The organism is Pseudomonas sp. NBRC 111140, from assembly GCF_001320885.1.
Taxonomy (GTDB): Bacteria; Pseudomonadota; Gammaproteobacteria; order Pseudomonadales; family Pseudomonadaceae; genus Aquipseudomonas; species Aquipseudomonas putida_P.
Genome location: NZ_BCBQ01000015.1, coordinates 1 through 55,223, shown reverse-complemented (window position 1 = coordinate 55,223; position 55,223 = coordinate 1). Strand labels below are relative to the sequence as shown.

60 protein-coding genes (1 of these 60 running past the window's edge) are annotated in these 55,223 nt (G+C 62.6%); 56 read left to right on the top strand and 4 right to left on the bottom strand.

The window, feature by feature from the left end; genetic code table 11:
• The 40 genes from APH42_RS07350 to APH42_RS07155 form a co-directional block, all read left to right on the top strand.
• Positions 1-709, top strand: partial view of a flagellin gene (locus APH42_RS07350; RefSeq protein ID WP_060493039.1) — the 3' end only. 713 nt of this gene lie to the left of the window's left edge; the window shows 709 of its 1,422 coding nt (coding positions 714-1,422); its start codon lies off the left edge, out of view; the stop codon is at positions 707-709.
• Positions 710-785: 76 nt separating this feature from the next.
• Positions 786-1,136 (top strand): flagellar protein FlaG, encoded by a 351-nt coding sequence (locus tag APH42_RS07345; protein ID WP_060493038.1) that lies wholly within the window; start codon positions 786-788, stop codon positions 1,134-1,136.
• A gap of 83 nt (positions 1,137-1,219) precedes the next feature.
• Positions 1,220-2,608 carry a flagellar filament capping protein FliD gene (gene fliD / locus APH42_RS07340; RefSeq protein WP_060493037.1) on the top strand — a complete coding sequence of 463 codons (1,389 nt, stop codon included), beginning with the start codon at positions 1,220-1,222 and terminating at the stop codon, positions 2,606-2,608.
• Positions 2,609-2,735: 127 nt separating this feature from the next.
• Complete coding sequence (gene fliS, locus APH42_RS07335) at positions 2,736-3,137, top strand: flagellar export chaperone FliS (protein ID WP_060493036.1); 402 nt, start codon at positions 2,736-2,738, stop codon at positions 3,135-3,137.
• On the top strand, positions 3,118-3,447 hold the full coding sequence (locus APH42_RS07330) for a hypothetical protein (RefSeq protein WP_012273514.1): 330 nt from the start codon (positions 3,118-3,120) through the stop codon (positions 3,445-3,447). The genes fliS and APH42_RS07330 overlap by 20 nt, the downstream gene beginning before the upstream one ends.
• A gap of 168 nt (positions 3,448-3,615) precedes the next feature.
• Positions 3,616-5,091, top strand: a complete 1,476-nt coding sequence (gene fleQ, locus APH42_RS07325) for a transcriptional regulator FleQ (RefSeq protein ID WP_060493035.1) — start codon at positions 3,616-3,618, stop codon at positions 5,089-5,091.
• 209 nt (positions 5,092-5,300) lie between these two features.
• Positions 5,301-6,518, top strand: coding sequence for a PAS domain-containing sensor histidine kinase (locus APH42_RS07320; RefSeq protein ID WP_060493034.1), 1,218 nt, complete (start codon positions 5,301-5,303; stop codon positions 6,516-6,518).
• A complete protein-coding gene (locus APH42_RS07315) occupies positions 6,518-7,873 on the top strand; it encodes a sigma-54 dependent transcriptional regulator (protein WP_060493033.1) in 1,356 nt (451 codons plus the stop codon). Before APH42_RS07320 ends, APH42_RS07315 begins: the two co-directional genes overlap by 1 nt.
• 87 nt (positions 7,874-7,960) lie before the next feature.
• The gene (gene fliE / locus APH42_RS07310; RefSeq protein ID WP_003254438.1) at positions 7,961-8,293 is read left to right on the top strand and encodes a flagellar hook-basal body complex protein FliE; all 333 of its coding nucleotides are present in this window, start codon (positions 7,961-7,963) and stop codon (positions 8,291-8,293) included.
• Positions 8,294-8,308: 15 nt separating this feature from the next.
• Complete coding sequence (gene fliF / locus APH42_RS07305) at positions 8,309-10,087, top strand: flagellar basal-body MS-ring/collar protein FliF (RefSeq protein ID WP_012273510.1); 1,779 nt, start codon at positions 8,309-8,311, stop codon at positions 10,085-10,087.
• A complete protein-coding gene (gene fliG, locus APH42_RS07300) occupies positions 10,080-11,099 on the top strand; it encodes a flagellar motor switch protein FliG (RefSeq protein ID WP_003254434.1) in 1,020 nt (339 codons plus the stop codon). The genes fliF and fliG overlap by 8 nt, the downstream gene beginning before the upstream one ends.
• Before the next feature lie 36 nt (positions 11,100-11,135).
• Complete coding sequence (gene fliH / locus APH42_RS07295; protein ID WP_012273509.1) at positions 11,136-11,918, top strand: flagellar assembly protein FliH; 783 nt, start codon at positions 11,136-11,138, stop codon at positions 11,916-11,918.
• Entirely contained in the window at positions 11,908-13,263 is a 1,356-nt protein-coding gene (gene fliI / locus APH42_RS07290) for a flagellar protein export ATPase FliI (protein WP_012273508.1), read from the top strand. The genes fliH and fliI overlap by 11 nt, the downstream gene beginning before the upstream one ends.
• A gap of 6 nt (positions 13,264-13,269) precedes the next feature.
• Complete coding sequence (gene fliJ / locus APH42_RS07285) at positions 13,270-13,722, top strand: flagellar export protein FliJ (RefSeq protein WP_060493032.1); 453 nt, start codon at positions 13,270-13,272, stop codon at positions 13,720-13,722.
• Positions 13,723-13,836: 114 nt separating this feature from the next.
• Entirely contained in the window at positions 13,837-14,142 is a 306-nt protein-coding gene (locus APH42_RS07280; protein ID WP_012273506.1) for an STAS domain-containing protein, read from the top strand.
• Positions 14,143-14,150: 8 nt separating this feature from the next.
• Entirely contained in the window at positions 14,151-15,842 is a 1,692-nt protein-coding gene (locus APH42_RS07275) for a fused response regulator/phosphatase (protein ID WP_060493031.1), read from the top strand.
• A 48-nt stretch (positions 15,843-15,890) separates the two neighbouring features.
• A complete protein-coding gene (locus APH42_RS07270) occupies positions 15,891-16,238 on the top strand; it encodes an Hpt domain-containing protein (protein WP_060493030.1) in 348 nt (115 codons plus the stop codon).
• Between the two features lie 72 nt (positions 16,239-16,310).
• Complete coding sequence (locus tag APH42_RS07265) at positions 16,311-17,576, top strand: flagellar hook-length control protein FliK (RefSeq protein WP_060493029.1); 1,266 nt, start codon at positions 16,311-16,313, stop codon at positions 17,574-17,576.
• A gap of 151 nt (positions 17,577-17,727) precedes the next feature.
• On the top strand, positions 17,728-18,225 hold the full coding sequence (gene fliL, locus APH42_RS07260; protein WP_012273502.1) for a flagellar basal body-associated protein FliL: 498 nt from the start codon (positions 17,728-17,730) through the stop codon (positions 18,223-18,225).
• 9 nt (positions 18,226-18,234) lie between these two features.
• Entirely contained in the window at positions 18,235-19,203 is a 969-nt protein-coding gene (fliM, locus tag APH42_RS07255; RefSeq protein WP_012273501.1) for a flagellar motor switch protein FliM, read from the top strand.
• A gap of 47 nt (positions 19,204-19,250) precedes the next feature.
• Positions 19,251-19,715: a flagellar motor switch protein FliN gene (gene fliN, locus APH42_RS07250; protein WP_012273500.1), complete on the top strand. Its 465-nt coding sequence runs from the start codon at positions 19,251-19,253 to the stop codon at positions 19,713-19,715.
• Positions 19,716-19,727: 12 nt separating this feature from the next.
• Complete coding sequence (gene fliO / locus APH42_RS07245) at positions 19,728-20,162, top strand: flagellar biosynthetic protein FliO (protein ID WP_012273499.1); 435 nt, start codon at positions 19,728-19,730, stop codon at positions 20,160-20,162.
• Positions 20,162-20,917, top strand: a complete 756-nt coding sequence (fliP, locus tag APH42_RS07240; protein WP_060493028.1) for a flagellar type III secretion system pore protein FliP — start codon at positions 20,162-20,164, stop codon at positions 20,915-20,917. Before fliO ends, fliP begins: the two co-directional genes overlap by 1 nt.
• A 21-nt stretch (positions 20,918-20,938) precedes the next feature.
• Entirely contained in the window at positions 20,939-21,208 is a 270-nt protein-coding gene (gene fliQ, locus APH42_RS07235; RefSeq protein WP_012273497.1) for a flagellar biosynthesis protein FliQ, read from the top strand.
• A gap of 7 nt (positions 21,209-21,215) precedes the next feature.
• Positions 21,216-21,992, top strand: coding sequence for a flagellar biosynthetic protein FliR (gene fliR / locus APH42_RS07230; protein WP_012273496.1), 777 nt, complete (start codon positions 21,216-21,218; stop codon positions 21,990-21,992).
• 2 nt (positions 21,993-21,994) lie between these two features.
• Positions 21,995-23,137, top strand: coding sequence for a flagellar biosynthesis protein FlhB (gene flhB / locus APH42_RS07225; protein WP_012273495.1), 1,143 nt, complete (start codon positions 21,995-21,997; stop codon positions 23,135-23,137).
• A 141-nt stretch (positions 23,138-23,278) separates the two neighbouring features.
• Positions 23,279-25,408: a flagellar biosynthesis protein FlhA gene (gene flhA / locus APH42_RS07220; RefSeq protein WP_012273494.1), complete on the top strand. Its 2,130-nt coding sequence runs from the start codon at positions 23,279-23,281 to the stop codon at positions 25,406-25,408.
• An 11-nt stretch (positions 25,409-25,419) separates the two neighbouring features.
• Complete coding sequence (gene flhF, locus APH42_RS07215; protein WP_012273493.1) at positions 25,420-26,727, top strand: flagellar biosynthesis protein FlhF; 1,308 nt, start codon at positions 25,420-25,422, stop codon at positions 26,725-26,727.
• A gap of 93 nt (positions 26,728-26,820) precedes the next feature.
• Complete coding sequence (gene fleN, locus APH42_RS07210; protein WP_012273492.1) at positions 26,821-27,654, top strand: flagellar synthesis regulator FleN; 834 nt, start codon at positions 26,821-26,823, stop codon at positions 27,652-27,654.
• Positions 27,651-28,391, top strand: coding sequence for an RNA polymerase sigma factor FliA (gene fliA, locus APH42_RS07205; protein ID WP_012273491.1), 741 nt, complete (start codon positions 27,651-27,653; stop codon positions 28,389-28,391). The genes fleN and fliA overlap by 4 nt, the downstream gene beginning before the upstream one ends.
• A 107-nt stretch (positions 28,392-28,498) precedes the next feature.
• Positions 28,499-28,873, top strand: coding sequence for a chemotaxis response regulator CheY (locus APH42_RS07200; RefSeq protein ID WP_171577279.1), 375 nt, complete (start codon positions 28,499-28,501; stop codon positions 28,871-28,873).
• A gap of 20 nt (positions 28,874-28,893) precedes the next feature.
• Positions 28,894-29,682: a protein phosphatase CheZ gene (locus APH42_RS07195; RefSeq protein WP_012273489.1), complete on the top strand. Its 789-nt coding sequence runs from the start codon at positions 28,894-28,896 to the stop codon at positions 29,680-29,682.
• Between the two features lie 12 nt (positions 29,683-29,694).
• Positions 29,695-31,926, top strand: a complete 2,232-nt coding sequence (locus APH42_RS07190) for a chemotaxis protein CheA (protein WP_060493027.1) — start codon at positions 29,695-29,697, stop codon at positions 31,924-31,926.
• A 46-nt stretch (positions 31,927-31,972) separates the two neighbouring features.
• Positions 31,973-33,103 (top strand): chemotaxis response regulator protein-glutamate methylesterase, encoded by a 1,131-nt coding sequence (locus APH42_RS07185; protein WP_060493026.1) that lies wholly within the window; start codon positions 31,973-31,975, stop codon positions 33,101-33,103.
• Complete coding sequence (locus tag APH42_RS07180; RefSeq protein ID WP_012273486.1) at positions 33,103-33,843, top strand: flagellar motor protein; 741 nt, start codon at positions 33,103-33,105, stop codon at positions 33,841-33,843. Before APH42_RS07185 ends, APH42_RS07180 begins: the two co-directional genes overlap by 1 nt.
• A 2-nt stretch (positions 33,844-33,845) precedes the next feature.
• Positions 33,846-34,703: a flagellar motor protein MotD gene (gene motD / locus APH42_RS07175; protein ID WP_012273485.1), complete on the top strand. Its 858-nt coding sequence runs from the start codon at positions 33,846-33,848 to the stop codon at positions 34,701-34,703.
• A gap of 100 nt (positions 34,704-34,803) precedes the next feature.
• Positions 34,804-35,592, top strand: a complete 789-nt coding sequence (locus tag APH42_RS07170) for a ParA family protein (RefSeq protein WP_060493025.1) — start codon at positions 34,804-34,806, stop codon at positions 35,590-35,592.
• A complete protein-coding gene (locus APH42_RS07165) occupies positions 35,592-36,482 on the top strand; it encodes a CheW domain-containing protein (protein WP_060493024.1) in 891 nt (296 codons plus the stop codon). Before APH42_RS07170 ends, APH42_RS07165 begins: the two co-directional genes overlap by 1 nt.
• 41 nt (positions 36,483-36,523) lie before the next feature.
• Positions 36,524-37,003 carry a chemotaxis protein CheW gene (locus APH42_RS07160; RefSeq protein WP_003254393.1) on the top strand — a complete coding sequence of 160 codons (480 nt, stop codon included), beginning with the start codon at positions 36,524-36,526 and terminating at the stop codon, positions 37,001-37,003.
• A 1-nt stretch (position 37,004) separates the two neighbouring features.
• Positions 37,005-37,400, top strand: a complete 396-nt coding sequence (locus APH42_RS07155; RefSeq protein WP_012273482.1) for a DUF2802 domain-containing protein — start codon at positions 37,005-37,007, stop codon at positions 37,398-37,400.
• 55 nt (positions 37,401-37,455) lie between these two features.
• Here the strand turns inward: APH42_RS07155 and APH42_RS07150 are convergent, their stop codons facing one another.
• From APH42_RS07150 to APH42_RS07140, 3 genes are all read right to left on the bottom strand, one after another.
• A complete protein-coding gene (locus APH42_RS07150; protein WP_060493023.1) occupies positions 37,456-40,209 on the bottom strand; it encodes a dermonecrotic toxin domain-containing protein in 2,754 nt (917 codons plus the stop codon).
• An 81-nt stretch (positions 40,210-40,290) separates the two neighbouring features.
• Positions 40,291-40,629, bottom strand: coding sequence for an EscU/YscU/HrcU family type III secretion system export apparatus switch protein (locus APH42_RS07145; RefSeq protein WP_012273480.1), 339 nt, complete (start codon positions 40,627-40,629; stop codon positions 40,291-40,293).
• Entirely contained in the window at positions 40,626-42,182 is a 1,557-nt protein-coding gene (locus APH42_RS07140; protein WP_060493022.1) for a flagellar hook-length control protein FliK, read from the bottom strand. The genes APH42_RS07145 and APH42_RS07140 overlap by 4 nt, the downstream gene beginning before the upstream one ends.
• Positions 42,183-42,350: 168 nt before the next feature.
• Here APH42_RS07140 and ccmA point away from each other — a divergent pair, with 168 nt between their 5' ends.
• The 13 genes from ccmA to APH42_RS07075 all read left to right on the top strand — a co-directional run bounded on the left by ccmA (position 42,351) and on the right by APH42_RS07075 (position 52,075).
• Positions 42,351-42,983 carry a cytochrome c biogenesis heme-transporting ATPase CcmA gene (ccmA, locus tag APH42_RS07135; protein WP_012273478.1) on the top strand — a complete coding sequence of 211 codons (633 nt, stop codon included), beginning with the start codon at positions 42,351-42,353 and terminating at the stop codon, positions 42,981-42,983.
• Positions 42,971-43,648 (top strand): heme exporter protein CcmB, encoded by a 678-nt coding sequence (gene ccmB, locus APH42_RS07130; protein WP_374701045.1) that lies wholly within the window; start codon positions 42,971-42,973, stop codon positions 43,646-43,648. Before ccmA ends, ccmB begins: the two co-directional genes overlap by 13 nt.
• Positions 43,649-43,694: 46 nt before the next feature.
• Positions 43,695-44,462 carry a heme ABC transporter permease gene (locus APH42_RS07125; RefSeq protein ID WP_012273476.1) on the top strand — a complete coding sequence of 256 codons (768 nt, stop codon included), beginning with the start codon at positions 43,695-43,697 and terminating at the stop codon, positions 44,460-44,462.
• Positions 44,459-44,635 carry a heme exporter protein CcmD gene (ccmD, locus tag APH42_RS07120; protein WP_012273475.1) on the top strand — a complete coding sequence of 59 codons (177 nt, stop codon included), beginning with the start codon at positions 44,459-44,461 and terminating at the stop codon, positions 44,633-44,635. The genes APH42_RS07125 and ccmD overlap by 4 nt, the downstream gene beginning before the upstream one ends.
• The gene (ccmE, locus tag APH42_RS07115) at positions 44,632-45,087 is read left to right on the top strand and encodes a cytochrome c maturation protein CcmE (protein WP_012273474.1); all 456 of its coding nucleotides are present in this window, start codon (positions 44,632-44,634) and stop codon (positions 45,085-45,087) included. Before ccmD ends, ccmE begins: the two co-directional genes overlap by 4 nt.
• 11 nt (positions 45,088-45,098) lie before the next feature.
• Complete coding sequence (locus APH42_RS07110; RefSeq protein WP_171577282.1) at positions 45,099-47,072, top strand: heme lyase CcmF/NrfE family subunit; 1,974 nt, start codon at positions 45,099-45,101, stop codon at positions 47,070-47,072.
• Positions 47,069-47,605: a DsbE family thiol:disulfide interchange protein gene (locus APH42_RS07105; protein WP_012273472.1), complete on the top strand. Its 537-nt coding sequence runs from the start codon at positions 47,069-47,071 to the stop codon at positions 47,603-47,605. Before APH42_RS07110 ends, APH42_RS07105 begins: the two co-directional genes overlap by 4 nt.
• Positions 47,602-48,078: a cytochrome c-type biogenesis protein gene (locus tag APH42_RS07100; RefSeq protein ID WP_012273471.1), complete on the top strand. Its 477-nt coding sequence runs from the start codon at positions 47,602-47,604 to the stop codon at positions 48,076-48,078. The genes APH42_RS07105 and APH42_RS07100 overlap by 4 nt, the downstream gene beginning before the upstream one ends.
• Complete coding sequence (ccmI, locus tag APH42_RS07095) at positions 48,071-49,267, top strand: c-type cytochrome biogenesis protein CcmI (RefSeq protein ID WP_012273470.1); 1,197 nt, start codon at positions 48,071-48,073, stop codon at positions 49,265-49,267. The genes APH42_RS07100 and ccmI overlap by 8 nt, the downstream gene beginning before the upstream one ends.
• Positions 49,268-49,279: 12 nt before the next feature.
• Positions 49,280-49,696, top strand: a complete 417-nt coding sequence (locus tag APH42_RS07090; protein ID WP_060493021.1) for a hypothetical protein — start codon at positions 49,280-49,282, stop codon at positions 49,694-49,696.
• Between the two features lie 117 nt (positions 49,697-49,813).
• Positions 49,814-50,752, top strand: a complete 939-nt coding sequence (locus APH42_RS07085) for a 2-hydroxyacid dehydrogenase (protein WP_060493020.1) — start codon at positions 49,814-49,816, stop codon at positions 50,750-50,752.
• 50 nt (positions 50,753-50,802) lie between these two features.
• Positions 50,803-51,591, top strand: coding sequence for a PhzF family phenazine biosynthesis protein (locus APH42_RS07080; RefSeq protein WP_060493019.1), 789 nt, complete (start codon positions 50,803-50,805; stop codon positions 51,589-51,591).
• Positions 51,592-51,667: 76 nt separating this feature from the next.
• Positions 51,668-52,075, top strand: coding sequence for a GFA family protein (locus APH42_RS07075; RefSeq protein WP_012273464.1), 408 nt, complete (start codon positions 51,668-51,670; stop codon positions 52,073-52,075).
• 1 nt (position 52,076) lies between these two features.
• Here APH42_RS07075 and APH42_RS07070 read toward each other — a convergent pair whose 3' ends face one another.
• The gene (locus tag APH42_RS07070) at positions 52,077-52,970 is read right to left on the bottom strand and encodes a LysR substrate-binding domain-containing protein (RefSeq protein ID WP_060493018.1); all 894 of its coding nucleotides are present in this window, start codon (positions 52,968-52,970) and stop codon (positions 52,077-52,079) included.
• A gap of 155 nt (positions 52,971-53,125) precedes the next feature.
• Here APH42_RS07070 and APH42_RS07065 point away from each other — a divergent pair, with 155 nt between their 5' ends.
• The 3 genes from APH42_RS07065 to APH42_RS07055 form a co-directional block, all read left to right on the top strand.
• Positions 53,126-54,067: a DMT family transporter gene (locus APH42_RS07065; protein ID WP_012273462.1), complete on the top strand. Its 942-nt coding sequence runs from the start codon at positions 53,126-53,128 to the stop codon at positions 54,065-54,067.
• 38 nt (positions 54,068-54,105) lie between these two features.
• Entirely contained in the window at positions 54,106-54,444 is a 339-nt protein-coding gene (locus APH42_RS07060) for an FKBP-type peptidyl-prolyl cis-trans isomerase (RefSeq protein WP_060493017.1), read from the top strand.
• A 233-nt stretch (positions 54,445-54,677) separates the two neighbouring features.
• A partial coding sequence (locus tag APH42_RS07055) for a histidine phosphatase family protein (RefSeq protein ID WP_060493016.1) occupies positions 54,678-55,223 on the top strand: 546 nt, incomplete at its 3' end.

Sequence of the window (55,223 nt, the reverse complement as noted above, 5' to 3'; positions counted from 1 at the left end):
CTCTACCAAAGCCTCTGCATCTGCTGTCGGTTTCACTTTGGAAGTAGGTACCCAGAAGGTTGATATTCTTGGGGTTACCAGCAATTCGGGTCTGGCTGACCAGTTGAAATCCAACGCCGCGAAGCTCGGTATCAGTGTTAACTACGACGAAACCAACGACACGCTTTCGATTAAGTCCGACACCGGTGAAAACGTCTCGTTCTCTGCTTCGGCAGGCGACACTACCGCTGTGGATATTGCAACTAAAGGCGCTGACGGTAAGTACAGCAGCACAGCCAAGCTTGCTGATGGCTTGATTGCGAACGGTGCGGTATCGCTTGACTCTGCGAAAGGCTATGCGCTGACAGGTACCGGCGTGGCTGCGGTATTTGGTACTAGCACAACCTCTCAAAAAACCTCCATTGCACAGACTGATGTAACCGACGCGACCAACGCCCAGAACGCCCTGGCCGTTATCGACAAGGCCATCGGTTCGATCGACAGCGTCCGTTCGGGCCTGGGTGCTACCCAGAACCGTCTGCAAACCACTGTCGACAACCTGCAGAACATCCAGAAGAACTCCACCGCTGCTCGCTCCACCGTGCAGGACGTGGACTTCGCTTCGGAAACTGCCGAGCTGACCAAGCAGCAGACTCTGCAACAGGCTTCGACTGCAATCCTGTCGCAGGCTAACCAGCTGCCATCTTCGGTCCTGAAACTGCTTCAGTAATTCAGGCGCCTGAGTAAAGGGTGAAAGGGCGCGTTTACGTGCCCTTTTGCCCTTTTTGACATGAGGAGTTCGAAACATGGACATGAGTGTCAAGCTGAGCCAGGTGTATCCGTCCGTGTTACCCCAGGCGCCAGTCGCTGATCGGGACCCCGCTGCACCTGCCAAAGTGCAGGAAGCCGCCGCCCCCGAAAAACAGCCGCACTCGCGCGAAGACCTGGAAAAAGCGGTTGGCGAGATTCGAGATTTCGTCCAGTCGAGCCAGCGTCAGCTGGATTTTTCCATTGATGATTCAACTGGTCGGGTCGTGGTCAAGGTAATTGCCACCCAGTCCGGTGAGGTGATCCGACAGCTGCCGTCGGAGCTTGCGCTGAAGTTGGCGCAAAGCCTCAGTGAAGCCAGCAGCCTGCTGTTCGATGATCAGGCATAGGCTGGCATGATTTTTGTTGCTGTCGACCCTTTTATGGATTTATCCGCCAAGGATCCGGCAGCTACTGAACAAGGAGAGCAATGATGGCAGGTACAACAGTCAGCGGTATTGGCTCCGGCATCGATACTCAGGCGATCGTCGATTCGCTGGTGGCCGCGCAGAAAGCGCCGAAACAGGCGCAGATCAATACGCAAACGCTGAAGGCAACCACCACGTTGTCCTCTATTGGCAAGATTCAGGCGGCCCTGGATGCGTTTCGCGGCGCCTTGACCAACATGACCGACACGAATAGTTTTGGTGGCCTGAGCCTGAAGTCTTCGGACGAGAAGGTCGCAACCGTGACCATGGGTACCGGGGCTGCCAACGGTTCGTTCAAGTTGATTGTCGACAAGCTGGCGACGGCATCGAAGGTTTCGACCAAGGTTTACGCCAAAGGTGCGGGCTCGGTAGTAAATCCCGGCAGCACGCCGACCACCTTGACGATGACTCAGAATGGCAAGCCCTACGATCTGAGTGTTCCTGCCGGTGCAACCTTGCAGCAGGTGCGCGATAGCATCAATAGCCAGTTTGGTACGGCGGGTCTGAGTGCCAACGTGCTGACGGATGCCAATGGCTCGCGCCTGGTTGTTACCTCCACCAAGATGGGCGAAGGCTCCGATATTACGCTTTCGGGCAACTCGGGTATCGATACCGGCTATACCGTGGTCGAAGAGCCGGCAGACGCCGAGTACACGCTCGACGGTGTTGCCATGAAGTCCAAGACCAACGACATCAACGATGCCGTCAGCGGGCTCAATATCAAGTTAGTGGGTACGTCGCCGACAAATGCTACGAGTGGTGAAAAGACAGCGACTATTCTCTCGTTGACTACCAGTTCCGCCACATTGAAGTCGGGGCTGAAGGGGTTCATCGATACCTATAATGCCTTGCTCACTGTGATGAACGCAGAAACCAAGGTCACCAAGAATGCCGATGGCTCCATGACTGCTGCGGCGCTGACCGGTGATGCCACGATGCGCACTTTGATGACGTCTATTCGTGAAGAGCTCAATGCAGTATCCGGCAACGGTACCTTGAAATCGCTCGCCGCCTTCGGTGTTACCTCCGCTCAGGATGGCGGTGCGCTTAGTCTCGACGACAAGAAGTGGGAGAAGGCTGCTTCCACCAATGCTGCGGACCTGACCAGTATTTTCAATGGCAAGGATGGCCTGCTGGCACGCTTGCAAAAGGTGACCGAGCCCTTCGCCAAGGCCAGCACCGGCACCCTCGCCGAACGCTCCAAGGTCCTGAGCGAAAGCCTGACCAAGCTCAAGACCGAGCAGGACACCCTGGACGCCCGCATGGAAGCCCTGAAGAAGAGCCTGCAAGACAAGTACAACAACATGGATACCCTGGTCACCCAGCTGCGCCAGCAGCAGAGTTCCGTGCTCAGCACCCTCAACGCACTGAACAAGTCGAACAGCGACGATTAATCCGTGAACATTGCATGGAGTCCGGGCATGATGCCGGGCTTCATGTCATCGGCCGGTAAAGTTTTTCGCCGCCTGCCCGATACAAGGAATATCTCCCCCTTAAGCCTGCCCGTCACGAGGTCGCAAGATGAATCCCATGAGAGCCCTTCGTCAGTACCAGAAGGTCAATTCCCATGCCCAGATTTCCGAAGCCACACCCCATCGCCTGGTGCAGATGCTGATGGAAGGCGGCCTCGATCGCATGGCGCAGGCCAAGGGTGCCATGGCGCGTGGCGACATTGCGGAAAAGGGCCTGATGCTCGGCAAGGCGATCGACATCATCATTGGTCTTCGCGATGGTCTGCAGCCCGAAAAAAGCGAAAACCCGGAGTCTGTAGAGAAGCTAGACGCCCTCTATGTCTACATGACCAATCGCCTGATGCAGGCCAACGTCGACAACGATGCCGGCATTATCGACGAAGTTGCCCAGCTGCTGATTACCGTGAAAAGTGGTTGGGATGGCATTGCCGATGCTCAGCCTGCCAGCTGAAGGCAAGGAGATTACCGTGACCGCACTGCAACGCCTCGATGACACCTGCGACGCCCTGATCGGCGCCTTGGGTGAGCGTGACTGGGAAGCCATCGCCAAGCTGGATGTGGCGTGCCGCACGTGCATCGACGAGGTGCTGGAAACCCACGCGATGGACCAGGCGTTGCTGCGCGAGAAGCTGGAAGGGGTGCTGCAGGTCTACCGCAACCTGATCGACGTGACAACCGGTGAACGCCAAGCAATTGCCGAAGAGATGATGCAGATCAATCAAGCGAAAAATGCTTCGAAGGTTTACCATCTGTTCAGTTAAGATGCGCACAACTTAACAAAAGGCGCCATAAATTTGACTGTGTGGGCCTTTTTGACTTTACTAGTGGCTGTTTTCGAATTTCAGACGTCCGAACACTGACCATTCAGTCGGAATGATGTCGAGCATGCCCCTGCAGGGCGCCGATATGACTAGGGAAGTTGCTATTGCATGTGGCGTGAAACCAAGATTCTGCTGATCGATGACGACAGCGCGCGCCGCCGCGACCTTGCGGTGGTGCTGAACTTCCTCGGCGAAGAAAACCTCGCGTGCGCCAGCCATGACTGGCAGCAGGCGGTGGAGCCTTTGTCCTCGAGCCGCGAAGTGCTGTGCGTGCTCATCGGTACCGTAAATGCTCCGGGCAACCTTCTTGGGCTGCTTAAGACAGTGGCTGCCTGGGATGAGTTCCTTCCGGTTCTGCTTTTAGGTGAAATTTCTTCTGCAGAGTTGCCAGAGGACCTTCGCCGCCGGGTGCTTTCCAACCTGGAAATGCCGCCAAGCTACAGCCAACTGCTGGATTCGCTGCACCGTGCCCAGGTTTACCGCGAAATGTACGACCAGGCGCGCGAGCGCGGTCGCCAGCGCGAGCCCAACTTGTTCCGCAGCCTGGTAGGCACCAGCCGTGCCATCCAGCATGTGCGGCAGATGATGCAGCAAGTGGCCGATACCGATGCCAGCGTGCTGATCCTGGGTGAGTCGGGCACTGGCAAGGAAGTGGTGGCGCGCAACCTGCACTACCATTCCAAGCGCCGTGAAGCGCCATTCGTGCCGGTCAACTGCGGTGCGATCCCGGCTGAGCTGCTGGAAAGCGAACTGTTCGGCCACGAGAAGGGTGCCTTTACCGGGGCGATCACCAGCCGTGCCGGGCGTTTCGAGCTGGCCAATGGCGGCACCCTGTTCCTCGACGAAATCGGTGACATGCCATTGCCGATGCAGGTCAAGCTGCTGCGCGTGCTGCAAGAGCGCACCTTCGAGCGCGTGGGTAGCAACAAGACCCAGAGCATCGATGTGCGCATCATCGCCGCGACGCACAAGAACCTCGAGAACATGATCGAGGATGGCACCTTCCGTGAAGACCTGTACTACCGCCTGAACGTGTTCCCCATCGAGATGGCGCCGCTGCGTGAGCGGGTAGAAGACATCCCGTTGCTGATGAACGAGCTGATTTCGCGCATGGAGCACGAGAAGCGCGGGTCCATCCGTTTCAACTCCGCGTCGATCATGTCGCTGTGCCGCCACGGCTGGCCGGGCAACGTGCGTGAGTTGGCCAACCTGGTCGAGCGCATGGCGATCATGCACCCGTACGGGGTGATTGGCGTGTCTGAACTGCCGAAGAAATTCCGCTATGTCGACGATGAAGACGAGCAGATGGTCGACAGCCTGCGCAGTGATCTGGAGGAGCGCGTGGCCATCAATGGCCACACGCCGAACTTCAGCAACCATGCCATGCTGCCGCCTGAAGGCCTGGACCTCAAGGACTACCTCGGCAGCCTGGAGCAGGGGCTGATCCAGCAGGCGCTGGACGATGCCAACGGTATCGTTGCGCGCGCGGCGGAACGTTTGCGTATTCGTCGTACCACGCTGGTGGAGAAGATGCGCAAGTATGGTATGAGCCGCCAGGGTGGCGAGGATCAGGCAGAAGATTGACCTTGTTGGGGGTGGTGTTCGCCTCGGCTTCTTTGGTGCCTGTCAGATTGAGCGCCGCCCGCGCGGCGCTCGATTTCCGCCCCACCACATCCCTCAGTCATGCCCGAGTCATGCCCCAGTTATACATTTAACCCCATCCTCGGCACGGCTATTGCTACACCGCTGGCAACACACCGTTTTTATGACGGTCAGCCACGCGAGAGAGCACGATGCCCCAGGCCGCCCACATAACCCGAGCCCCCGATCAACAGGGGCAAACCCCGGTCGAGCAGGACAGCCGCCTGGGTATCGAGCAAGCCTTCACCCTGTTCAATCAGGTATCCAGCCAGCTGAGCCAGTCCTACAGCCTGCTCGAAGCTCGGGTCAGTGAGCTCAAGGGTGAGCTGGCCGTGGTCAGCGCCCAGCGCATTGACGAACTCAGCGAAAAAGAACGCCTGGCCAACCGCCTGCAGAACCTGCTGGACCTGCTGCCTGGCGGGGTGATCGTGATCGATGGTCAGGGCCTGGTGCGCGAAGCCAACCCGGCCGCCTCCCAGCTGCTTGGCGAGCCGCTTATCGGCCAATTGTGGCGCCAGGTAATCGCCCGCAGCTTCGCCCCGCGCAAGGATGACGGCCACGAAGTCTCACTGCGCGACGGCCGCCGCCTGTCGATCGCCACTCGCTCGCTGGATGCCGAACCCGGCCAGTTGGTGCTGCTCAACGACCTGACTGAAACCCGTCGCCTGCAAGACCAGCTGGCACGTCACGAGCGTCTGTCGTCGCTGGGGCGCATGGTCGCCTCGCTGGCCCATCAGATCCGCACACCGCTGTCGGCCGCCATGCTCTACGCCAGCCACCTGGCCGATGACGAGCCGGCACTGAGCGCGGAAACCCGCCAGCGCTTCGCCGCTACCTTGAAAGAGCGTCTGCATGAGCTGGAGCACCAGGTGCGTGACATGCTGGTATTCGCCCGTGGCGAGTTGCCGCTGGGTGATCGGGTGACCCCGAAAGCCTTGTTCCAGGCCCTGCAGCAAGCGGCTCAGGCGCATGTGCAGGGGCACGCCGTGCGCTGGCAGTGTGACAGCCACCTGGGTGAGCTGCTGTGCAACCGCGACACCCTGGTCGGCGCTTTGCTCAACCTGATCGAAAATGCCCTGCAGGCCAGCGACGGCCCGGCGCGGCTCAAGGTGCACCTGTACCGCCGCGAATGCAGCTTGCACCTGTGCGTCAGCGATGCCGGCAGCGGCATCGATGCTGATTTGCTCGGCCGCCTGGGTGAGCCGTTTCTTACCACCAAGGCCACAGGTACGGGCTTGGGCCTGGCTGTAGTCAAGGCGGTGGTGCGGGCGCACCAGGGCACGATCAACCTGCGCTCGAAGGTAGGCCGGGGTACCTGTGTGCGGGTAGAACTGCCCTTGATCGACGGGCAATTGGCGGAGGGTGTGTAATGGCGGTCAAGGTGCTGCTGGTCGAGGACGACCGCGTATTGCGCCAGGCGCTGGGCGATACCTTGGAAATCGGCGGTTTCGCCTACCAGGCCGTGGGAAGTGCTGAGGAGGCGCTGGAGGCTGTGCGGGGTGACGCCTTCAGCCTGGTGGTCAGTGACGTGAACATGCCTGGCATGGATGGGCATCAGCTGCTGAGCCAGCTGCGCCGCCAGCAACCACAGCTGCCGGTGTTGTTGATGACGGCGCACGCTGCCGTCGAGCGTGCGGTCGAGGCCATGCGCCAGGGCGCCGCCGATTACCTGGTCAAGCCGTTCGAGCCCAAGGCGCTGTTGAGTCTTGTGCAGCGCCATGCCGCCGGGCGAGTGACCGGCGAAGAGGGGCCGGTGGCCTGCGAGCCGGCCAGCCGCCAACTGCTGGAGCTGGCCGCACGGGTTGCGCGCAGTGACTCGACCGTGCTGATTTCCGGCGAGTCCGGTACCGGCAAGGAAGTGCTGGCGCGTTACATTCACCAGCAGTCGCCACGTGCCACGCAACCCTTCGTCGCGATCAACTGCGCGGCGATCCCCGACAACATGCTCGAAGCCACCCTGTTCGGCCACGAGAAGGGGGCGTTCACCGGCGCTATCGCCGCCCAGGCCGGCAAGTTCGAGCAGGCCGAAGGCGGCACCCTGCTGCTCGACGAAATCTCGGAAATGCCCATGGCCTTGCAGGCCAAGCTGCTGCGCGTGCTGCAGGAGCGCGAAGTGGAGCGGGTGGGCGGCCGCAAGCCGATCAGCCTCGACATTCGTGTGCTGGCCACCACCAACCGTGACCTGGCGGGCGAAGTGGCAGCTGGGCGCTTCCGCGAAGACTTGTACTACCGCTTGTCGGTGTTCCCGCTGGCCTGGCGCCCGCTACGTGAGCGCCCAGGCGATATCCTGCAGCTGGCCGAGCGCTTGCTGGCGCGGCATGTGGCCAAGATGAAGCATGCCCCGGTGCGCCTATCGCCGCAGGCACGCGCTTGCCTGCAGGCCTATGCCTGGCCAGGCAATGTGCGCGAACTGGACAACGCGTTGCAGCGGGCGCTGATCCTGCAACAGGGTGGCGTGATCGAGGCGGCGGATTTTTGTCTGGCAGGCGCCATTCCGTTGTCGGCTGGCACGGAGCCATCGCTTGAGGTGGCCGCTGAGGCCAGCGGCCTGGGTGATGACATGCGCCGTCACGAGTACCAGATGATCATCGACACCCTGCGCGCCGAGCGCGGCCGCCGCAAAGAGGCGGCCGAACGCCTGGGGATCAGCCCGCGTACCTTGCGCTATAAGCTGGCGCAGATGCGTGATGCCGGGTTTGACGTCGAGGCCAGCCTTTTCGGTTGAGCTGCAAGGCTGGCACCTTTGTTGCTTTACGTAGGCTATTCGCCGCATGAGTGTCAAAAAAATGCGGCCGCAGGAGAGAGAAGGGTCATGAGCCAAGGTGTTGAATTCAATCGTCTGATGTTGGACATGCGGGCCATGCAGGCCGATGCCATGTCGCTGCCCAAGGTCACCGCAGCACCAGAGCTGGCGCCTGGGCAAAGTACCTTCGCCGACATGCTCGGCCAGGCCATCGGCAAGGTGCATGAGACGCAGCAGGCTTCGACCCAACTGGCCAACGCCTTCGAAATCGGCAAGAGCGGCGTCGACCTGACCGACGTGATGATCGCTTCGCAAAAGGCCAGCGTGTCGATGCAGGCCATGACCCAGGTACGCAACAAGCTGGTCCAGGCGTATCAGGACATCATGCAGATGCCGGTTTGAGGACGGATGTAACCCATGGCTGAAGCAGTCGTCGAAAACGCCCCCGCCAAGGCTGGCTCGCCAGCGGCCAAGCCGCCGTTGTTTGGCATGGCGTTTCTGGAAAACATCTCGCAGATGCCCATGCTGCGCCAGATTGGCCTCATGGTTGGCCTGGCGGCCAGCGTGGCCATTGGCTTTGCCGTGGTGCTGTGGTCGCAACAGCCCGATTACCGTCCGTTGTACGGCAGCCTGTCGGGCATGGACACCAAGCAGGTCATGGATACCCTGGCCGCTGCTGACATCCCCTACAACGTGGAGCCCAACTCGGGTGCTCTGCTGGTCAAGGCCGACGACCTCTCCCGTGCGCGCCTGAAACTGGCAGCCGCCGGCGTAGCGCCAAGCGACGGTAATGTCGGTTTCGAACTGCTCGACAAGGAGCAGGGCCTGGGCACCAGCCAGTTCATGGAGGCCACTCGCTACCGCCGCAGCCTCGAAGGCGAACTGGCGCGCACTGTTTCCAGCCTGAACAACGTCAAGGCCGCGCGCGTGCACCTGGCCATCCCGAAAAGCTCGGTGTTCGTGCGTGATGAGCGCAAGCCCAGCGCTTCGGTACTGGTCGAGTTGTACCCGGGTCGCGCCTTGGAAGCCGGGCAGGTGATGGCCATCGTCAACCTGGTAGCCACCAGTGTGCCGGAACTGGACAAATCCCAGGTCACCGTCGTCGACCAGAAGGGCAACCTGCTGTCCGAGCAGATCCAGGATTCATCACTGACCCAAGCCGGCAAGCAGTTCGACTACAGCCGCCGGGTAGAGAGCATGCTCACCCAGCGTGTGCACAACATCCTGCAGCCGGTGCTGGGCAATGACCGTTACAAGGCCGAAGTGTCCGCCGACCTCGACTTCAGCGCGGTCGAGTCCACCTCCGAACAGTTCAATCCCGACCAGCCGGCACTGCGCAGCGAGCAGTCGGTCGATGAACAACGTGCCAGCAGCCAAGGCCCGCAAGGCGTGCCAGGCGCGCTGAGCAACCAGCCGCCGGGCGCCGCGTCGGCACCGCAAACCACCGGTGGCGCTGCCACGCCAGCTTCGGCCATTCAGCCGGGCCAGCCGCTGGTCGATGCCAACGGCCAGCAGATCATGGACCCAGCCACCGGCCAGCCGATGCTCGCGCCATACCCGTCAGATAAACGTCAGCAAAGCACCAAGAACTTCGAACTGGACCGTTCCATCAGCCATACCCGCCAGCAGCAAGGCCGCATGACCCGTCTGTCGGTGGCGGTGGTGGTGGACGATCAGGTCAAGCTCGACCCTGCCACGGGTGACGCCACCCGTGCGCCGTGGGCTGCCGAGGACCTGGCGCGCTTTACCCGCCTGGTGCAGGACGCCGTCGGCTTCGATGCCAGCCGTGGCGACAGCGTGACGGTGATCAACGTGCCGTTCGCCGCCGACCGTGGCGAGGAAATCGCCGACATCGCCTTCTACCAGCAGCCGTGGTTCTGGGACATCGTCAAGCAGGTGCTGGGTGTGGTGTTCATCCTGGTGCTGGTGTTCGGTGTGCTGCGGCCGGTGCTCAACAATATTACAGGGGGCGGCAAGCAGGCTGCCTCGGATAGCGACATGGAGCTGGGCGGCATGATGGGTCTGGATGGCGAGTTGGCCAACGACCGCGTCAGCCTGGGTGGCCCGACAAGCATTCTGCTGCCTAGCCCGAGCGAGGGTTACGAGGCACAGCTCAACGCAATCAAAGGCCTGGTGGCCGAAGACCCGGGCCGTGTCGCCCAGGTCGTGAAAGACTGGATCAACGCCGATGAGTGATAACCGAGCCGTTACCGCCAAGCTGAGCCGCGTCGACAAAGCGGCGATCCTTCTGCTCTCGCTGGGCGAGACCGATGCGGCCCAGGTGCTGCGGCACATGGGGCCCAAGGAAGTGCAGCGGGTGGGTGTGGCCATGGCGCAGATGGGCAATGTGCACCGTGACCAGGTCGAGCAGGTGATGAGCGAATTCGTCGACATCGTCGGCGACCAGACCAGCCTGGGCGTGGGGTCCGACGCGTACATCCGCAAGATGCTCAACCAGGCGCTGGGCGAGGACAAGGCCAATGGCCTGGTCGACCGCATCCTGCTTGGCGGCAACACCAGCGGCCTGGACAGCCTCAAGTGGATGGAACCACGCGCGGTGGCCGACGTGATCCGCTACGAGCACCCGCAGATCCAGGCCATAGTGGTGGCCTACCTCGACCCTGACCAGGCTGGTGAAGTGCTGAGCAACTTCGACCACAAGGTGCGCCTGGACATCGTCTTGCGCGTGTCGTCGCTGAACACCGTGCAGCCGGCGGCGCTGAAGGAGCTTAACCAGATCCTCGAGAAGCAGTTCTCGGGCAACTCCAACGCCGCACGCACCACCCTGGGTGGTATCAAGCGTGCTGCCGACATCATGAACTTCCTCGACAGCTCGGTGGAAGGTGCGCTGATGGATGCGATCCGCGAAATCGACAGCGACCTGTCGGAGCAGATCGAGGACCTGATGTTCGTCTTCAACAACCTGGCCGACGTCGACGACCGGGGTATCCAGGCACTGCTGCGCGAAGTGTCGTCCGACGTGCTGGTGGTGTCGCTCAAGGGTGCCGACGAGCGGGTCAAGGACAAGATCTTCAAGAACATGTCCAAACGTGCCTCGGAACTGCTGCGCGACGACCTGGAGGCCAAGGGGCCGGTGCGGGTCAGCGACGTGGAAACGGCGCAGAAGGAAATCCTCACCATCGCCCGTCGCATGGCCGAGGCCGGCGAGATCGTGCTCGGCGGCAAGGGTGCCGAGGAAATGATTTAAGCGGCAAGCTTCACGCTTTGACCAACAGGCATTTCAATGTCCACCAAAGAACATCACCCCAGCGACCTGATCCGTGCCCGCGACCTAGAGGGCGTGGACGTATGGGCGCTGCCTAGCTTCGACCCCGAGCCAGAGCCCGTCCCCGAGCCTGAGCCGGAGCCTGAGGTCATCGAGGAAGAAGTCGAGGAAGTGCCGCTGGAAGAAGTCCAGCCGCTAACCCTGGAAGAGCTCGAAGCCATCCGCCAGGAGGCCTACAACGAGGGCTTCGCCACCGGTGAGCGTGAAGGCTTCCACAGTACCCAGCTTAAGGTCCGCCAGGAAGCCGAAGAGGCTCTGAAGGCCAAGCTGGAAAGCCTCGAGCGGCTGATGGCCAACCTGATGGAGCCGATTGCCGAGCAGGACACGCAAATCGAGAAGTCGCTGGTACACCTGGTGGCGCACATGACCCGTCAGGTGATAGGTCGCGAGCTGCGCAACGATTCCAGCCAGATCACCCAGGTGTTGCGCGAAGCGCTCAAGCTGCTGCCCATGGGCGCGGACAATATCCGCATCCACCTCAACCCGCAGGATTTCGACCTGGCCAAGGCCCTGCGAGAGCGCCATGAGGAAAGCTGGCGGCTGCTGGAAGACAGCGCACTGCTGCCTGGCGGCTGCCGCATTGAAACGGCCCACAGCCGTATCGACGCGACCATGGAAACACGTATCGAAAAAGCCGTTGCACAACTGTTCGACCAGTTGCACGACCATTCCCTGCACCCGGCGGCGCCAGACATGTCGGTAGACCTGGGCAGTCCGGTGGATACCGCTGATGCACCTTGAGCGCACCAGTTTCGGCAAGCGCCTGGGCACCTACGCCGAGGCCATCGAACTGCCGGCGCAACCTGTCGTTGAAGGCCGCCTGCTGCGCATGGTCGGCCTCACCCTGGAAGCCGAGGGCCTGCGCGCCGCAGTAGGCAGCCGTTGCCTGGTGATCAACGACGACAGTTACCACCCGGTGCAGGTCGAGGCCGAAGTCATGGGCTTTTCCGGGCCCAAGGTGTTCCTCATGCCGGTTGGCAGCATCGTCGGCATTGCCCCGGGCGCCCGGGTGGTGCCGCTGGATGACGGCGGCCGCCTGCCCATGGGCATGAGCATGCTGGGGCGGGTGCTCGACGGCGCCGGCCGCGCGCTGGATGGCAAGGGCGGCATGAAGGCCGAGGACTGGGTGCCGATGGACGGCCCGGTGATCAACCCGCTCAACCGCGACCCTATCAGCAAGCCACTGGATGTGGGCATTCGCAGCATCAACGGTCTGCTTACTGTCGGCCGTGGTCAGCGATTGGGCCTGTTTGCCGGTACCGGTGTGGGTAAATCGGTGCTGCTGGGCATGATGACACGCTTCACTGAAGCCGAAATCATCGTGGTCGGCCTGATCGGTGAGCGGGGGCGCGAAGTGAAGGAATTCATCGAGCATATCCTCGGTGAGGAGGGCCTCAAGCGCTCGGTGGTGGTGGCCTCGCCGGCTGACGATGCGCCACTGATGCGCCTGCGTGCCGCCATGTACTGCACGCGCATTGCCGAGTACTTCCGCGACAAAGGCAAGAATGTGCTGTTGCTGATGGACTCGCTCACCCGTTTCGCCCAGGCTCAGCGGGAAATCGCCCTGGCCATCGGCGAGCCGCCGGCCACCCGGGGTTACCCGCCATCGGTGTTCGCCAAGCTGCCAAAGCTGGTGGAGCGGGCAGGCAATGGCGAGCCGGGCGGTGGTTCGATCACGGCGTTCTATACCGTGCTGTCCGAGGGCGACGACCAGCAGGACCCTATCGCCGACTCGGCACGGGGTGTGCTCGACGGCCACTTTGTGCTGTCGCGCCGGCTGGCTGAGGAAGGCCATTACCCGGCTATCGACATCGAAGCCTCGATCAGCCGGGTCATGCCCCAGGTGGTCGATGCCGACCACTTGCGCCAGGCGCAGAAGTTCAAGCAGCTGTGGTCGCGCCTGTCGCAAAGCCGCGACCTGATCAGCGTGGGTGCCTACGTGGCGGGTGGTGACCCGGAGACCGACCTGGCCATTGCCTTGCAATCGAAGCTGGTGGAGTTTCTGCGCCAAGGCCTGCGTGAAAACGTGGGTATGGCGCAGAGCCGCGAACAGCTGGGGGCGATTTTCACGCCCCCGGCAGGCTGATAAGCCATGGCGCTGCCCGGACGCGCCGCGCGCCTGGCGCCGGTGGTGGACATGGCCGAAGAGGCCGAGCGCAAGGCGGCTCAGCGCCTTGGGCACTTCCAGCAGCAGGTGGTCACGGCCCAGGCCAAGCTGGCCGAGCTGGAGCGCTTTCGCGAGGATTACCAGTTGCAGTGGATCAACCGCGGCGGGCAGGGCGTCAATGGCAGCTGGCTGGTCAACTACCAGCGTTTTCTTGGGCAGTTGGAAGCGGCCATGACCCAGCAGCGGCAAAGCCTGGTCTGGCATCAGAACAACCTCAACAACGCCCGTGGTGTCTGGCAGCAGGCCTATGCCCGGGTGGAAGGGTTGCGCAAGCTGGTGCAGCGCTACATGGACGAAGCCCGGCGCGCTGAAGACAAGCGTGAGCAGCGGTTGCTGGACGAACTGTCCCAGCGCCTGCCTCGGCAGAGTCATTTATAGGTCTCGGGTGCTTGCCCTGGCACTTTCTGCGCCTGTGCCGAGCACTTGTCACCCCCGGCATCGCCTGCTAAACCTTAAGGAGTTGCATCCGCCATCATCGAAGGAATCGCTAGCATGGCAGTCGAGACTGATTTTTCGCAGGACGGGAAAAAGCTGACGATCAAGGTCAAGGGTCGCTTCGATTTCGGCAAGCATCAGGAATTTCGCGATGCCTACGAACGTCAGCCCGATCGGCCCGATTCGGTGGTCGTCGACCTGAAGGACACCACCTACCTCGACAGTTCCGCGCTCGGCATGCTGCTGTTGCTGCGCGACCACGCGGGCGGCGATGAGTCCGATGTGCGGGTGGTGCATGCCAGCTCTGACGTGCGCAAGATCCTCGCCATTTCCAATTTCGAAAAACTCTTCGATATCAGTTGAGCGCCGACATGCCGGCCGAACAGGCGTTGACCGTGCTGGTCGCCGAGGACGGGGCCGCCGACCGCCTGTTGTTGGCGCAGATCGTGCGCCGTCAGGGCCACCAGGTCGTCACCGCGGAAAACGGCGAGCAGGCGGTAGCGCTGTTCATCGAGCGGCGCCCGCAGTTGGTGCTGCTCGATGCGCTGATGCCGGTGATGGACGGCTTCGAGGCGGCGCGGCAGATCAAGGCCCTGGCGGGCGAAGCGCTGGTGCCGATCATTTTCCTGACCTCGCTGAACGAGGAGGAAGGCCTGGTGCGCTGCCTGGAAGCGGGTGGCGATGACTTCATGGCCAAACCCTACAGCGCGGTGATCCTCGCCGCCAAGATACGCGCCATGGACCGCCTGCGCCGGTTGCAGGCCACTGTGCTGGAGCAGCGCGACCAGATTACCCGGCACCATCACCACCTGCTGAACGAGCAGCGGGTGGCCAAGGCAGTGTTCGACAAGGTGGCCCACTCCGGCTGCCTTGGCGCGCCCAACATCCGCTACCTGCAATCGCCCTACGCGCTGTTCAATGGCGACCTGATGCTGGCAGCGTTTACCCCGGCCGGCGATATGCGCGTACTGCTCGGCGATTTCACTGGGCATGGCTTGCCGGCGGCGGTCGGCGCCATGCCACTGGCCGAGGTGTTCTACGGCATGACCGCCAAGGGCTACGGTATGGCGCAGATCCTGCGCGAGATGAACGCCAAGCTCAAACGTATCCTGCCAGTGGACATGTTCTGCTGCGCGCTACTGCTCAACCTCAGTATGCAGCGCGGTTCGGTGGAGGTTTGGAATGGCGGCATGCCTGATGGTTATCGCCTGTCGGTGGATGGCCAGGTGCTGTCGGTGCTGAATTCACGGCACCTGCCGCTGGGCATTCTCGCTGCCGAGCGCTTCGATGACAGCACTGAAGTGTTGCCGCTGGCGCCGGGCGAGCGCCTGTTGCTGCTGTCGGACGGCGTACTCGATACCGCCGACGACCAGGACCGCTTGTTTGGCGTGCAGCGCCTGCGTCGGGTGCTGGCCGACAACCGCGACCCAGCGCAGTTGTTCGATGAACTGATGCAGGCCCTGGAGCGCTTTGGTGGGCGCCCACGCGATGACATCAGCTTGTGCGATATTCGCATGTTCACCGCCGAGGAGCGGGTGCCGGCGCCGATGATCTACTCTGATAGCGGCCGCTCCAGCCCGCTGGACTGGTCGCTGGGCTTCGAGGTGCGTGGCGAGAGCCTGAAACGCTTCAATCCGGTGCCGTATCTGGTGCAGTTGTTGCAGGAAATTCACGGCCTGCGCGCGCGCACCGGCAGCCTGCACAGTGTGCTCAGCGAGTTGTATTCCAATGCATTGGAGCATGGTGTGCTGGGCCTGGATTCTCAGCTCAAGCGCGATGTGCAGGGCTTTGCCGACTATTATCAGGAGCGCGCGCGGCGCCTGGGGTCGTTGACAGGCGGCTTTGTAAGCATCGATTTCAAGGTTGAACCCCATGGCGACGGTGGCCGTCTGAAGATTCAGGTGCGCGACAGCGGTGCCGGCTTCGACGTGCAGCGGGTACTTGCGCGGCCCTCGCGGGATCAGGGGCTTAGCGGCCGTGGTCTGAACCTGGTTCGGCGGTTGGCCAGTGACGCGCGCTGGAGTGATGGCGGGCGTTGCGCGCAAGTGGAGTTCGTATGGTGAGCCACCAGCTGGCTCGGGCATAATCTGGCTTGATCAAGGAGTGAACAAGTGTCTGACCTGCATATTGACCACAAGGTACTCAGCGACCTGCGTGAAGTCATGGAAGAGGGTTACCTGCAGTTGGTACAAACCTTTCTCGACGACTCCGAACGGCGCCTGGGCCAGCTGCACGCGGCCAAAAGTGCCGAAGAGCTGGGTGCAGCCGCTCACAGCTTCAAGGGCAGCAGCAGCAACATGGGGGCGGTGGCCCTGGCCAACCTGTGCCAACAGCTGGAAGAGCGCGCACGGCGGCCCCCGCTGTACGGTATTGAAGACTTGATCAGCCGCATCGACCTGGAATTCGTCGAGGTGCAGCGCTTCTACCGTGGTGAGCAAGAACGTATTTCCGCAGGCTGATTCGCGAGTTGGCGCGAGTCTTGCCTGTCTCTGTCCGGATGATTTTTTTGTTTCTGGCGCGGAGACCGCTCGATGCCTGTCGCACCCAACCCTTTGTTGCAAGCCAATGCCGTTACCAATACCTCGCGTTCGGCCGCCATGCAGGCGGACAAGCCGCTGCAGGCGTTTGGCGGCAAGGGCGACGGCTTTGGCCAGGTGATGGCCAGGCAGGGCCGCGACAAGGTTGCCGGGCAAGATGACAAGGCCGCCCAGGCCAAGCCCAAGGACAAACCCGAGGCGGCAGCGAGCGGCAAGAAAGACCCCGCTGACAAAACCGCCGTTGCCGATGACGGCAACAAATTGCCTGCAGACGATGCCGCCCAGGCCGATACCGGGCTGCGTGATGCCAGCCTGGTGGCCGGCCAAGTCACCGATGCCCAGCCCGGCGCGCAACTGATCCAGGCCCAGGCCGAGGCGGTAGCGCCGGTGCTGCAGGCTGCCACTGGGCAAACCCAGGTTGCCGCGACGCTGCCTGAAGAGCCTTTTGCCGAAGAAGCCTTCGACCCGGATGCAGACCCTCTGGCCAACTTGCCGACCCTGCGCCTGGCACTGGAGCACAGTGCCCAGGCCAAAGGGGCTACCTCTGCACATGCCTTGGACCCCACTCAGGCCCAGGGTGAAGAGGGGCGGGCAGCCGTCAATACCTTGGCGAATCTGGTCGAGAATGCCGAAGGTGATAGCACCGAGTCCGGTGACAAGGCCTTCGGTGCCTTGGTCGAAGAGGGTCTGAAGGACACCAAGAGCGCCAGCAGCGACACCCGTGTCGATGATTTCGCCAACCGCCTGGCCAGCCTGACCCAGGCCGTCACGGCCAAGACCGCCAACGCCGTGCCGGCCAATGCCAGCCCGCTGCATCAACCGTTGCCGATGAATCAGAATGCCTGGGCCGAAGGCCTGGTCAACCGGGTCATGTACCTGTCCAGCCAGAACCTCAAGTCGGCGGATATCCAGCTGGAGCCTGCAGAGTTGGGCCGCCTGGACATTCGCGTCAATGTTGCGGCGGACCAGGCCACCCAGGTGACCTTCATCAGCGGCCACGCCGGCGTGCGTGATGCCCTCGATAGCCAGGTGCACCGCCTGCGCGAACTGTTCGCCCAGCAGGGCCTGGCGCAACCGGATGTGAACGTGGCCGACCAGTCGCGCGGACAGCAACAGCAACAGGGGCAGGCACAGGGCAGCAATCTGTCCGGGGTGGCGGCGCGCCGGGGCGAACAGGGTGGGGTTGAGGTTGCCGACAGTGCGCGGCCTGTGGAACAGCAGGTGGTTGTCGGCGACAGCGCGGTCGATTACTACGCCTGACCGCCGTTAACCTGGCCTCTTCGCGGGCTCGCCCGCGAAGAAGGCGGTGCTGCAGATCCTGGTGAAACCGATCCTCTGCAAAATCTGGCATAACACTTGCTCAAGCCAAGCCATCCTCCCTTGAACCCCCGATGGACGACGGATTATTGGCATGGCGAAGAGCGAAGCAGTCAAAGACCCCGCCACTAAAGGCAAACTCAAGCTGATCCTGCTGGCCGTCGTGGGCCTGTTGCTGGCGATCGGCCTTTCGGTGGGCGCTACCTGGTTCATCATGCACAAGAGCGAGCCGGCCCCGGCCGCCGACGCTGCAGCCAGCAACGTCAAGCCTGCGGCCATCTACGAAGCGCTGACCCCAGCCTTCGTGGTCAACTTCAACCAGAACGGCCGCCAGCGCTACATGCAGCTGAGCATCACCATGCAGGCGCGTAACCAGGCCGACCTGGATGCGCTCAAGGTGCATATGCCGGTGATCCGCAACAACCTGGTGATGATGTTCTCCGGGCAAGGCTTCGACACCCTTGCCAGCAGCCCGGTAGGGCAGGAGATGCTGCGCCAGAAGGCCACTGCGGTGGTCCAGGAAGTGGCGCAGAAAGAAGTCGGCAAGCCGGTCATCGACCAGTTGCTGTTCACCAATTTCGTATTGCAGTAGGAGTCCGCAATGGCCGTACAGGACCTGCTGTCCCAGGATGAAATCGATGCCCTGTTGCACGGCGTCGACGACGGGCTGGTGCAGACCGAGAGTGCATCCGAGCCTGGCAGCATCAAAAGCTACGACCTGACCAGCCAGGACCGTATCGTGCGGGGTCGCATGCCGACCCTGGAAATGATCAACGAGCGCTTCGCCCGTTACACCCGCATCAGCATGTTCAACCTGCTGCGCCGCTCCGCCGACGTGGCCGTAGGGGGTGTGCAGGTGATGAAGTTCGGCGAATACGTGCACTCGCTGTATGTGCCGACCAGCCTCAACCTGGTCAAGATCAAGCCGTTGCGCGGCACCTCGTTGTTCATCCTCGACGCCAAGCTGGTGTTCAAGCTGGTGGACAACTTCTTCGGCGGCGATGGCCGCCACGCCAAGATCGAAGGCCGTGAGTTCACGCCAACCGAACTGCGCGTGGTGCGCATGGTGCTGGACCAGTGCTTCGTCGACCTCAAGGAAGCCTGGCAGGCGATCATGCCGGTCACCTTCGAGTACATGAACTCCGAGGTCAACCCGGCCATGGCCAACATCGTCGGCCCCAGCGAGGCGGTGGTGGTGTCCACCTTCCACATCGAGCTGGACGGTGGCGGCGGCGACCTGCATGTGACCATGCCGTACTCGATGATCGAGCCGGTGCGAGAAATGCTCGATGCCGGTTTCCAGTCCGACCTGGACGACCAGGACGAACGCTGGGTCAAGGCCCTGCGCGAGGACGTGCTGGACGTTGCCGTGCCAATGACCGCCACGGTCGCCCGGCGCCAGTTGAAGCTGCGCGACATCCTGCACATGCAGCCGGGTGACGTGATCCCGGTGGAACTGCCCGAGCACTTGGTGCTGCGCGCCAACGGCGTGCCGGCGTTCAAGGCGCGCCTGGGTTCGCACAAGGGCAACCTGGCCCTGCAGATTATCGACCCGATCGAACGCCGCTGACGGCGTGCCGGTCGCTCACAACGAATTGAATGCCTGTCGAGGAAACCATGGCTAACGAAAACGAGATCACCTCCGCAGAGGACCAGGCACTGGCCGATGAATGGGCTGCTGCCCTTGAAGAAACCGGCTCGGCCGGGCAGGCCGACATCGATGCGCTGCTGGGCGGTGATGCTGGCAGCAGCGGTTCTGGTCGCCTGCCGATGGAAGAGTTCGCCAGTTCGCCGAAGCCGAACGAAAACGTCAGCCTCGAAGGCCCTAACCTGGACGTGATCCTGGACATCCCAGTGAACATCTCCATGGAAGTGGGTAGCACCGAGATCAACATCCGCAACCTGCTGCAGCTGAACCAGGGCTCGGTGATCGAGCTCGACCGCCTGGCCGGCGAGCCCCTCGACGTGCTGGTCAACGGCACACTGATTGCCCATGGCGAAGTGGTCGTGGTCAACGAAAAGTTCGGCATTCGCCTGACTGACGTGATCAGCCCCAGCGAACGTATCAAGAAGCTGCGCTGAGTGAAGGGCACGATGCGCGCTCTCGCGGCACTAGCGGCGCTGCTTGGCAGCCACGCCTGCCTGGCTGCGGCTACGCCAGCGGCGACCCCGGTAGCGGCACCTGGCAGCCTCGGCGGGCAGCTGGCGCAGATGGTCTTCGGCCTGCTGTTGGTCGTTGGCCTGATCTTCTTTCTGGCCTGGCTGCTGCGGCGCCTGCAGAGCACGGCGGTGAAGGGCGGGCAGGTGATCGAGATTGTCGGCAGCCGTGCCATCGGCCCGCGTGACCGCCTGCTGTTGGTGCAGGTGGGCAAGGAGCAGATCCTGATCGGCCATACCCCCGGCAGCATCGAGGCGCTGCATGTGCTGGCCGAACCCGTGGAAGTACCGGCAAGCGCCCGTCAGGCGGCGCCGGAGTTTGCCCAGCGGCTGATGGAGCTGATGGGCAAGGACCCTAAGGACAACAAGTGATGAGCGGCGCGCTGCGTACGATGTTGACTCTGGCGCTGCTGCTGGCCGCGCCGCTGGCCCTGGCCGCCGACTCGCTGTCGATCCCGGCCATTACGCTGTCCAATACCGCGGACGGGCAGCAGGAGTATTCGGTCAGCCTGCAAATCCTGCTGATCATGACTGCGCTGAGCTTCATTCCGGCGTTCGTCATCCTGATGACCAGCTTCACCCGCATCATCATCGTGTTCTCGATCCTGCGCCAGGCCCTGGGCCTGCAGCAGACGCCATCGAACCAGTTGCTCACCGGCATGGCGCTGTTCCTGACCATGTTCATCATGGCCCCGGTGTTCGACCGGGTGAACCAGGACGCCCTGCAGCCTTACCTGAAGGAGCAGATGACGGCCCAGCAGGCCATCGACAAGGCCCAGGGGCCGCTCAAGGACTTCATGTTGGCGCAAACCCGGCAAAGCGACCTCGACCTGTTCATGCGCCTGTCCAAGCGTACCGACATCGCCGGCCCCGACCAGGTGCCGCTGACCATCCTGGTGCCAGCGTTCGTCACCTCCGAGTTGAAGACGGCGTTCCAGATCGGTTTCATGATTTTCATCCCGTTCCTGATCATCGACATGGTGGTGGCCAGTGTGCTGATGGCCATGGGTATGATGATGCTGTCGCCGCTGATCATCTCGCTGCCGTTCAAGATCATGCTGTTCGTGCTGGTGGATGGCTGGGCGCTGATCATGGGCACCCTGGCCAGCAGTTTCGGCGGCGTCTGACGCCGTCAAGGAGAGCCGCCGATGACACCTGAAGTAGCTGTCGACCTGTTCCGTGACGCCCTGTGGCTGACCACCTTGATGGTTGCCGTGCTGGTTGTGCCTAGCCTGTTGGTGGGCCTGGTAGTGGCGATGTTCCAGGCTGCCACGCAGATCAACGAACAAACCCTGAGCTTTTTGCCGCGCCTGCTGGTGATGCTGATCACGTTGATCGTCGCCGGGCCGTGGCTGGTGCAGAAGTTCATGGAGTACATCACCACCCTTTACACCAACATCCCGCAGCTCATTGGTTGATGCGGCGATGCTGGAACTGACCGATACGCAGATCGGCACCTGGGTCGCCACCTTCATCCTGCCGTTGTTCAGGGTGACCGCGGTGCTGATGACCATGCCGATCTTCGGTACTCGCATGTTACCTGCGCGGGTACGCCTGTACGTGGCGGTGGCGATTACCGTGGTGATCGTGCCGGCGCTGCCGCCGCTGCCTGAGTTCGACCCGCTGAGCCTGCGCGGTTTGTTGCTGTGCGCCGAGCAGATCATCGTCGGCGCGCTGTTCGGCCTGGCCTTGCAGCTGCTGTTTCAGGCCTTCGTGATTGCCGGGCAGATCGTCGCGGTGCAGATGGGTATGGCCTTCGCCTCGATGGTCGACCCTGCCAACGGCGTCAACGTCACGGTGATCAGCCAGTTCATGACCATGCTGGTGAGCGTGCTGTTCCTGTTGATGAACGGCCACCTGGTGGTTTTCGAGGTGCTGACCGAGAGCTTTACCACGTTGCCGGTGGGTAGCGCGCTGGTGGTCAACCACTTCTGGGAACTGGCCGGGCGCATGGGTTGGGTGTTTGCCGCCGGCCTGCTGCTGATTCTTCCGGTGATCGCCGCGTTGCTGGTGGTGAACATCGCCTTTGGCGTGATGACCCGTGCCGCGCCGCAGTTGAATATCTTCTCCATCGGTTTCCCGCTTACCCTGGTGCTGGGTATGTTCATCTTCTGGGTAGGCCTGGCCGATGTGCTGTCCCACTATCAGGCATTGGCCAGCGAGACGCTGCAATGGCTGCGTGAACTGGCGAGGGCGCGCTGAGCATGGCGGAAAGCGAGAGCGGTCAGGACAAGACAGAAGACCCCACCGAGAAGCGCAAGCGCGATGCTCGCGAGAAAGGCGAAATCGCCCGCTCCAAGGAGCTGAACACGGTGGCGGTGACCCTGGCGGGCGCCGGCGGCCTGTTGGCGTTTGGCGGCCACCTGGCCGAGACGTTGCTGAGCATGATGCGCATGAATTTCAGCCTGACCCGCGAGGTCATCGTCGACGAACGGGCCATGGGCGCGTTCCTGCTGGCCTCGGGAAAAATGGCGATATGGGCGGTGCAGCCGGTTTTGATCCTGCTGTTCGTTATTTCTTTCGTAGCGCCCATTGCCCTCAGTGGTTTTCTGTTTTCCGGCAGCCTGCTGCAGCCAAAATTCAGCCGCATGAACCCGTTGTCCGGGATCAAGCGCATGTTTTCGATGAACAGCTTGACCGAGCTGCTCAAGGCGCTGGCCAAGTTTTTCGTGATCTTGATCGTGGCGGTGGTGGTGCTGTCCAACGACCGCCAGGCCTTGCTGTCGATTGCCAATGAACCGCTGGAGCAGGCCATCATCCACAGCCTGCAGGTGGTGGGCTGGAGCGCCTTGTGGATGTCGGCCGGGCTGCTGCTGATCGCTGCGGCGGACGTGCCGTTCCAGCTGTACCAGACGCACAAGAAAATGAAAATGACCAAGCAGGAAGTGCGCGACGAGTACAAGGACAGCGAGGGCAAGCCCGAGGTCAAGCAGCGCATTCGTCAGTTGCAGCGCGAGGTGTCGCAGCGACGCATGATGGCGGCGGTGCCGCAGGCCGATGTGATCATCACCAACCCGACGCACTATGCGGTAGCGCTGCAGTACGACCCAGAGAAGGGCGGAGCGGCGCCGCTGCTGTTGGCCAAGGGTAGCGACTTCATGGCTTTGAAGATTCGTGAAATCGGCGTGGAGCACAAGATCCAGATCCTCGAGTCACCAGCGCTGGCGCGGGCGATTTACTACTCCACGGAGGTTGAACAGGAAATCCCTGCCGGCCTGTACCTGGCCGTGGCTCAAGTGCTGGCCTATGTGTTCCAGATCCGTCAGTACCGCTCCGGCAAGGGCAAGCGCCCTGAGCCGTTGAAAGACGACCTGCCGATCCCGCCGGACCTGCGCCGCGACAGCTGATGCGCCACGCGGGCGGCGCTCGATCCCACAGGCGTAAAAAATCTTGAGGCGACCACTCACCGAGCAAAGTTGGAAGGCTTCTTGCAGAGCCTCGCCCAGGCGCCCCCTGGGCGTCAAAGTTTTGCATCAAGAGGACTCGCGGTGGATCGCACTCAGTTAATCAGCAACGCCCGTAACAACCTGGCCGGGCTCGGCCGGGGCAACCTGGGTGTGCCGCTGTTGCTGCTGGTGATGTTGGCAATGATGATGTTGCCGATACCGCCGTTCCTGCTCGACGTGTTCTTCACCTTCAACATCGCCTTGTCGATCGTGGTGCTGCTGGTTTGCGTGTACGCCCTGCGCCCGCTCGACTTCGCAGCCTTTCCCACCATCCTGCTGGTGGCCACGCTTTTACGCCTGGCGCTTAACGTGGCTTCCACCCGCGTGGTCATGCTGCACGGGCAGGAAGGCCATGGCGCCGCCGGCAAGGTGATCCAGGCCTTCGGTGAAGTGGTGATCGGCGGTAACTACGTGGTCGGTGGCGTGGTGTTCGCCATCCTCATGATCATCAACTTCGTGGTGGTGACCAAGGGTGCCGGGCGCATCTCGGAAGTGAGTGCGCGTTTCACCCTGGACGCCATGCCCGGCAAGCAGATGGCCATCGACGCCGACCTCAACGCCGGCCTGATCGACCAGGCCCAGGCCAAGCACCGCCGTGCCGAAGTGGCGCAGGAGGCCGAGTTCTACGGTTCGATGGACGGCGCCAGCAAGTTCGTGCGCGGCGACGCCATCGCCGGCTTGCTGATCCTGTTCATCAACCTGATCGGTGGCATGCTGATCGGTATGCTGCAGCACGGCATGAGCTTCGGCGATGCCGGCAAGGTGTACGCGCTTTTGACCATTGGTGACGGTTTGGTGGCGCAATTGCCATCACTGTTGCTGTCCACCGCCGCTGCGATCATGGTCACCCGCGCCTCGGGCTCCGAGGACATGGGCAAGCTGATCAACCGGCAGATGTTCGATTCGCCCAAGGCGCTGGCGGTGTCTGGCGCACTGATGATCGTCATGGGGCTGGTGCCAGGCATGCCGCATGTGGCGTTCCTGAGCCTCGGCCTGCTGGCCGGTGGCGGCGCCTACCTGGTGTGGAAGAAGCAGCAGCAGGTCAAGGCCAAGGCCCAGGAAGAGGCGCAGCGCCAGCAGGACCTGCTGCCGTCGCCGCAGCGTGCGCTGGAAACCAAGGAACTGGGCTGGGACGACGTCACGCCGATCGACATGATCGGCCTGGAAGTCGGCTACCGGCTGATTCCGCTGGTCGATCGCAACCAGGGCGGCCAGTTGCTGGCGCGAATCAAGGGCGTGCGCAAGAAGCTGTCGCAGGACCTGGGCTTTCTCATGCCTACCGTGCACATTCGTGACAACCTCGACCTGCAACCCAGTGCCTATCGCCTGACCCTGATGGGGGTGATCCTGGCCGAGGCCGAGATCTACCCGGACCGCGAACTGGCGATCAACCCAGGGCAAGTGTTCGGCACCCTCAACGGTATTGCTGCGCGCGACCCGGCGTTTGGCCTGGAAGCCGTGTGGATTGACGTTGGGCAGCGCTCGCAGGCGCAGTCGCTGGGCTACACCGTGGTCGACGCAAGCACCGTGGTGGCCACTCACCTCAACCAGATCTTGCAGAAGCATTGCCACGAGCTGATCGGCCACGAAGAGGTTCAGCAGTTGCTGCAGGTGCTGGCCAAGGCATCGCCTAAACTGGCAGAAGAGCTGGTGCCGGGTGTCATTTCCTTGTCGGGGCTGCTCAAGGTGCTGCAAGCGCTGTTGTCGGAACAGGTGCCAGTGCGCGATATTCGCAGTATTGCCGAGGCCATCGCGAACAACGCCGGCAAGAGTCAAGATACCGCCGCGCTGGTGGCGGTGGTGCGCGTCGGATTGTGTCGCGCCATCGTGCAAAGCATTGTCGGCGTTGAGTCGGAGCTGCCAGTGATTACCTTGGAGCCAAGGTTGGAACAGATTTTGCTCAATAGTCTGCAAAGGGCCGGGCAGGGTCAGGAAGAGGGTGTTCTTCTGGAACCGAGCATGGCCGAGAAGCTGCAACGTTCGCTGATCGAAGCGGCCCAGCGCCAGGAAATGCAGGGCCAGCCGGCCATCCTGCTGGTCGCCGGCCCGATCCGCGCCATGCTGTCGCGTTTCGGTCGCCTGGCTGTACCGAATTTGCATGTTCTGGCGTATCAGGAAATACCGGACAACAAGCAAGTCACCATCGTTGCCACCGTGGGCCCTAACGGCTGAGGTAGTGGATAATGCAAGTTAAGCGATTTTTCGCCGCCGATATGCGTCAGGCCATGAAGCTGGTCCGTGACGAGCTGGGCGCCGATGCCGCGATCATAGGCAACCGCCGCATTGCCGGTGGTGTCGAACTGACGGCCGCGCTGGACTACAAGCTGTCCGCCCTGGCCCCGCGCGTGCCCAACGCCGAGCTGGAAGAAGAGCTGCGCAAGACCCATACGCGCATCGCCACTGCCCAGGCCGAGCTGGACCACCGTCAGGACAGCAGCGACAACAACCGCCAATTGTTCGCCGGGCAGTCGTTGACCGCTGCCGAACCGTTGATCGAGCCGCACGTCGATACCCCTGAGGTTGCCGCTGCGCCGGCTGCCGCGCCGGTCGACCCGCGCCTGTTCGATGCCATGCGCTCCGAGCTGTCGGGCTTGCGCGAGCTGCTGGAAGTGCAGCTCGGCTCGCTGGCCTGGACCCAGTTGCAGGGCAGCAAGCCGCAGCAGGCCAACCTTTGGCGCCGCCTGCAGCGCATCGGCTTGTCCGGGCCTATCGCCCGCGAGCTGCTGGACCTCACCGCCGAGATCGAAGAGCCGCGCCAGGCTTGGCGCATGCTGCTGGCGCACCTGGCACGGATGATCGAGATTCCTGAAATCGAGCCGATCGAAGAGGGCGGGGTCATCGCCATGGTCGGCCCGGCCGGCATGGGCAAGACCACCACCCTGGCCAAGCTGGCTGCGCGCTACGTGCTCAAGTACGGCGCGCAGAACCTGGCGCTGGTGAGCATGGACAGCTTCCGTATCGGCGCTCAGGAGCAGCTCAAGACCCTCGGTCGCATTCTCAATGTACCGGTGACCTACGTCGACCCAGGCCAGTCGCTGGCAGCCGCGCTGGAGCCGTTGCTGCGCAAACGCGTGGTGCTGATCGATACCGCCGGCCTGCAGGCCAGCGACCCGGCGCTGCGCATGCAGCTGGAAACCCTGGCCGGGCGTGGCATCGCCGCTAAGAATTACCTGGTGCTGGCTACCACTAGCCAGAAGCAGGTGCTGACCGCTGCCTACCACAGCTACAAGCGTTGTGGCCTGGCCGGCTGCATCCTGACCAAACTCGATGAAACGGCAAGCCTTGGCGACGTGCTGAGCCTTGCCATCAGTCATGAACTGCCCGTGGCCTACCTTACCGATGGCCCGCGCATTCCTGACGACCTGCACCTGCCGCGGGGCCACCAACTGGTCACCCGCGCGGTAAATGTGCAGCAGCAGGACGAGCCCAGCGAAGAGGCCATGGCCGACATGTTCGCTGATCTCTATCACAACCCACGGCGAGCGGGTTGAGCATGAAGCGTGTGCAAAGTAGCTATGCCAAGGGGCACGCAGAATTGCCCTACGTGTGGCCTGAGTCCCAGCGAGACAAGGTAAAGAACAGACATGGGTAGCATGCATCCCGTACAGGTGATCGCCGTGACCGGCGGCAAAGGTGGCGTCGGCAAGACTAACGTTTCAGTGAACTTGTCCCTGGCGCTGGCCGAGCTTGGCCGCAGGGTCATGCTGCTGGACGCCGACCTGGGCCTGGCCAATGTCGACGTGTTGCTGGGCCTTACCCCCAAACGTACCCTGGCCGATGTCATCGAAGGGCGCTGCGAGCTGCGTGATGTGATGCTGCAGGGCCCTGGCGGTGTGCGCATCGTGCCGGCAGCGTCGGGTACCCAGAGCATGGTGCACCTGGCCCCGGCCCAGCATGCCGGGCTGATCCAGGCGTTCAGTGAAATCGGCGACAACCTCGATGTGCTGGTGATCGATACCGCTGCGGGTATCGGCGAGTCGGTGGTCAGTTTCGTTCGCGCCGCCCAGGAAGTCCTGCTGGTGGTGTGCGATGAGCCTACCTCGATCACCGACGCTTACGCCCTGATCAAGCTGCTCAACCGCGACTACGGCATGAACCGTTTCCGTGTGTTGGCCAACATGGCGCAGAGCCCGCAAGAAGGGCGCAACCTGTTCGCCAAGCTGACCAAAGTCACCGACCGCTTCCTTGACGTTGCCCTGCAGTACGTGGGCGCCGTGCCGTACGACGAGTGCGTGCGCAAGGCGGTGCAGAAGCAGCGCGCCGTCTACGAAGCCTTCCCTCGCTCCAAGTGTGCGCTGGCCTTCAAGGCGATTGCGCAAAAGGTCGACAGCTGGCCGCTGCCGGCCAACCCGCGCGGCCACCTGGAGTTCTTTGTCGAGCGTCTGGTGCAACCCACCAGCGCGGGACCCGTGCTATGAACGCCAGCGGCTTCAAGATGTACAGCCGGGCGGCGAAAGACGCCCAGTACGAGCTGATCGAACGCTACGCCCCGCTGGTCAAGCGCATCGCTTACCACTTGTTGGCGCGCTTGCCGGCCAACGTCCAGGTCGAGGACCTGATCCAGGCCGGCATGATCGGCCTGCTGGAAGTGGCCAACAAGTACGACGCCAGTAAGGGCGCCAGCTTTGAAACCTACGCCGGCATCCGCATCCGCGGGGCCATGCTGGACGAAGTGCGCAAAGGCGATTGGGCGCCGCGTTCGGTACACCGCAACACTCGTATGGTCAGTGACGCAATGCGTGCGGTTGAGGCTAGAACTGGCCGTGACGCTAAAGATCATGAAGTTGCTGCCGAACTCCAATTGAGTCTCGATGATTACTACGGGATCTTGAACGATACCCTGGGCAGCCGCCTGTTCAGCTTCGACGACCTGTTGCAGGACGGCGAGCACGAAGGGCTGCATGAGGATGGCGCCAGTGGCCAGGTCGAACCTGCGCGTGGCCTGGAAGACGAGCGCTTCCAGGTTGCCCTGACCGAGGCGATCGCCAACCTGCCGGAGCGTGAGCGCCTGGTGCTGGCGCTGTACTACGACGAAGAGCTGAACCTCAAGGAAATCGGCGAGGTACTGGGTGTCAGCGAGTCGCGGGTCAGCCAGTTGCACAGCCAGTGTGCCGCGCGCCTGCGCAGCCGCCTGGGGGAATGGCGGGCACGTTGAGCCCGCTTTCGTTGCAGTCGTTTTCCACGTTGTACCGAATTGAATGAGTGCGTGCTCGGTAGGCCGAGCGCGTTTGAGACTGCTTGGAGGTCTAATTGGACAAGAACATGAAAATCCTCATCGTTGACGACTTTTCGACGATGCGGCGGATCATCAAGAACCTGTTGCGTGACCTGGGCTTCACCAACACCGAAGAGGCCGATGACGGCACCACGGCGCTGCCGATGCTGGAGAACGGCCACTACGACTTCCTGGTGACCGACTGGAACATGCCGGGCATGTCCGGCATCGACCTGCTGCGTAAAGTGCGTGCCAGCGAAAAGCTGAAAAGCATGCCGGTACTGATGGTGACCGCCGAAGCCAAGCGCGACCAGATCATCGAAGCGGCCCAGGCCGGCGTCAATGGTTACGTGGTCAAGCCGTTCACCGCTCAGGTGCTCAAAGAAAAGATCGAGAAGATCTTCGAACGCGTCAACGGCTGAGTCACGTCAGGGGGCGCGCCATGGATTCATCACAAACCTCTTTGGGCGAGTTCGAATCGACCCTGAAGAAGCATGCCCAGGAGTTGGTCGAAAGCCTGGAGCGGGGCCGTTTCGGCGAGGCGGTGCAGCTGATTCACGAGCTGAACCAAACCCGCGATCGCGGCCTGTACCAGGAAGTGGGAAAGCTGACCCGCGAGCTGCACAGCGCCATCGTCAGTTTCCAGATCGACCCGACCATGCCGCAGGCTGAGGAGGTGTCGCAGATTACCGACGCCACCGAGCGCTTGTCGTACGTGGTCAAGCTGACCGAAGGCGCGGCCAACCGCACCATGGACCTGGTCGAGGAAAGCACCCCGGTGCTCAACGACCTGGCAAGCGAGGCCAAGGCCTTGAGTACCGACTGGCAACGCTTCATGCGCCGCGAAGTGGCTGCGCCGGAATTCCGTGATCTGGTCAAGCGTGTCGACAGTTTCCTGACGCACAGCGCCGAAGGTAACCGCAAGGTCGCCGGCCACCTCAACGACATTTTGCTGGCTCAGGACTATCAGGACCTGACCGGCCAGGTGATCAAACGCGTTACCAGCCTGGTAACCGAAGTGGAAAGCAACCTGCTGAAACTGGTGCTGATGGCCAGCCAAGTTGATCGTTTTGCAGGCATTCAGCATGACCACGATCAATTGCGCGCAGAAAAAGATCGAGAAAAACATCCGACTCGGGGTGAAGGTCCGCAGATTCATGCCGATAAGCGTGAAGACGTCGTGTCCGGTCAGGACGATGTCGATGATCTGCTGTCCAGCCTGGGTTTTTAAGGAGCACGTTTGATGAGCTTCGGCGCCGATGAAGAAATCCTCCAGGATTTCCTGGTAGAAGCCGGCGAAATTCTTGAGCAACTGTCCGAGCAACTGGTCGAGCTGGAAAGCCGGCCCGACGATGCCGACCTGCTCAATGCGATCTTTCGCGGTTTCCACACTGTAAAAGGGGGCGCCGGCTTCCTCCAGCTGAACGAGCTGGTGGAGTGCTGCCATATCGCCGAGAACGTGTTCGACGTCCTGCGCAAAGGTGAGCGCCGGGTCGATGCGGAACTGATGGATGTGGTGCTCGAGGCACTGGATACGGTCAACAGCATGTTTGGCCAGGTGCGCGAGCGTACCGAGGTCACGCCCGCCACCCCTGAGTTGCTGGCCGCGTTGTCGCGCCTGGCCGAACCTGGTGGGGCCGAAGCTGTTGCAGCGCCGGCGCCCGTTGCCGAGGTGGCGGTTGCGGAGCCGGCAGAGGCCGAGGAGCAACAGCAGGACATCACCGACAGCGAGTTCGAGCAGCTGCTCGATTCGCTCGATGCGGTCAAGGCGCAAGCGGCGGCCGATGAACAGATGCAGGGCGAGGCCGTCAGTGGTGCTGGTGACGAAATCACCGACGCCGAGTTCGAATCGCTGCTCGACCAGTTGCACGGCAAAGGCCAGTTCAGTGCCGAGGTTGCTGTGCCGCCGGCTGCCGTCAGCGCCGAAGCGCTCAGTGACGAAATCACCGACGCCGAATTCGAATCGCTGCTCGACCAGCTGCATGGCAAGGGTACTTTCCAGGCTGACGCCTTGCCTGCCGTCAAGGCGCCGGCGCCTGCCGTGGCCGACAACAGCGCCACCAGCGATGAAATCAGCGAGCACGAGTTCGAGGCCCTGCTGGACCAGTTGCATGGCAAGGGCAAGTTCGGTGGTGACGTTGCCGCTGTCGAGACGCCGGCTGCGGCCAAGGTGCAAGCGCCGGCTGCCGCCAAGGCCACCAGCCAGCCGGTGGCCAAGCCCGCCGCCGCGCCAGCGCCGGCCAGCAAACCTGCCGCAGCACCGCGCGCACCGGCGCCGACCGCCGACAAGCATGCCGTCAGCGAAGCGGAAACCACCGTGCGCGTCGATACCGCACGCCTGGACGAGATCATGAACATGGTCGGCGAACTGGTGCTGGTGCGTAACCGCCTGGTGCGCCTGGGCCTGAACAGCGGTGACGAGGCCATGTCCAAGGCCGTGTCCAACCTCGATGTGGTCACCGCCGACCTGCAGACCGCGGTGATGAAAACCCGCATGCAGCCGATCAAGAAAGTCTTCGGCCGCTTCCCACGGCTGGTTCGCGACCTGGCTCGCCAACTGAAGAAAGAGATCAACCTGGAGCTGGTCGGCGAAGAGACCGACCTGGACAAGAACCTGGTCGAGGCCCTGGCCGACCCGCTGGTGCACTTGGTGCGCAACGCTGTCGACCACGGTATCGAGATGCCCGATGAGCGTGAAGCTTCCGGCAAGGCGCGCACTGGCCGCGTAGTGCTGTCGGCCGAACAGGAAGGCGACCACATCCTGTTGTCGATCTCGGACGACGGCAAGGGCATGGACCCCAACATCCTGCGTGCCAAGGCCGTGGAAAAGGGCCTGATGGACAAGGACGCCGCCGAGCGGTTGAGCGAGTCGGACTGCTACAACCTGATCTTCGCCCCAGGCTTCTCGACCAAGACTGAGATTTCCGACGTGTCCGGCCGTGGCGTGGGCATGGACGTGGTGAAGACCAAGATTTCCCAGCTCAACGGTTCGATCAACATCTTCTCGGCCAAGGGCCAGGGCTCGAAGATCGTCATCAAGGTGCCGTTGACCCTGGCGATCATGCCCACCCTGATGGTGATGCTGGGCAACCAGGCGTTTGCTTTCCCGCTGGTCAACGTCAATGAGATCTTCCACCTCGACCTGTCGCGCACCAACGTGGTCGACGGCCAGGAAGTGGTGATCGTGCGCGACAAGGCGCTGCCGCTGTTCTACCTCAAGCGCTGGCTGGTCCAGGGCCAGGTGCACGAAGAGCAGCACGAGGGCCATGTGGTGATCCTGTCGGTCGGCACCCAACGCATCGGCTTTGTCGTCGATCAACTGGTGGGCCAGGAAGAAGTGGTAATCAAGCCACTGGGCAAGATGTTGCAGGGCACCCCGGGCATGTCCGGGGCCACCATCACTGGCGACGGTCGCATTGCGTTGATTCTCGACGTCCCGAGCATGCTCAAGCGTTACGCCGCGCGGCGTATTTGATTTCGGTGGCGCACCCTGGCGGGTTGCGCCGCCTAATGGAGTGTTTATGGCAGTCAAGGTCCTGGTGGTGGATGATTCCGGTTTCTTCCGCCGCCGCGTCTCGGAAATCCTCTCGGCGGATCCGACGATCCAGGTAGTGGGTACCGCGACCAACGGCAAGGAAGCAATCGACCAGGCGCTGGCGCTCAAGCCCGATGTCATCACCATGGACTACGAAATGCCCATGATGGATGGCATCACTGCTGTGCGGCACATCATGCAGCGCTGCCCGACGCCCGTATTGATGTTCTCGTCGTTGACCCATGAGGGCGCCCGCGTGACCCTTGACGCGCTGGACGCCGGCGCGGTGGATTACCTGCCGAAAAACTTCGAAGACATCTCGCGCAACCCCGACAAGGTCAAGCAACTGCTGTGCGAAAAGGTGCATACCATTTCCCGCAGCAACCGCCGTATTGGCAGCTATGCCAGAACGGCCCCGGTCGCCGCGCCTGCGCCTGCCAGTAGCCACGCGCCCGCCAGCACCTTCACCAGCCCGGCGCAGGCGCGCCCGGCTGTGCCTGCCCGTGCAGCGGCCCCGGCCCCGGCGGCCACGCACTCGACAGCGCCCAAGCGCAAGCCCTACAAACTGGTGGCTATTGGCACCTCCACGGGTGGCCCGGTGGCCCTGCAGCGGGTATTGACCCAATTGCCGGCCAATTTCCCGGCGCCGATCGTGCTGATCCAGCACATGCCGGCGGCCTTCACCAAGGCCTTTGCCGAGCGCCTGGACAAGCTGTGCCGCATCAGCGTCAAGGAGGCCGAGGACGGCGACATGCTGCGCCCTGGCCTGGCCCTGCTGGCCCCTGGTGGCAAGCAGATGATGATCGATGGCCGTGGCACGGTGAAAATCCTGCCCGGTGACGAGCGCCTGAACTACAAACCCTGCGTGGACATCACGTTCGGTTCGGCGGCCAAGTCGTATGGTGACAAGGTGTTGTCGGTGGTGCTCACCGGCATGGGCGCCGATGGCCGCGAAGGCGCGCGCCTGCTCAAGCAGGGGGGCAGCACGGTGTGGGCCCAGGATGAAGCCAGCTGCGTGATTTATGGCATGCCCATGGCCATCGTCAAGGCCAACCTGGCCGATGCGGTGTACAGCCTGGACGAAATCGGCAAGCACCTGGTGGAGGCGTGCGTCTGATGGATGTCCTCAGCCTGATCGGCCTGATCCTCGCGTTTGTTGCCATCGTCGGGGGCAACTTCCTCGAAGGCGGCCATGTCGGTGCCCTGATCAATGGCCCGGCGGCACTGATCGTGCTGGGCGGCACCCTGGCGGCGGCGTTGCTGCAGTCGCCACTGTCGTCGTTCAAGCGCGCCTTGCAGATTTTGCGCTGGATTCTCTTTCCGCCACGGGTTGACCTGGCGGGCGGTATCGATCGCGTGGTGAACTGGAGCTTGACCGCGCGCAAGGAAGGCCTGCTCGGCCTGGAAAGCGTGGCCGACAGCGAGCCCGACCCGTATGCGCGCAAGGGCCTGCAGCTGCTGGTGGATGGCGCCGAGCCAGAAGCCATCCGCAGCATTCTTGAAGTCGACTTTCTGACCCAGGAAGCCCGTGACATCCAGGCTGCCAAGGTGTTCGAGAGCATGGGCGGCTACGCGCCAACCATCGGCATCATCGGTGCGGTGATGGGCCTTATCCACGTGATGGGCAACCTGGCTGACCCGTCCCAGCTGGGCAACGGTATTGCCGTGGCCTTCGTCGCCACTATCTACGGCGTGGCCAGCGCCAACCTGATCCTGCTGCCGATTGCCAACAAGCTCAAGGCCAACGTGATGCGCCAGTCGCGCTACCGCGAGATGCTGCTCGAAGGCTTGTTGTCGATTGCCGAGGGTGAAAACCCGCGCTCGATCGAGCTGAAGCTGCAAGGCTTCATGGAGTAACCATGCGTCGCCGTCGTCATACCGAGGAACACGAAAACCACGAGCGCTGGTTGGTGTCTTACGCCGACTTCATTACTTTGCTATTCGCCTTTTTCGTGGTGATGTACTCGATTTCCTCGATCAACGAGGGCAAGTACAAGGTCATTTCCCAGGCCTTGCTTGGTGTCTTCAATGACCCCGAGCGCAGCATGAAGCCGATCCCCATTGGCGATGAACAGCCATTGAGCGTGCGCCCGGCAGAGCCACTGGTGAAAGACAGCGAGCAGACCGAGGCGGGCCTGGCCGCGACCAATGTCGACCCGTTGAAAACCATCAGCGATGACGTGCGCGACGCTTTTGGCGACCTGATCAACAGTAACCAGATGACCGTGCGTGGCAACGAGCTGTGGATCGAGATCGAGTTGAATTCGTCGCTGTTGTTCGGCAGTGGCGATGCCATGCCCAGTGACAAGGCGTTTGCGATCATCGACAAGGTGGCCAACATTCTCAAGCCGTTCGCCAACCCGGTGCACGTCGAAGGCTTCACCGACAACCTGCCGATCCGCACCGCGCAGTACCCGACCAACTGGGAGCTGTCGTCGGCGCGGGCGGCAAGCATCGTGCGTCTGCTGGCCATGGAAGGGGTCAACCCGGCGCGCATGGCCTCGGTTGGCTATGGCGAGTACCAGCCGGTGGCCAGCAACGACACCGCGGACGGCCGCGCACGCAACCGTCGGGTGGTGCTGGTGATTTCCCGCAACCTCGAAGTGCGCCGCAGCCTGACTGGTTCGGGCAGTGCCAATGCCACGCCGGATGCCGCATTGCGCCGGGCTGGCACACAAAGTGCACCGGCAACGCCAGCAACGGTGGCGGGGCAGTAACTCGTCAATTCTCTGTCACCGCTTGACTTGTGGAAGCTGGCTTGCCGGCAAGCCAGCTTCCACGGGTCTCCGGTGTAATGAATGAGTCAAGAGTCGTCCTATGAGAGTCTGGGCAGTAGCCAATCAAAAAGGTGGCGTGGGCAAGACCACCACTACCATCGCCCTGGCCGGCCTGCTGGCCGAGGCCGGCAAGCGCGTGGTCGTCGTCGACCTCGACCCGCATGGCTCGATGACCAGCTATTTCGGGCACAACCCGGATGCCTTGGAGCACAGCTGCTACGACCTGTTCCTGAACAAGGGCGCGGTGGCCGAGGGCTTGCCTGGGCAACTGCTGCTGCCCACCAGCGACGAGCGCATTTCGCTGTTGCCGTCGAGTACCGCGCTGGCGGTGCTGGAGCGCCAGTCGCCGGGGCAGAATGGCTTGGGCCTGGTCATCGCCAAGAGTCTGGCGCAGCTGTGGCAGGATTTCGACTTTGCCCTGATCGACAGCCCCCCTTTGCTGGGCGTGCTGATGGTCAATGCCTTGGCCGCCAGCCAGCAACTGGTGATTCCGGTGCAAACCGAATTCCTGGCGGTGAAGGGCCTGGAGCGAATGGTCGGGACCTTGGCCATGGTCAACCGTTCGCGCAAGCAGGCGCTGCCGTACCAGATCGTGCCGACTTTGTTCGACCGCCGTACCCAGGCTTCGCTGGGCACGCTCAAGCAGTTGCGCGATAGCTATGGCCAGCAGGTGTGGCAGGGCTACATTCCTGTCGATACGCGCCTGCGCGATGCCAGCCGCAAAGGCGTCACTCCGTCGCAGTTCGACAGCAAGAGCCGTGGGCTGATTGCCTACCGGGCGCTGCTCAAGCACCTGCTGACCTACAAGCCTTCAGTGCAGGTGGCCTGATGACCCAGATTCGGCACACCAGCACCCGGCCACAGATGGCCCTGCAGTCATACCTCGACGGCCTGCTGCAGGAGGCCACCGAGGCCGAAGACCTGAGCGAGCCGCCGGCGGCGGATGAGTTCGCCGAGGCGGTGCGTGAGGAGCAGGTACGCGATGCCCGGCCGCTGGCCCAGCCTGAACCTGCTGAAGCCACCGTCAGCGTTGCTTCGCGGCCGTTCGCTGAACCCAGATTGGCGGTTTTGCCCAGCGTAATGCCGGTGGAAGCGCCGGTGGTGGCGGTGGTCGAGCAGGCGGTGGTGGCCGAAGCCGCTATCCCGGTGCTGGTCGAAGAGCAAGCCGTGGAACCGGCTGTACCGCTGGTCGATGTGCACCTGCCAGCACCCAACCTGCCTCTGCCCCCGGCCACCGTCGACGGTCGCCCGGTGTGGGCGGCCGAGCCGTTCGAATGCCTGCTGTTCGATGTTGCCGGCCTGACTTTGGCGGTGCCGTTGGTGTGCCTGGGCTCGATCTACACCTTGGCGGGCCAGGAGCTGACGCCCCTGTTCGGTCAACCCGACTGGTTCCTCGGCATCCTGACTTGCCAGGCAGGCAACCTGAAGGTATTGGACACCGCGCGCTGGGTAATGCCCGACCGCTACCGCGATGACTTTCGCCAGGGCCTGCAATACGTGATTTCCGTACAAGGCTACGAATGGGGGCTGGCGGTGCACCAGGTCAGCCGCTCGCTGCGCCTGGACCCGTCCGAGATCAAGTGGCGCAGCCAGCGTGGTCAGCGCCCGTGGCTGGCCGGTACCGTGATCGAACACATGTGTGCACTGCTCGACGTCGCCGCACTGGCCGAGTTGATCGCCAGCGGCGCGGTCAAGCAGATGCATGCCAAACAGAAATGACACCGAACACACCGCCAACGGCGGATTTTGAGGGTAGGGGAATGAAAAAGTCGTCTGCACAAGGTTCTGAAGATCCGATCCTGCAGTGGGTTACCTTCCGTCTGGACAACGAGTCCTACGGCATCAACGTGATGCAGGTGCAGGAAGTGCTGCGCTACACCGAGATTGCCCCGGTGCCGGGCGCGCCAAGCTATGTGCTGGGTATCATCAACCTGCGCGGCAACGTGGTGACGGTGATCGACACCCGTCAGCGTTTTGGCCTGATGCCGACTGAAGTCACCGACAATACCCGTATCGTCATCATCGAGGCTGACAAGCAGGTGGTCGGCATTCTGGTGGACAGCGTGGCCGAAGTGGTTTACCTGCGCCAGTCCGAAATCGAGACCGCGCCGAACGTGGGTAACGAAGAGTCGGCCAAGTTCATCCAGGGTGTGTGCAACAAGAATGGCGAACTGCTGATTCTGGTCGAGCTGGACAAGATGATGACCGAGGAAGAATGGTCCGAGCTGGAGAACATCTGAGTTGATTCTACAGGTTGCTGTCATCTTCCTGGCGCTGGTCTGGGCGCTGAGCCTGTGGTTCTTCCTCAACTACAGCAAGCGCCAGCGCGAGCTGGCTGCGCAGCAGGCCGAGGGCGACGCGCTGCGTGACCAGCGCATCAAGGACTTGGCCAAGCGCCTGGACGACTACCAGAACGGCACCGTGCGCATGGGCGAAGCGCTGCACGAGCTGAGCGTGACGATGGCCCCGCTGCCCGACAAGATCCAGCAACTGGAGCAGCGCGACCCCAACAACGTCACGTTTTCTCAGGCGGCCAAGCTGGTGGGGATGGGCGCCAGCGTGGCCGAGCTGACCGAAAGCTGCGGCCTGACCCAGGCCGAGGCGGAATTGATGAGCAAGCTGCATCGCAGCGGCTGATCAAACGGGCGGCCCAGGCCGCCCGTTTCGTTCAGGGGTGTTGCCGCCTTGGCATTCAGGTAGTGGCCCAGGAATGCATGCCGCCCACTTTGGCCACGCGGGAAAGTGGTGTGCGCTGGAGCTGTAAAGCCTTGAAAGCTTCCAGGTCTACGTACAGGAAGCTGTTGATGCGCGGCATCATGTACAGGTTGTGAATCTGACGCATGCAATAGAGATCTGGAAGAGCCCGGTCTATCACGGCATTGAGCATGCCGGGGCCGCACAACTCGCTTAGCCGGTTGGCATAGCGGTAGAAGCCCGCAGGGTCATCTGCCAACGTGGGGCGCAGCTGATAAAAGTCCGCGTTGACCAGGTAGCGGGCACGCATCTCTTCGCAAATCGTCAACAGTACTGGGTTACCGGCGTGGCTGCCAATCATGCTGGTATTGAACAGCGTGTTCATGCCCAGCTTCTCGTTCTGCATGGGCGGGTACAACAACAACCCGTCATCGGTGGTGACCAGGGCAACGGTATCGATGGCCGCTGTGTTCTGGGAGGTGCCGGCAGCAGTGCCTAGCAACTGGTCATCGACGTCCATGTACAACCCGCCTTCGGCGTGCAGCATCGGGTAGCGCAACACATCCGACGCTGAGGAAAAGTTGGTGGCTACACCGCCATTGCCATCGATTGCCGCTTGATACTGGGCAAAGTACGGGCTTTGTTCGAAGGCTTTGAAGAATGCCTGGTCTTCCAGGGGCAACACTTGCAACCCAGGTACTTTTGCATCCAGGTTGCGCAGGTTCTGCGCATAGGTCTCGGGGTTTGCTTTAGACAGGAATAACCGATAACGGTAAGCGCTATCGCGCAGCAATCCTGCATTGTTCGCCAGTGTATCCAGCAACGTGTCGCCAAGGGGTTTATCGCCAACCCACAGTGACGAAATGAGCTTGGGGATGGGGTGAGCGCCTTGGACGATCGGGGCCGGTAGCTGTATGGGAAATTGCACATCGATACCCAGTGCACGCAGGGATGCCATGCGCATCTGGTCGGTGACGTTACGGCCTTCGGGGTTGGCGATGCGTACGTTGCCGGTCCCGGGCTCGGCCTCGTAGTAAACCGGTGCTACCTCGTTGGTACCTTCAATGGTGATGAACAAATCGGTTTCCATGTCATACACAAGGTCGAGTTCCTCCACGTAGCCGGGTACCTCTTCCAAGTAACCGACAAGCTGATCCGTATCACCGTTGTACTTGGGATAGCGCCGTACCGAATTGGCCACTTCGGCATCAGCACCTTCCAGCGGCGCTATGTGCGCGGGGTGGTGGAAATAGGGCGCGACCTCCACTTCCGGTAAATGGGGCGGGCTTACGGGGCTCAGAGGGTATCCCCATTGCTCATTGATTTTGCGCGGGAGAACGAAGCCGTCCTCCTGAAAGCGGAACAGTGCAGTGCCTTTGACCATGACTTCAGCGGCCAAGGGGGTCGCATTCAAGAGCCCATAAGCGATATTGCCCACCCCTTGCTGCTTGTCGCGCAAGGTTTTCCCATTGATAGCCTGGTCCAGGCCAAGGGCAAGCTGTGTTATTCCGCCCAGTGCAAGCAGGGGAGCAAGCCCAGGCACCACGAATGTCAACGGCGCCACAAGATTCAGGGTGCTATTCAGGTAGCTGGCCCATCTGGATTTGTTTACCTGCGCATTGCTGGTGATGATGAAGTCGGCATCGTCGTAGCAACGTTGGCGCTGCCGCTCAGCCATGGCCTGAAACAGGTCGCCGGTAATGTCGGGGTTGTACTTGTCCGGACGGTAATTGACATAGGTACGCGGCGGCCATTTGCCGTCATCGTTGAAAAAGCCATGTTCCGCTGGCAGACGGTGGTAGAGCGGGTAGACACCCAGGCCTTCCAGCGCAGTGTCCAGGCCACTGAAATCGATGCCCTGCGGGCCGTCGGCCAAGCGGAAATGTTGTTTGAGCGCCTGGCGCCCGGCTGCGTCTCTACACCGTTCACCCATCCAGTCTTTCAATAGATTTTCGCTGGCGAACTCAAGTATTGGCGAACTGTTACCTGGTGCGTAGAGCAGGCTCAGGTCGGTCTTGCCATCGTTGATGTAGAGCAAATCGGTAGCGGCATAGCCGTAGATGCTCAGGGTGCTCAAGCGTAAACGTTTGCCGCGCGGAATCAGCTCGGCGGCGCGCCAGGCCAGTTTGCGTGCGGCATCGCTCAGGCTGCCTTCTGCGGCCTGTTTGTTGCAGGCAGCGATGAAGTTGAGCTTGCAGCACAGTCGATAGTCCGCCAGGTGTTTGTGCCAGTAGGTATCGAGCGACGCCCTGTAACGGGTGTGGAAGTCCAGTGCTTCTATATGTGCTTGCAGTGCTTCGGCGTGGATGTCGAGCAGTGTCGAGTGATCGTAACGGGCGGGCGTGGTGCGCCTGAACAGGCCATTGAACACTTGATACCAGGCGCCATTATCGTAAATGGGTTGTGGGGGTAAGTGATCGACCAGCGTGATCGGGCCATCTTCCGGCAGCTTGCCGGCCCACGGTTCTCTGAATAACCCGCCGAAGAAATTGTTGTTGGATTCGCCTTGCCAATTCGTCAGTACCGCCTGGGTAAGGCTGATACGTTGGACGACCACAGCTTGGTAGCTGGCGAAGCCATGGGGGTGAACATGCAGCGTGACAACATCGATCAGGTCAGGGTCAAGGTTCACACCCTGCCTGGTTAGCCAATCGGCAATTGCCCGTTTGGCCTCGTGGTCAGGACGGGGAAGGATAGCCAGATGATCGCGAACCCTTTGAACGCCGGCAGCATTGATGTGCGGGGTGGTCATGTCGGTCTCCGTGGTTTGGGAAAACCACAGCATTGATCGACTGATCGGCAGGGGAGCGGTAGATAGTGCTGAGCCAGAGACTCAAGCCGGCGGGCCAGGCAGAAGCGGGAGCACCTCGGTCACGTCACGCTCACCTTTTGATGAAGTGTCGAAGCCGTAGGGGACTTTGCCGCGTAACTGCCAGGCAAATGCAATGATCTCGGCAATGGTCAGGTACAACGCCTCTGGTATTTGCTCGCCCAGTTCCAGGCGTGCAAGCAGCCTCACCAGTTCGGCGTTTTCATAGATCGGCACCTCGTGCTCGCGGGCCAGGGCCAGGATGGCTTCGGCCAGCGCATCATCACCCTTGGCGCTGAGGGTAGGGGCCTGCTGGCCATCGTAGTTCAGGGCAATGGCTTGGCGTGTGTGCTTCTGACTCATGCGTTTTCATCCACCCAGCGTTGTTCTACCCGCGTACGCGGGCCTTGTGGCGGCGTGCCGGGGTGGCATTCCAGGTCGCCAACATCCAGGCCTCGTGCCAGCAGGCGCTCGCGCAGGGCACCGAGCTGGGTATCGATCAGCCGCGCGGTTGGCTCGCGCTCTGCCCACAGTTGCCCGCTCAGGCGGCCCTGGCTCAATTGTGCCTGCACCTGCATGGGCCCCAGTGGTGAAAGGTCGAAAGCCAGCTCGATACGCCACAGGGCTTGCAGCGGGTCTTGCGCTTCATGTTGGCGGTCGGCCTGCTGTTGCGGGGTTTCTTCGCGTTGCAGTTTGACCTGCAGCGGGATGAATTCCTGGCCGTGGCGGATCGGCACTTCCGTTTGCCAGGTGGTCTGCAGGTTGCCGTTTTCCAGCGTGCCGGTTTGTTGCAGGCTGCTCATGGCGTGGTTCTGCAGGCGTGAAACGGCAGCTGCAGCCAGGCGCAGCAGCTGTTGCAGGTCGCCTTCGTCCTCCAGGGCCTTGAGCAGGCGCGTGGGCAGCGGAAATGCCCCCGGCTGCGGTTTGGGGCTGACCCGTTCGAGCATGCCCAGGGCGCTGCGTGCCAGCGCCGGCATGGTCACGGCAAGGCTGGCGGGGGCCAGGTTGATGGTGCCCGTCGGGAGGGCCGGGGCCTGGCCGACCAGCCGCAGCAAGTGTGCCTTGAGGTCGGTGGCGACGCTGGCGGGGAAACCGCCCAGCAGTTTTGCTTCGAAGAAAGCACCGCTGTTGTTAAGGGCCTGGGCCACGCCCTTGGCATCGCCCAGTTGCCGGGCATCCGGCAGGCCGGCCAGCAGGCGTTCGGCGCTGGCGCGCAGGTCGCCATCGGCGCCAGGGTCGCGGGTAAGCTGTTGCAGCGCGTTGAGCAGGCCGGGCAGCGAGGCCTGGCGGTTTTGCTGGGTAAGCAACTGCTGGGCAATGCTGAGTTGGTCCTGCCTGCCGCTAAGCGGCACGAAACGCAGCGACTGGTCACCCTGCACCAGCGCGCTGAGCAGGCTGCCAATGGCCAGCGGACGCGGGCTGTCGATGCTCAGGGTGGCGCCGGCCTGGGCGCTGTTGAGCAGGCTGACCAGCGCCCGGTAGACTGTCGGTTGGCCGGGTGCCTGAGCCAGTGCCTGGTTGGTCAGCACCTTGCCTTGCAGCAGGGTGCCGACCGGCACTTTGCTGGTATCGAGTTGGGTAAGGGTGGCGACCTGGCTGGCGCTCGCCTGTTGCAGCATGATCGCCAGGCGGTTGCTTTCGGTTTGGCTGACCGTGACCTGGCTGCCTTGGGGCAGAGGCTGGCTGGCGTTGGCCTGCAGTTGGGTCTGCACACCGTTGGCCTGGATCAGGCGCAGCACCAGCTGAAACTCCTGGCCGGTTTGGCGCAACGACACGACTTCGGCCTGCGCGGTCTCGCCGGGGGCCAACAGGCCGGGCTGAGCCTGGATCAGGCGCAGCAGTTCGCCGGTCATGCCGGCCTTCATGGCTTGGCTGTTGAGCGCGGTTTGTGCGCCGAGACTATTGATTTCAGTCATGATTGTATACAACCTGTCGAGCCCGGCCTCTTGGCAGCGCGGCGGCGCGTGTAATAATGCCGAGCGCCCGTGGTTGCCAGTATAACGGCAGCGCGCCGGGTGACTTGAGACACAAGGGCTTCGGGCCGGCGTCGCCGGCGCGAAGCCCTACAAAGATAAGGCGAAACCGTGACCCTTCACCTCCAAGCCGCGGGCCTGGCCTGCGAGCGCGACTGGCGCCTGCTGTTCGAACAGCTCGATTTCGAGCTGGGCGCCGGCGACATGCTGCAGATCAGCGGCCCCAACGGCAGCGGCAAGACCAGCCTGCTGCGGCTGCTGGCCGGGCTGATGCAGCCGACCGCCGGGCAGATCCTGCTGGGCGGCAAGCCACTGGCCGAACAGCGCCATGCCCTGGCCAGCATTCTACTGTGGATTGGCCATGCCGCCGGCATCAAGGACCTGCTCACCGCCGAGGAAAACCTTACCTGGCTGTGCGCCCTGCATCAGCCGGCCAGCCGCGAAGCGATCTGGGCGGCGCTGGAGGCTGTCGGCTTGCGCGGTTTCGAAGATGTACCCTGCCATACCCTGTCGGCCGGCCAGCAGCGCCGCGTGGCCCTGGCCCGGTTGCACCTGGCTTGCCCGCCGCTGTGGATTCTCGACGAACCCTTCACTGCGCTCGACAAGCAAGGTGTGGCGCAGCTGGAAGCTCACCTGGCGGCCCACTGCGAGCAGGGCGGCACGGTGGTACTGACCACCCACCACACGCTGGAACGCAAGCCCTCCGGTTACCGTGAACTGAACCTGGGGCAATGGGCGGCATGAGTGTGTTCCTTTTGTTGCTGCGCCGCGAAGCGCGCCTGCTGTTCCGTCGCCCGGCCGAGCTGGCCAACCCGCTGGTGTTTTTCGCCATCGTCGTAGCCTTGTTCCCGCTGGCGGTCGGCCCGGAAAGCCAATTGTTGCAAACTTTGTCGCCGGGCTTGGTCTGGGTGGCAGCATTGCTGGCGGTGCTACTGTCACTGGACGGCCTGTTTCGCAGCGATTTCGAAGACGGCTCGCTGGAGCAATGGGTGCTGTCGCCACACCCGCTGGCATTGCTGGTGCTGGCCAAGGTGCTGGCGCACTGGATCTTTTCCGGGCTGGCGCTGGTATTGTTGGCGCCGTTGCTGGCGCTGATGCTGGGGCTGCCGAGCCATTGCCTGCCGGTGCTACTTGGGTCTCTGCTGTTGGGCACGCCGGTATTGAGCCTGCTGGGTGCGGTAGGCGCGGCGCTGACAGTCGGCCTTAAGCGCGGTGGTTTGTTACTGGCGTTGCTGATTCTGCCGTTGTATATCCCTGTATTGATCCTGGGCAGTGGTGCGTTGCAAGCGGCGTTGCAAAATATGCCGGCAACCGGCCACCTGCTCTGGCTCGCCAGCCTCACGGCACTGGCCGTGACCCTGGCACCCTTTGCGATAGCGGCCGGCCTGAAGATCAGCGTCGGCGAATAACGAGTCCCGGGCTCTCAAGCCCGGCAAATACCCTGGATGTACCCTGATGAAAATAAGCTGGACGTGGTTCCACAAGCTGGGCTCCCCGAAATGGTTCTATGCCATCAGCGGCCGCATGCTGCCATGGCTGGCCGGCGCTGCCGTGCTCCTGCTGCTGGTCGGTATCACCTGGGGCCTGGCCTTCGCTCCCCAGGACTACCAGCAAGGCAACAGCTTCCGCATCATCTATATCCACGTGCCGGCGGCGATGCTGGCGCAGTCCTGCTACGTGCTGCTGGCAGTGGCCGGGGTGGTGGGGCTGGTGTGGAAGATGAAACTGGCCGACGTCGCCCTGCAATGCGCCGCGCCTATCGGCGCCTGGATGACCGCCGTGGCGCTGGTGACCGGCGCCATCTGGGGTAAGCCGACCTGGGGCAGCTGGTGGGTGTGGGATGCCCGCCTTACGTCCATGCTCATCCTGCTGTTCCTGTACTTCGGCATTATTGCGCTGGGCCAGGCGATCAGTAATCGTGACAGTGCGGCCAAGGCCTGCGCGGTGCTGGCGATCGTCGGCGTGGTGAACATCCCGATCATCAAGTATTCGGTGGAGTGGTGGAACACCCTGCACCAGGGCGCCACCTTCACCCTCACCGAAAAACCGGCGATGCCTGCAGAAATGTGGCTGCCGCTGCTGTGCACGGCGCTGGGCTTCTATTGCTTCTTCGGCGCCGTGCTGTTGCTGCGCATGCGCCTTGAAGTGCTCAAGCGCGAGGCACGCGCCAGTTGGGTCAAGGATGAAGTGTTGAACAGCCTGGGGCGGAGGGCCGCACAATGAGCTTTGCCACCTTCGGTGACTTTCTCGCCATGGGCCACCATGGCCTGTACGTGTGGTCGGCCTATGGCATTTGCCTGGCGGTGCTGGCGCTGAATGTCGCCGCGCCACTGCTGGCCCGCCGTCGCTACCTGCAAGAAGAGGCGCGCCGTTTGCGCCGGGAGAACAACCAGTGAATCCGCAGCGCAAGAAACGCCTGTTGCTCATCGTCGGCCTGCTGGTCGGCGTCGGGGTTGCCGTCGGCTTTGCCTTGAGCGCATTGCAGCAGAACATCAACCTGTTCTACACACCGACCCAGATCGCCAACGGCGAAGCACCGCTGGACACGCGCATCCGCGCTGGCGGCATGGTCGAGAAAGGCTCGGTGCAACGTTCGTCCGACTCACTGGACGTGCGCTTCGTGGTCACCGACTTCAACAAGTCGGTGCCGATCACCTACCGTGGCATCCTGCCCGACCTGTTCCGTGAAGGGCAGGGCATTGTCGCCCTTGGCAAGGTCAACGCCGACGGCGTGGTGGTGGCCGATGAAGTGCTGGCCAAGCACGACGAGAAGTACATGCCGCCCGAGGTGAGCAAAGCCCTGAAAGAAAGCGGCCAGGCCGCCACGGGCGGGGAGGCCAAGCCATGAACGCCGCGTTGGTGATCCCCGAACTGGGCCAGTTGGCGATGATCCTGGCCATTTGCTTTGCCGCTGTGCAGGCCAGTGTGCCGCTGCTCGGTGCCTGGCGTGGCGACAGCCTATGGATGAGCCTGGCACGGCCGGCGGCGTGGGGGCAGTTTGCCTTCCTGGCGTTCGCCTTCGCCTGCCTGACCCATGCCTTCATGACCGATAACTTCTCGGTCGCCTATGTAGCCAGCAACTCCAACAGCGCCTTGCCCTGGTACTACAAGTTCAGCGCGGTGTGGGGTGCCCACGAAGGCTCGTTGCTGTTGTGGGCATTGATCCTCGGCGGCTGGACCTTTGCCGTGTCGGTGTTTTCGCGGCAGTTGCCGCAGGTGATGCTGGCCCGCGTGCTGGCGGTCATGGGCATGATCAGCGTGGGCTTCCTGAGCTTCCTGATCATTACCTCCAACCCGTTCCAGCGCCTGCTGCCGCAGGTGCCGACCGATGGCCGTGACCTCAACCCGCTGCTGCAGGACTTTGGCCTGATCGTTCACCCGCCGATGCTGTACATGGGCTACGTGGGCTTTTCGGTGGCCTTCGCCTTCGCCATTGCCGCCTTGCTCGGCGGCCGCCTCGACGCCGCCTGGGCGCGCTGGTCGCGGCCGTGGACCATCGTCGCCTGGGCCTTCCTCGGCGTGGGTATCACCTTGGGCTCGTGGTGGGCCTATTACGAGCTGGGCTGGGGCGGCTGGTGGTTCTGGGACCCGGTGGAAAACGCCTCGTTCATGCCTTGGCTGGTGGGTACGGCGCTGATCCACTCGCTTGCAGTGACCGAAAAGCGCGGGGTGTTCAAGAGCTGGACCGTGCTGCTGGCAATTGCCGCATTCTCGCTGAGCCTGTTGGGTACCTTCCTGGTGCGCTCGGGCGTGCTGACCTCGGTGCACGCATTTGCCGCCGACCCGTCGCGGGGCATTTTCATCCTGATTTTCCTGCTGTTCGTGGTCGGTGGTTCGCTCACCCTGTTCGCCCTGCGCGCACCGGTGGTCAAGAGCCAGGTCGGGTTCGCCCTGTGGTCGCGGGAAACGCTGCTGTTGGCCAACAACCTGGTACTGGTGGTGGCGGCTTCGATGATTCTGCTCGGCACCCTGTACCCGCTGGTACTCGATGCGTTGACGGGGGCCAAGCTGTCGGTCGGCCCGCCGTACTTCGATGCCTTGTTCCTGCCGCTGATGGCGCTGCTGATGGTAGTGCTGAGCATTGGCGTGGTCGTGCGCTGGAAGGACACCCCGGGCAAATGGCTGGTCAGCATGATGACCCCGGTGCTGATCGGCAGCGCCATCCTTGCCCCGGTTGCCGGCTTCATCGTCGACGACTTCGACTGGCCGACCCTGACGGCCTTCGCCCTGGCTGCCTGGGTGGTGCTCGGCGGGCTGCGTGACATTCTTGACAAGACCCGCCACAAGGGCCTGGTCAAGGGGCTGCCCGGCCTGGGCCGCAGCTACTGGGGCATGCAACTGGCCCACCTGGGCCTGGCGGTGTGCGCGCTGGGCGTGGTGCTGTCGAGCAACAACAGCGCCGAACGCGACCTGCGAATGGCGCCGGGCGAAAGCGTGGAGCTGGGTGGTTACCACTTCCTGTTCCAGGGCGCCAAGCACTTCGAAGGGCCGAACTTCATCTCTGACAAGGGCACCATCGTGGTCAGCCGCAATGGCCGTGAAGTGACCACCTTGCACCCAGAGAAGCGCCTGTACACCGTGCAGCAGTCGATGATGACCGAAGCAGGCATCGACGCTGGCTTTACCCGCGACCTGTACGTCGCCCTTGGTGAGCCGCTGGAGAACGGCGCCTGGGCCGTGCGTGTGCATATCAAGCCTTATGTCCGCTGGATCTGGCTGGGCGGTCTGTTGACCGGCCTGGGCGGGTTGCTGGCGGCCCTCGACCGGCGCTACCGCGTCAAGGTCAAGACCCGGGTACGCGATGCCCTGGGCGTGTCTGGAGCAGCTGCATGAAGCGTTGGATCATGGTAGTCCCCCTGGCGGTGTTTCTGCTGGTGGCGGTGTTCCTCTACAAGGGGTTGTTCCTCAAGCCCGACGAGTTGCCCTCGGCAATGATCGGCAAACCGTTCCCGGTGTTTTCCCTGGCCTCGACTCAGGGCGACCGTACGCTGACCCAGGCTGACTTGCAGGGGCGCCCGGCGTTGGTCAACGTGTGGGCCACCTGGTGCCCGTCGTGCAAGGTCGAGCACCCGTACCTGAACCAGCTGGCCCAGCAGGGTGTGGTGATCCACGGGGTCAACTACAAGGACGACAATGCCGCCGCGCAGAAATGGCTGGCCGAGTTCCACAACCCCTACCAGCTGGATATCCGTGACGAGCAAGGCAGCCTGGGCCTGGACCTGGGGGTGTACGGCGCGCCGGAAACCTTCCTGATCGATGCCAAGGGCATCATCCGTTACAAGCACGTGGGCATTGTCGATGCCACCGTATGGCGTGAGCAGCTGGCGCCGCTGTACCAAGGCCTGGTCGACGAGGCCAAGCCATGAAGCGTTGGCTGGCAGCTGCCGTACTGGGCATGAGCCTGGCCGGCGTGGCCAAGGCGGCCATCGACACCTACCAGTTTCGCGACGAGGCCGAGCGCGAGCGCTACCAGCAATTGACCAAGGAACTGCGCTGCCCCAAGTGCCAGAACCAGGACATTGCCGACTCCAACGCACCGATTGCCGCTGACCTGCGCCGGGAAATCTTCCGCATGCTTGGTGAAGGCCAGAGCAACCAGCAGATCGTCGACTTCATGGTCGACCGCTATGGCGACTTCGTGCGCTACAAGCCTGCGCTGAGCGGGCGTACCTGGCTGCTGTGGTTCGGCCCGGGGATTTTGCTGGCCGGTGGCTTCGTGGTGTTGGCGGTGATCGTTCGCCGGCGCCGTGGTGCGGCTGTGCAGGGCGCCAATGAGTTGTCTGCCGAAGAACGCGAGCGTCTCGCCAAACTGCTGGAAAAAGAACAGACCCATGATTGAATTCTGGCTTAGCGCGGGCCTGCTGCTGCTCGCTGCCCTCAGCTTTTTGCTGATCCCGATCCTGCGTGGCCGTCGTCGCCAGCAGGAAGAAGACCGCACGGCCCTGAACGTGGCCCTGTACCAGGAGCGTATTGCCGAACTGGCTGCCCAGCAGGCTGCCGGTGTGCTCGACGAGGCGCAGTTGACCAAGGGCCGTGACGAGGCAGCCCGCGAGCTGCTGGCCGACACCGAGGGCGCCGAGGCCCCACGCCAGGGCCATCTTGGCAAGGCCCTGCCGCTGCTGGCTGCCGTGCTGGTACCGCTGATGGCGCTGGGGTTGTACCTGCACTTCGGTGCAGCCGACAAGGTGGCGCTGACCCAGGAATTCGCCGAGGCGCCGAAGTCGATGGAAGAAATGACCACACGCCTGGAGCGTGTGGTGCAGGCTCAGCCGGATTCGGCCGAGGCCCTGTATTTCCTCGGTCGGGCCTACATGGCCGAGCAGCGCCCGGCCGATGCCGCGCGTACCTTCGAGCGAGCAGTGGCGCTGGCGGGTCGCCAGCCCGAACTGCTCGGGCAGTGGGCCCAGGCCTTGTACTTCGCCGCCGACAAGCAGTGGAGCCCGCAGGTACAGGCGCTGACGGACGAAGCGCTGAAGGCCGACCCCAATGAGGTCACCAGCCTGGGCCTGCGCGGTATCGCTGCCTTCGAAGGTGAGCGCTATCAGGAAGCCATAGACTACTGGAAGCGCTTGCTGGCGCAGTTGCCGGAGGGGGATACATCGCGCGCGGCCCTGCAGGGCGGTATCGACCGCGCCGCCGAGCGGCTGGGCGCAGCGCCAGCACAGGCTGCCGAGCCTGCGCCTGTGGCGGCTCGCCTGAAAGTACGTGTGGAACTGGCGGCGGCGCTTAAGGACAAGGTCAAGCCGGACGACACGGTGTTCATTTTCGCGCGCGCCAGCAATGGCCCACCGATGCCGCTGGCAGCCAAGCGGGTGACCGTGGCGCAGTTGCCGATCGAAGTGGAATTGTCGGATGCTGACGCAATGATGCCGCAGATGAAACTGTCGCAATTTGCCGAAGTCCAACTGGTTGCACGTGTTTCGCGCGCTGGCCAGCCTACTCACGGCGAGTGGATTGGCCAGGGCGTACCGCTGCCAAGCGCTACTCAGGCCACCCAGCGCCTGACCATCGACAGCCCCGACCAGTAAGAGAGCAATCCCATGCACAGCACCGTCCGCCTGACCCTGATTACCCTGGCCCTGGGTTTGTCTGCGTGTACGGTGCATCAGCCGTATGAGCAGCCCGCGCCACCGATCGAGCGTTTGCCGCCGCAGGGGCCGGTGGTCAAGCCGTTGCCGGGCGGGCAGCCCTCTACTCAGCCGAGCAAGCCGGCGGCGATACCCAAGCCAATGCCGCGCACCTCGGCCAGTTTTGCGCCACCGCCTGGTGGGGCCAGCCACTGGGACCCCAAGCTTGGGGTATATGTATTGGAGAAACAGCCCAATACCTTTTACCGGCAGCGCACCTACTACCGGTTTGACAATGGCTGGAGCTGGTCGCTGAGCCCGAATGGGCCTTGGCAGGAAACTGACAGCAGTGGTGTGCCGGGAGGCTTGGGGCGAGCATTCGCGCAGTAATGAGCGCTTTGGGGCTCATGACACACCCTACCGATACAGTACAGTTTGTCGCGCAATTACCCATTGACTGTACTGCACAGTAGTTCCGCATAATGCCCCTTCATATTGGGAGGTGGCATGCGCAAGACAGTCCTGGTACTGGTAGAAACCGTCGATGATTACCTACCCATGCTGGAGCAGGCCGGTTACCGCCTGATCCGTGCCCCCTCACCGCGACTGCGGGCCGAGGCCATTGAGCGTCACGCCGATGACATCGATGCCGTGCTCACCCGTGGGCCACTGGGGCTGACTGCCGCCGAAATCGACGCATTACCCAAGTTGCAGATCATCTGCGTGATCGGTGCCGGCTACGAGCAGGTCGACCTGGCTGCCGCCGCAGCCCGCGGCATCACCGTTACCAACGGTGCCGGGGCCAATGCCGCTGCCGTCGCCGACCACACCCTGGCTTTGCTGCTGGCGCTGCTGCGCAACATTCCCCGTGGCGATGCCAGTACCCGGCGCGGGGAATGGAACCGAGTGATCAGCCCTTCGGTGAGTGGCAAACGCCTGGGCATTCTGGGCCTTGGCGCAGTGGGGCTGGCAATCGCCAAGCGTGCTCACCTGGGCTTCGACATGCCCATCAGCTACCACAGCCGCACGCCACGCCAGGATGTGCCTTACACCTGGTACGACAGCCCGCGACACCTGGCCGAGGCCGTCGACATTCTGGTCGTTGCCACCCCGGGTGGTGCCAACACTCGGCATCTGGTCCATGCGCAGGTGTTGGAGGCTTTGGGGGCTGAGGGCTATCTGGTGAACATCGCCCGTGCCAGCGTGGTCGACACGCAGGCCCTGATTACCGCATTGCAGCATGGCCAGCTGGCTGGCGCCGCGCTGGACGTATTCGACGACGAACCGGCAGTGCCCGATGCCCTCAAGGCCTTGGCCAACACCGTGCTCACACCCCATGTGGCCGGCCAGTCGCCGGAAGCCGCACGCGACACAGTGGCACTGGTGCTGCGCAACCTGCAGGCGTTCTTTGCCGGTGAGCCGGTATTGACCCCGGTACGCTCGTAACCTTTTCCAGTTAACTGCCTGGCAGCGCCCAGGCAACCAGGAGTGTGTGCATGCAACTCGAAATCTTCCAGGTCGATGCCTTTTCCGCTGAACCGTTCGGTGGCAACCCGGCCGCAGTGATCCCGCTGCAAGGCTGGCTGCCGGACGATGTACTGCAGCGCATTGCCGAAGAAAACAACCTGTCGGAAACCGCCTACTTCGTGCGCAATGGCGAAACGTTCGACCTGCGCTGGTTTACCCCGACCGTGGAAGTCGACCTGTGCGGCCATGCCACCCTGGCCTCGGCCTATGTGCTGTTCGAGCAACTGGGTGAGCAGACGCAGGTGCTGCGCTTCAATACCCGCAGTGGCGAACTGCGCGTCAGCCGTGGCGCTGACGGGCTGCTGGCCATGGACTTCCCGGCTAAGCAACCGGAAGCCGTGGACATCCCGGCGGGCCTGTTGCAGGCATTGGGCCTGAACGCGGCACAGGCGCTGTATCGCAGCGACGATTATGTGGTGGTGATCGATGACGCTTTGCTGCTCGATACACTGAAACCAGACTTCGTTGCGTTGTCGGCATTCGACGTGCGCGGTATTGCCGTGACTGCGCCAGGGCGTGGCTTTGATTTCGTCACCCGCTGGTTTGGCCCACGGGTTGGCGTGAATGAAGACCCGGTAACCGGGTCTGCGCACACCTCGCTGGCGCCGGTTTGGGCCGAAAGATTGGGCAAGAGCGTGCTGGGCTGCGAGCAAGGCGGGGCACGCAAAGGGCAGCTGCAGTGCGAAGTGCCGGGCAATGGTCGAGTGATCATCAGTGGGCGGGCGGCGTTGTACCTGCGTGGTACTGTCTATATTTAACACGCTGTCACCGTCCCTTGTAGGCGCGGCACAAGGCCGCGCCTACAAGGCCCATCTTCCGCTCAAGGAACTACCCATGGCCAAGGAAAAACAAGGCACCTGCCTGTGCGGCGCTACCCGGCTCACGGTCACCGTCGACAACACCCATATCAGCGCCTGCCATTGCAGCATGTGCCGTAAGTGGACCGGGGGGCCATTGCTGGTGGTGCACTGCAGCCAACCTCCGCTGATCGAAGGGCGTGCGCCCAGCGTCTACGATTCGTCCGATTGGGCCCAGCGTGGTTTCTGTGGCCGGTGCGGCACGCACCTTTACTACCGGCTCAAGGCCAACGACTTCCACGCCGTGCCGGTCGGCCTGCTCGATGGCGACCAAGAGTGGGATTTCGACCTGCAGATCTTCGTCGAGGAAAAACCGTCCTGGTATTGCTTCGCCAACCAGACCAAGGAACTCACCGGCCAGGAGGTACTTGAGCAGTACAGCTGATTCAGGCCTGTGCCAGCAGCCACTCGGCAAACACCTGTGCGGCGGGTGAGGGCAAAGCCTGGCGGTCGTGCACCAGGTAGTCGGCCTGACCGGTGCGTACTTCAAAATCGCACACCTGGCGGATCAGGCCGCTGTTGATGCGTTCACGGGCCATGGACTCCCAACCCAGGCCCACGCCCATTCCTTGCATGACCGCGTCGAACACCAAGTTCACCTGGTTGAAGGTGAGCGCATCGGCGGGTGCCTGATAGCGCTGGCCAAAATGGGCGAACCAGTCGTGCCAGTCCAGGCAGTTCCAGGCCGAGGCATCGAGCTGGATCAGTGGCATGGCCTGCAGCGCCGCCAGGCTGTCGACCTGGCTGATGTCCCAGCGGCTGCTGGCAATCGGGTAGATCACTTCATCGAACAGCTTGCTGGCTTGCAGCGAACGCCAGCGGCCATGCCCGTAGAGAATACCGAAGTCGTAATCGGCAACCAGGCTCTCGTTGATGTCGTTGCTGGCATGGATGTTCACCGTAAGCCCAGGGTGCTGTTCGTTGAAGCGCAGCAGGCGCGGGAACAACCAGTATTGCGCCACGGCATGGGTGCAGATGACGCTGACATGGCGGTTGCCATGGCCGCTTTTCAAGCGCTGGACGTTGGCCAGCAGCTTGTCCAGCATCGGCTCGACCACATCATGGAAGTGCTCGCCAGCGGTGGTCAGCGTAATGCCGCGGGCGCGGCGTTCGAACAGCTGGGTGCCGAGCTGGTCTTCGAGCAAGCGAATCTGCTTGGATACCGCGCTCTGAGTCAGGTAAAGCTCGCCGGCGGCACGGGTGAAACTGCCAGTACGGGCCACAGCCTCGAAGGCGATCAGGGTATCGAGCGGGGGTAGGTGGCGGCTGTAGCGGCTCATGGTTGGCTCCGTGCAAGGTCGTGGCGGCGCCACCTGGCAACATCTTAATGAGCGCGCTGGCATTCCTCCAGGGAATGCAGCGATGCGAATTCATCTTTTGCCCGATACCCTGCGCACAGGTAGCCTGCGTTCATCTTCAAACCAGGAGCTGACACGTGAAACGCGGGGTGATGTACGCCGGCATGGCCGGTGCGTTATGGGGCATGGTGCTGATGGTTCCCGAGCTGCTGCCCGAGTTCAATCCGATGTTGCTGAGCAGCGTGCGCTACCTGATGGTGGGCGTGATCTCGCTGCTGCTGGCCCTGCCCATGGCGCGCCAGTTGCGCCAACTGACCGCAGGTGATGCGTGGATGCTGTTGCGCCTGGCGGTGATCGGCAACCTGGTGTACTTCGTGTGCCTGGTGGCGGCGATCCAGCGCCTGGGTGTAGCCCCGGCCTCGTTGATCGTCGGCGTGTTGCCGCTGACCATCACCCTGTACGGCCGCAATGACAGCGGCGCGGTGCCCCTGGCGCGGCTGGTCGGCCCGCTGGCGCTGATCCTTGCCGGTATGCTGTGCATCAATCTGCAAACCTTCGCCTTCGCCCCCGGCGATATCGGCGACAAGCTGATGGGCCTGTTCTACGCGCTGGCCGCCCTGGCGTGCTGGACCTGGTACGCCGTGCAGAACAGCCGTTACCTGAAGCAGTGCGGCCACTTCGACAGCCACCAATGGTCGGTGTTGTGCGGGGTAATGACTGGCCTTGCCAGCCTGTTGATGGTCGCTGGCCTGGCACTGTGGCAGCCGCAACAGCTGCAGGCCGAAACGCCGATGTCACGCTGGTGGTTGTTCTGGGCGGCCAGCCTGGCCTGCGCAGTGCTCGGTTCGTGGCTTGCCATGGCGTTGTGGAACGCCGCCTCCAAGCGCCTGCCGCTGACCTTGAGTGGGCAACTGATCGTGTTTGAAACCCTGTTTGCGCTGCTGTATGCCTTTTTCTGGCGGCAGGCCGGCCCAAGCTTGCTGGAAGCGGCAGCGATCGTGCTGGTGATTGGCGGCGTGCTGTGGTCGATGCGCCAGCATGAAACCCCGCGCGAACTTGCCAAACCGCTGCATTCCTGAGAAAAGGGCGGCTTTGTTTTCAGCGTTGGAGTGTGCCCGTGAGCCAAGAACTGCAGATCATCGACCTGGTCGAGGGTGATGGCAAAACCGCCGTCAAAGGCGCCCTGATCACCACCCAGTACACCGGCTGGCTGGCCGACGGCAGTGAGTTCGATTCGTCCTGGTCGCGCGGCAAGCCGTTCCAGTGCGTGATCGGCACTGGTCGGGTGATCAAGGGCTGGGATCAAGGCTTGATGGGTATGCGGGTTGGCGGCAAGCGCAAACTGCTAGTGCCGGCGCACCTGGGTTATGGCGAGCGCAGCGTGGGCTCGATCCCACCGAATTCGGACCTGACCTTCGAGATCGAGCTGGTGGAAGTGCTGACGCGGGATGATTGAGTGATCGTATTGCAACCCGAGGTTCTTGCACCTTACACAATTGCGCAACACTTTTCCCCTAGCCTGGGCCTTGCCTAGGGAACGGCATTCACCTCCAGGGAGGAACCAAACGGGTTCAGGGCACTCTGACCCTCACTCGTTGCCAAGGATGGCATTCACTACAAGGGCGCCCTGCGACTGGCCGGGCGATGTGGCGGGTAACTCCGATTTTTATGCCACACGAGCCTGCCTTGATGAAGTTGCCAACATTCTTCCACCGTCGCCGTCACTTGCTGCTGAGCCTGGTGCTCACAGCCGTCGCTGTACCGTTGGCGCTGGAGGCTGTCGAAAGCCGGGCGCAACCGGTGGATGGCACTCAAACCTTGGTGTTCCTGCGTCATGGCGAGAAGCCAGGTGAAGGGTTGGGCCAATTGAACTGCCAAGGCCTCAACCGTGCGCTGGACCTGGCAACCGTGCTGCCCGAACGCTTCGGCAAGGCTGACTACGTGTTTGCCGCCAACCCCTCACGGCATGTCGAAGAAGGCAGCAGGGACGAAAGCTACAGCTATATCCGCCCGCTGATGACCATCACCCCCAGCGCCATTCGCCTCGGCTTGCCGGTGAACATCGACTACGGCGCCAACGACACCGATGAGCTGGCCGAAGAGTTGCTGAGCGAAAAATACCGCAATGCAACCGTCTACACCGCTTGGTCCCACGGCTACCTGCCAGAGCTGATCAACACCGTGGCGGGCAAGGCCCTGGGTGAAGAGCGGGTGATCACCGAGGATTGGAGCGGG

What these genes read in the sequence shown, in the direction of transcription:
- APH42_RS07345 (WP_060493038.1), top strand. Translation starts at nt 786, where the DNA reads ATGGACATGAGTGTCAAGCTGAGCCAGGTGTATCCGTCCGTGTTACCC.
- fliD (WP_060493037.1), top strand. Translation starts at nt 1,220, where the DNA reads ATGGCAGGTACAACAGTCAGCGGTATTGGCTCCGGCATCGATACTCAG.
- fliS (WP_060493036.1), top strand. Translation starts at nt 2,736, where the DNA reads ATGAATCCCATGAGAGCCCTTCGTCAGTACCAGAAGGTCAATTCCCAT.
- APH42_RS07330 (WP_012273514.1), top strand. Translation starts at nt 3,118, where the DNA reads ATGCTCAGCCTGCCAGCTGAAGGCAAGGAGATTACCGTGACCGCACTG.
- fleQ (WP_060493035.1), top strand. Translation starts at nt 3,616, where the DNA reads ATGTGGCGTGAAACCAAGATTCTGCTGATCGATGACGACAGCGCGCGC.
- APH42_RS07320 (WP_060493034.1), top strand. Translation starts at nt 5,301, where the DNA reads ATGCCCCAGGCCGCCCACATAACCCGAGCCCCCGATCAACAGGGGCAA.
- APH42_RS07315 (WP_060493033.1), top strand. Translation starts at nt 6,518, where the DNA reads ATGGCGGTCAAGGTGCTGCTGGTCGAGGACGACCGCGTATTGCGCCAG.
- fliE (WP_003254438.1), top strand. Translation starts at nt 7,961, where the DNA reads ATGAGCCAAGGTGTTGAATTCAATCGTCTGATGTTGGACATGCGGGCC.
- fliF (WP_012273510.1), top strand. Translation starts at nt 8,309, where the DNA reads ATGGCTGAAGCAGTCGTCGAAAACGCCCCCGCCAAGGCTGGCTCGCCA.
- fliG (WP_003254434.1), top strand. Translation starts at nt 10,080, where the DNA reads ATGAGTGATAACCGAGCCGTTACCGCCAAGCTGAGCCGCGTCGACAAA.
- fliH (WP_012273509.1), top strand. Translation starts at nt 11,136, where the DNA reads ATGTCCACCAAAGAACATCACCCCAGCGACCTGATCCGTGCCCGCGAC.
- fliI (WP_012273508.1), top strand. Translation starts at nt 11,908, where the DNA reads ATGCACCTTGAGCGCACCAGTTTCGGCAAGCGCCTGGGCACCTACGCC.
- fliJ (WP_060493032.1), top strand. Translation starts at nt 13,270, where the DNA reads ATGGCGCTGCCCGGACGCGCCGCGCGCCTGGCGCCGGTGGTGGACATG.
- APH42_RS07280 (WP_012273506.1), top strand. Translation starts at nt 13,837, where the DNA reads ATGGCAGTCGAGACTGATTTTTCGCAGGACGGGAAAAAGCTGACGATC.
- APH42_RS07275 (WP_060493031.1), top strand. Translation starts at nt 14,151, where the DNA reads ATGCCGGCCGAACAGGCGTTGACCGTGCTGGTCGCCGAGGACGGGGCC.
- APH42_RS07265 (WP_060493029.1), top strand. Translation starts at nt 16,311, where the DNA reads ATGCCTGTCGCACCCAACCCTTTGTTGCAAGCCAATGCCGTTACCAAT.
- fliL (WP_012273502.1), top strand. Translation starts at nt 17,728, where the DNA reads ATGGCGAAGAGCGAAGCAGTCAAAGACCCCGCCACTAAAGGCAAACTC.
- fliM (WP_012273501.1), top strand. Translation starts at nt 18,235, where the DNA reads ATGGCCGTACAGGACCTGCTGTCCCAGGATGAAATCGATGCCCTGTTG.
- fliN (WP_012273500.1), top strand. Translation starts at nt 19,251, where the DNA reads ATGGCTAACGAAAACGAGATCACCTCCGCAGAGGACCAGGCACTGGCC.
- fliO (WP_012273499.1), top strand. Translation starts at nt 19,728, where the DNA reads ATGCGCGCTCTCGCGGCACTAGCGGCGCTGCTTGGCAGCCACGCCTGC.
- fliP (WP_060493028.1), top strand. Translation starts at nt 20,162, where the DNA reads ATGAGCGGCGCGCTGCGTACGATGTTGACTCTGGCGCTGCTGCTGGCC.
- fliQ (WP_012273497.1), top strand. Translation starts at nt 20,939, where the DNA reads ATGACACCTGAAGTAGCTGTCGACCTGTTCCGTGACGCCCTGTGGCTG.
- fliR (WP_012273496.1), top strand. Translation starts at nt 21,216, where the DNA reads ATGCTGGAACTGACCGATACGCAGATCGGCACCTGGGTCGCCACCTTC.
- flhB (WP_012273495.1), top strand. Translation starts at nt 21,995, where the DNA reads ATGGCGGAAAGCGAGAGCGGTCAGGACAAGACAGAAGACCCCACCGAG.
- flhF (WP_012273493.1), top strand. Translation starts at nt 25,420, where the DNA reads ATGCAAGTTAAGCGATTTTTCGCCGCCGATATGCGTCAGGCCATGAAG.
- fleN (WP_012273492.1), top strand. Translation starts at nt 26,821, where the DNA reads ATGGGTAGCATGCATCCCGTACAGGTGATCGCCGTGACCGGCGGCAAA.
- fliA (WP_012273491.1), top strand. Translation starts at nt 27,651, where the DNA reads ATGAACGCCAGCGGCTTCAAGATGTACAGCCGGGCGGCGAAAGACGCC.
- APH42_RS07200 (WP_171577279.1), top strand. Translation starts at nt 28,499, where the DNA reads ATGAAAATCCTCATCGTTGACGACTTTTCGACGATGCGGCGGATCATC.
- APH42_RS07195 (WP_012273489.1), top strand. Translation starts at nt 28,894, where the DNA reads ATGGATTCATCACAAACCTCTTTGGGCGAGTTCGAATCGACCCTGAAG.
- APH42_RS07190 (WP_060493027.1), top strand. Translation starts at nt 29,695, where the DNA reads ATGAGCTTCGGCGCCGATGAAGAAATCCTCCAGGATTTCCTGGTAGAA.
- APH42_RS07185 (WP_060493026.1), top strand. Translation starts at nt 31,973, where the DNA reads ATGGCAGTCAAGGTCCTGGTGGTGGATGATTCCGGTTTCTTCCGCCGC.
- APH42_RS07180 (WP_012273486.1), top strand. Translation starts at nt 33,103, where the DNA reads ATGGATGTCCTCAGCCTGATCGGCCTGATCCTCGCGTTTGTTGCCATC.
- motD (WP_012273485.1), top strand. Translation starts at nt 33,846, where the DNA reads ATGCGTCGCCGTCGTCATACCGAGGAACACGAAAACCACGAGCGCTGG.
- APH42_RS07170 (WP_060493025.1), top strand. Translation starts at nt 34,804, where the DNA reads ATGAGAGTCTGGGCAGTAGCCAATCAAAAAGGTGGCGTGGGCAAGACC.
- APH42_RS07165 (WP_060493024.1), top strand. Translation starts at nt 35,592, where the DNA reads ATGACCCAGATTCGGCACACCAGCACCCGGCCACAGATGGCCCTGCAG.
- APH42_RS07160 (WP_003254393.1), top strand. Translation starts at nt 36,524, where the DNA reads ATGAAAAAGTCGTCTGCACAAGGTTCTGAAGATCCGATCCTGCAGTGG.
- APH42_RS07150 (WP_060493023.1), bottom strand. Translation starts at nt 40,209, where the DNA reads ATGACCACCCCGCACATCAATGCTGCCGGCGTTCAAAGGGTTCGCGAT.
- APH42_RS07145 (WP_012273480.1), bottom strand. Translation starts at nt 40,629, where the DNA reads ATGAGTCAGAAGCACACACGCCAAGCCATTGCCCTGAACTACGATGGC.
- APH42_RS07140 (WP_060493022.1), bottom strand. Translation starts at nt 42,182, where the DNA reads ATGACTGAAATCAATAGTCTCGGCGCACAAACCGCGCTCAACAGCCAA.
- ccmB (WP_374701045.1), top strand. Translation starts at nt 42,971, where the DNA reads ATGGGCGGCATGAGTGTGTTCCTTTTGTTGCTGCGCCGCGAAGCGCGC.
- APH42_RS07125 (WP_012273476.1), top strand. Translation starts at nt 43,695, where the DNA reads ATGAAAATAAGCTGGACGTGGTTCCACAAGCTGGGCTCCCCGAAATGG.
- ccmD (WP_012273475.1), top strand. Translation starts at nt 44,459, where the DNA reads ATGAGCTTTGCCACCTTCGGTGACTTTCTCGCCATGGGCCACCATGGC.
- APH42_RS07105 (WP_012273472.1), top strand. Translation starts at nt 47,069, where the DNA reads ATGAAGCGTTGGATCATGGTAGTCCCCCTGGCGGTGTTTCTGCTGGTG.
- APH42_RS07100 (WP_012273471.1), top strand. Translation starts at nt 47,602, where the DNA reads ATGAAGCGTTGGCTGGCAGCTGCCGTACTGGGCATGAGCCTGGCCGGC.
- ccmI (WP_012273470.1), top strand. Translation starts at nt 48,071, where the DNA reads ATGATTGAATTCTGGCTTAGCGCGGGCCTGCTGCTGCTCGCTGCCCTC.
- APH42_RS07090 (WP_060493021.1), top strand. Translation starts at nt 49,280, where the DNA reads ATGCACAGCACCGTCCGCCTGACCCTGATTACCCTGGCCCTGGGTTTG.
- APH42_RS07085 (WP_060493020.1), top strand. Translation starts at nt 49,814, where the DNA reads ATGCGCAAGACAGTCCTGGTACTGGTAGAAACCGTCGATGATTACCTA.
- APH42_RS07080 (WP_060493019.1), top strand. Translation starts at nt 50,803, where the DNA reads ATGCAACTCGAAATCTTCCAGGTCGATGCCTTTTCCGCTGAACCGTTC.
- APH42_RS07075 (WP_012273464.1), top strand. Translation starts at nt 51,668, where the DNA reads ATGGCCAAGGAAAAACAAGGCACCTGCCTGTGCGGCGCTACCCGGCTC.
- APH42_RS07070 (WP_060493018.1), bottom strand. Translation starts at nt 52,970, where the DNA reads ATGAGCCGCTACAGCCGCCACCTACCCCCGCTCGATACCCTGATCGCC.